General features: G+C 60.8%; 51 protein-coding genes and 3 pseudogenes (2 of these 54 running past the window's edge). 17 read left to right on the top strand and 37 right to left on the bottom strand.

Annotated features, from left to right (window positions below):
- On the top strand, positions 1-1,413 hold the 3' portion of the coding sequence (gene nirB / locus BMZ57_RS18760) for a nitrite reductase large subunit NirB (protein ID WP_069672996.1). 1,128 nt of this gene lie to the left of the window's left edge; the window shows 1,413 of its 2,541 coding nt (coding positions 1,129-2,541); its start codon lies off the left edge, out of view; it ends in the stop codon at positions 1,411-1,413.
- Positions 1,413-1,775, top strand: a complete 363-nt coding sequence (nirD, locus tag BMZ57_RS18755; protein WP_069672997.1) for a nitrite reductase small subunit NirD — start codon at positions 1,413-1,415, stop codon at positions 1,773-1,775. The genes nirB and nirD overlap by 1 nt, the downstream gene beginning before the upstream one ends.
- 52 nt (positions 1,776-1,827) lie before the next feature.
- Here nirD and BMZ57_RS18750 read toward each other — a convergent pair whose 3' ends face one another.
- Entirely contained in the window at positions 1,828-2,241 is a 414-nt protein-coding gene (locus BMZ57_RS18750) for a MarR family winged helix-turn-helix transcriptional regulator (protein WP_021493010.1), read from the bottom strand.
- Positions 2,242-2,375: 134 nt separating this feature from the next.
- Here BMZ57_RS18750 and BMZ57_RS18745 point away from each other — a divergent pair, with 134 nt between their 5' ends.
- Entirely contained in the window at positions 2,376-3,863 is a 1,488-nt protein-coding gene (locus tag BMZ57_RS18745; protein WP_069672999.1) for an FAD-dependent oxidoreductase, read from the top strand.
- Between the two features lie 34 nt (positions 3,864-3,897).
- On the opposite strand, the gene BMZ57_RS18740 is transcribed toward BMZ57_RS18745, so the two are convergent.
- The gene (locus tag BMZ57_RS18740; protein ID WP_010210149.1) at positions 3,898-4,458 is read right to left on the bottom strand and encodes a cysteine hydrolase family protein; all 561 of its coding nucleotides are present in this window, start codon (positions 4,456-4,458) and stop codon (positions 3,898-3,900) included.
- A gap of 163 nt (positions 4,459-4,621) precedes the next feature.
- On the opposite strand from BMZ57_RS18740, the gene BMZ57_RS18735 reads away from it, so the two are divergent.
- The 3 genes from BMZ57_RS18735 to BMZ57_RS18725 all read left to right on the top strand — a co-directional run bounded on the left by BMZ57_RS18735 (position 4,622) and on the right by BMZ57_RS18725 (position 6,163).
- Positions 4,622-5,167 (top strand): GNAT family N-acetyltransferase, encoded by a 546-nt coding sequence (locus BMZ57_RS18735; RefSeq protein ID WP_047541753.1) that lies wholly within the window; start codon positions 4,622-4,624, stop codon positions 5,165-5,167.
- Entirely contained in the window at positions 5,154-5,630 is a 477-nt protein-coding gene (locus tag BMZ57_RS18730; protein WP_069673000.1) for a DUF6882 domain-containing protein, read from the top strand. Before BMZ57_RS18735 ends, BMZ57_RS18730 begins: the two co-directional genes overlap by 14 nt.
- 110 nt (positions 5,631-5,740) lie before the next feature.
- Positions 5,741-6,163 (top strand): DUF7832 domain-containing protein, encoded by a 423-nt coding sequence (locus tag BMZ57_RS18725; protein ID WP_069673001.1) that lies wholly within the window; start codon positions 5,741-5,743, stop codon positions 6,161-6,163.
- A 176-nt stretch (positions 6,164-6,339) separates the two neighbouring features.
- On the opposite strand, the gene BMZ57_RS18720 is transcribed toward BMZ57_RS18725, so the two are convergent.
- From BMZ57_RS18720 to BMZ57_RS18710, 3 genes are all read right to left on the bottom strand, one after another.
- A complete protein-coding gene (locus tag BMZ57_RS18720; protein ID WP_010210159.1) occupies positions 6,340-6,705 on the bottom strand; it encodes a hypothetical protein in 366 nt (121 codons plus the stop codon).
- Between the two features lie 257 nt (positions 6,706-6,962).
- Positions 6,963-8,618: a methyl-accepting chemotaxis protein gene (locus BMZ57_RS18715; RefSeq protein WP_029529134.1), complete on the bottom strand. Its 1,656-nt coding sequence runs from the start codon at positions 8,616-8,618 to the stop codon at positions 6,963-6,965.
- Positions 8,619-9,326: 708 nt separating this feature from the next.
- On the bottom strand, positions 9,327-10,229 hold the full coding sequence (locus BMZ57_RS18710) for a LysR family transcriptional regulator (RefSeq protein ID WP_044287262.1): 903 nt from the start codon (positions 10,227-10,229) through the stop codon (positions 9,327-9,329).
- Between the two features lie 123 nt (positions 10,230-10,352).
- Here BMZ57_RS18710 and BMZ57_RS18705 point away from each other — a divergent pair, with 123 nt between their 5' ends.
- Complete coding sequence (locus BMZ57_RS18705) at positions 10,353-11,783, top strand: aldehyde dehydrogenase family protein (RefSeq protein ID WP_044287261.1); 1,431 nt, start codon at positions 10,353-10,355, stop codon at positions 11,781-11,783.
- A gap of 154 nt (positions 11,784-11,937) precedes the next feature.
- Here BMZ57_RS18705 and BMZ57_RS29565 read toward each other — a convergent pair whose 3' ends face one another.
- Together BMZ57_RS29565 and BMZ57_RS18695 are read right to left on the bottom strand one after the other, a co-directional pair.
- Positions 11,938-12,210, bottom strand: coding sequence for a hypothetical protein (locus BMZ57_RS29565; protein ID WP_010210163.1), 273 nt, complete (start codon positions 12,208-12,210; stop codon positions 11,938-11,940).
- A 29-nt stretch (positions 12,211-12,239) separates the two neighbouring features.
- On the bottom strand, positions 12,240-12,872 hold the full coding sequence (locus BMZ57_RS18695; RefSeq protein ID WP_021493017.1) for a TetR/AcrR family transcriptional regulator: 633 nt from the start codon (positions 12,870-12,872) through the stop codon (positions 12,240-12,242).
- A gap of 111 nt (positions 12,873-12,983) precedes the next feature.
- Between BMZ57_RS18695 and BMZ57_RS18690 the strand changes: the two genes are divergently transcribed.
- The gene (locus BMZ57_RS18690) at positions 12,984-13,640 is read left to right on the top strand and encodes an O-methyltransferase (protein WP_010210166.1); all 657 of its coding nucleotides are present in this window, start codon (positions 12,984-12,986) and stop codon (positions 13,638-13,640) included.
- 60 nt (positions 13,641-13,700) lie between these two features.
- Here the strand turns inward: BMZ57_RS18690 and BMZ57_RS18685 are convergent, their stop codons facing one another.
- The 3 genes and pseudogenes from BMZ57_RS18685 to BMZ57_RS30225 all read right to left on the bottom strand — a co-directional run.
- A complete protein-coding gene (locus tag BMZ57_RS18685) occupies positions 13,701-14,321 on the bottom strand; it encodes a LysE family translocator (protein ID WP_069673002.1) in 621 nt (206 codons plus the stop codon).
- A 127-nt stretch (positions 14,322-14,448) separates the two neighbouring features.
- Complete coding sequence (locus tag BMZ57_RS18680) at positions 14,449-15,513, bottom strand: methyl-accepting chemotaxis protein (RefSeq protein WP_412177532.1); 1,065 nt, start codon at positions 15,511-15,513, stop codon at positions 14,449-14,451.
- 228 nt (positions 15,514-15,741) lie between these two features.
- Positions 15,742-16,014, bottom strand: a pseudogene (locus BMZ57_RS30225) (PAS domain-containing protein); the annotation flags it as partial.
- A 162-nt stretch (positions 16,015-16,176) separates the two neighbouring features.
- Here BMZ57_RS30225 and BMZ57_RS18675 point away from each other — a divergent pair.
- Complete coding sequence (locus BMZ57_RS18675; RefSeq protein ID WP_021493020.1) at positions 16,177-18,375, top strand: OsmC domain/YcaO domain-containing protein; 2,199 nt, start codon at positions 16,177-16,179, stop codon at positions 18,373-18,375.
- 182 nt (positions 18,376-18,557) lie between these two features.
- On the opposite strand, the gene dapA is transcribed toward BMZ57_RS18675, so the two are convergent.
- On the bottom strand, positions 18,558-19,421 hold the full coding sequence (dapA, locus tag BMZ57_RS18670) for a 4-hydroxy-tetrahydrodipicolinate synthase (protein ID WP_069673003.1): 864 nt from the start codon (positions 19,419-19,421) through the stop codon (positions 18,558-18,560).
- Between the two features lie 385 nt (positions 19,422-19,806).
- Between dapA and BMZ57_RS18665 the strand changes: the two genes are divergently transcribed.
- Positions 19,807-20,703, top strand: coding sequence for an SGNH/GDSL hydrolase family protein (locus BMZ57_RS18665; RefSeq protein ID WP_010210175.1), 897 nt, complete (start codon positions 19,807-19,809; stop codon positions 20,701-20,703).
- On the opposite strand, the gene BMZ57_RS18660 is transcribed toward BMZ57_RS18665, so the two are convergent.
- The gene (locus BMZ57_RS18660; RefSeq protein ID WP_069673004.1) at positions 20,700-21,182 is read right to left on the bottom strand and encodes a VOC family protein; all 483 of its coding nucleotides are present in this window, start codon (positions 21,180-21,182) and stop codon (positions 20,700-20,702) included. The two genes, BMZ57_RS18665 and BMZ57_RS18660, sit on opposite strands and share 4 nt — an antisense overlap.
- A 77-nt stretch (positions 21,183-21,259) precedes the next feature.
- Positions 21,260-21,394: pseudogene (locus tag BMZ57_RS18655) on the bottom strand (SDR family NAD(P)-dependent oxidoreductase); the annotation flags it as partial.
- A 297-nt stretch (positions 21,395-21,691) separates the two neighbouring features.
- On the opposite strand from BMZ57_RS18655, the gene BMZ57_RS29260 reads away from it, so the two are divergent.
- The gene (locus tag BMZ57_RS29260) at positions 21,692-22,510 is read left to right on the top strand and encodes a glycine-rich domain-containing protein (RefSeq protein ID WP_137206015.1); all 819 of its coding nucleotides are present in this window, start codon (positions 21,692-21,694) and stop codon (positions 22,508-22,510) included.
- A 76-nt stretch (positions 22,511-22,586) separates the two neighbouring features.
- On the opposite strand, the gene BMZ57_RS18645 is transcribed toward BMZ57_RS29260, so the two are convergent.
- The 3 genes from BMZ57_RS18645 to BMZ57_RS18635 form a co-directional block, all read right to left on the bottom strand.
- Complete coding sequence (locus tag BMZ57_RS18645; protein ID WP_010210180.1) at positions 22,587-23,207, bottom strand: LysE family translocator; 621 nt, start codon at positions 23,205-23,207, stop codon at positions 22,587-22,589.
- A gap of 86 nt (positions 23,208-23,293) precedes the next feature.
- A complete protein-coding gene (locus BMZ57_RS18640) occupies positions 23,294-23,836 on the bottom strand; it encodes an ATP-binding protein (RefSeq protein WP_069673006.1) in 543 nt (180 codons plus the stop codon).
- A gap of 147 nt (positions 23,837-23,983) precedes the next feature.
- On the bottom strand, positions 23,984-24,340 hold the full coding sequence (locus tag BMZ57_RS18635; RefSeq protein WP_069673007.1) for a VOC family protein: 357 nt from the start codon (positions 24,338-24,340) through the stop codon (positions 23,984-23,986).
- Positions 24,341-24,456: 116 nt separating this feature from the next.
- Between BMZ57_RS18635 and BMZ57_RS18630 the strand changes: the two genes are divergently transcribed.
- Entirely contained in the window at positions 24,457-25,230 is a 774-nt protein-coding gene (locus BMZ57_RS18630; RefSeq protein WP_069673105.1) for a pyrroline-5-carboxylate reductase family protein, read from the top strand.
- Here BMZ57_RS18630 and BMZ57_RS18625 read toward each other — a convergent pair.
- Positions 25,225-26,118 carry a LysR family transcriptional regulator gene (locus BMZ57_RS18625; RefSeq protein ID WP_069673008.1) on the bottom strand — a complete coding sequence of 298 codons (894 nt, stop codon included), beginning with the start codon at positions 26,116-26,118 and terminating at the stop codon, positions 25,225-25,227. The two genes, BMZ57_RS18630 and BMZ57_RS18625, sit on opposite strands and share 6 nt — an antisense overlap.
- Positions 26,119-26,212: 94 nt before the next feature.
- Here BMZ57_RS18625 and BMZ57_RS18620 point away from each other — a divergent pair, with 94 nt between their 5' ends.
- Together BMZ57_RS18620 and BMZ57_RS18615 are read left to right on the top strand one after the other, a co-directional pair.
- Entirely contained in the window at positions 26,213-27,379 is a 1,167-nt protein-coding gene (locus BMZ57_RS18620; RefSeq protein ID WP_010210185.1) for an MFS transporter, read from the top strand.
- Positions 27,380-27,459: 80 nt separating this feature from the next.
- Positions 27,460-28,590 carry a saccharopine dehydrogenase family protein gene (locus BMZ57_RS18615; RefSeq protein ID WP_069673106.1) on the top strand — a complete coding sequence of 377 codons (1,131 nt, stop codon included), beginning with the start codon at positions 27,460-27,462 and terminating at the stop codon, positions 28,588-28,590.
- Here the strand turns inward: BMZ57_RS18615 and BMZ57_RS18610 are convergent.
- Positions 28,587-29,924: an MFS transporter gene (locus BMZ57_RS18610; protein ID WP_021493030.1), complete on the bottom strand. Its 1,338-nt coding sequence runs from the start codon at positions 29,922-29,924 to the stop codon at positions 28,587-28,589. The two genes, BMZ57_RS18615 and BMZ57_RS18610, sit on opposite strands and share 4 nt — an antisense overlap.
- A gap of 235 nt (positions 29,925-30,159) precedes the next feature.
- Here BMZ57_RS18610 and BMZ57_RS18605 point away from each other — a divergent pair.
- Positions 30,160-30,348: pseudogene (locus BMZ57_RS18605) on the top strand (putative 2OG-Fe(II) oxygenase); the annotation flags it as partial.
- Between the two features lie 13 nt (positions 30,349-30,361).
- Here BMZ57_RS18605 and BMZ57_RS30015 read toward each other — a convergent pair.
- The 3 genes from BMZ57_RS30015 to BMZ57_RS18590 form a co-directional block, all read right to left on the bottom strand.
- Positions 30,362-31,855, bottom strand: a complete 1,494-nt coding sequence (locus BMZ57_RS30015) for a methyl-accepting chemotaxis protein (RefSeq protein WP_045792057.1) — start codon at positions 31,853-31,855, stop codon at positions 30,362-30,364.
- A 169-nt stretch (positions 31,856-32,024) separates the two neighbouring features.
- Positions 32,025-34,178, bottom strand: a complete 2,154-nt coding sequence (locus BMZ57_RS18595) for a TonB-dependent siderophore receptor (RefSeq protein ID WP_069673009.1) — start codon at positions 34,176-34,178, stop codon at positions 32,025-32,027.
- 184 nt (positions 34,179-34,362) lie between these two features.
- On the bottom strand, positions 34,363-34,854 hold the full coding sequence (locus BMZ57_RS18590; protein ID WP_069673010.1) for an Lrp/AsnC family transcriptional regulator: 492 nt from the start codon (positions 34,852-34,854) through the stop codon (positions 34,363-34,365).
- A 121-nt stretch (positions 34,855-34,975) separates the two neighbouring features.
- On the opposite strand from BMZ57_RS18590, the gene BMZ57_RS18585 reads away from it, so the two are divergent.
- A complete protein-coding gene (locus tag BMZ57_RS18585) occupies positions 34,976-36,010 on the top strand; it encodes a histone deacetylase family protein (protein WP_047541775.1) in 1,035 nt (344 codons plus the stop codon).
- Between the two features lie 58 nt (positions 36,011-36,068).
- Complete coding sequence (locus BMZ57_RS18580) at positions 36,069-37,466, top strand: amino acid permease (RefSeq protein ID WP_021493036.1); 1,398 nt, start codon at positions 36,069-36,071, stop codon at positions 37,464-37,466.
- On the opposite strand, the gene BMZ57_RS18575 is transcribed toward BMZ57_RS18580, so the two are convergent.
- The 16 genes from BMZ57_RS18575 to BMZ57_RS18500 form a co-directional block, all read right to left on the bottom strand.
- A complete protein-coding gene (locus tag BMZ57_RS18575) occupies positions 37,439-37,918 on the bottom strand; it encodes a cytochrome P460 family protein (RefSeq protein ID WP_010210198.1) in 480 nt (159 codons plus the stop codon). The two genes, BMZ57_RS18580 and BMZ57_RS18575, sit on opposite strands and share 28 nt — an antisense overlap.
- Entirely contained in the window at positions 37,918-38,952 is a 1,035-nt protein-coding gene (locus BMZ57_RS18570) for an alpha/beta fold hydrolase (RefSeq protein WP_069673011.1), read from the bottom strand. The genes BMZ57_RS18575 and BMZ57_RS18570 overlap by 1 nt, the downstream gene beginning before the upstream one ends.
- 138 nt (positions 38,953-39,090) lie before the next feature.
- Positions 39,091-39,852, bottom strand: a complete 762-nt coding sequence (locus BMZ57_RS18565) for a PIG-L deacetylase family protein (RefSeq protein WP_010210200.1) — start codon at positions 39,850-39,852, stop codon at positions 39,091-39,093.
- A 178-nt stretch (positions 39,853-40,030) separates the two neighbouring features.
- Positions 40,031-40,690, bottom strand: coding sequence for a glycosyltransferase family 2 protein (locus tag BMZ57_RS18560; protein WP_042572290.1), 660 nt, complete (start codon positions 40,688-40,690; stop codon positions 40,031-40,033).
- A complete protein-coding gene (locus BMZ57_RS18555; protein ID WP_069673012.1) occupies positions 40,687-41,286 on the bottom strand; it encodes an SAM-dependent methyltransferase in 600 nt (199 codons plus the stop codon). The genes BMZ57_RS18560 and BMZ57_RS18555 overlap by 4 nt, the downstream gene beginning before the upstream one ends.
- A complete protein-coding gene (locus BMZ57_RS18550) occupies positions 41,283-42,041 on the bottom strand; it encodes a PIG-L deacetylase family protein (RefSeq protein WP_010210207.1) in 759 nt (252 codons plus the stop codon). The genes BMZ57_RS18555 and BMZ57_RS18550 overlap by 4 nt, the downstream gene beginning before the upstream one ends.
- On the bottom strand, positions 42,038-43,036 hold the full coding sequence (locus BMZ57_RS18545) for an acyl-CoA dehydrogenase family protein (RefSeq protein WP_069673013.1): 999 nt from the start codon (positions 43,034-43,036) through the stop codon (positions 42,038-42,040). The genes BMZ57_RS18550 and BMZ57_RS18545 overlap by 4 nt, the downstream gene beginning before the upstream one ends.
- A 1-nt stretch (position 43,037) precedes the next feature.
- Positions 43,038-45,197 (bottom strand): glycogen debranching protein GlgX, encoded by a 2,160-nt coding sequence (gene glgX, locus BMZ57_RS18540; protein ID WP_010210210.1) that lies wholly within the window; start codon positions 45,195-45,197, stop codon positions 43,038-43,040.
- A 119-nt stretch (positions 45,198-45,316) separates the two neighbouring features.
- Positions 45,317-45,589 (bottom strand): DUF2934 domain-containing protein, encoded by a 273-nt coding sequence (locus BMZ57_RS18535; protein WP_010210212.1) that lies wholly within the window; start codon positions 45,587-45,589, stop codon positions 45,317-45,319.
- A gap of 24 nt (positions 45,590-45,613) precedes the next feature.
- The gene (locus BMZ57_RS18530; protein ID WP_069673014.1) at positions 45,614-48,352 is read right to left on the bottom strand and encodes a malto-oligosyltrehalose synthase; all 2,739 of its coding nucleotides are present in this window, start codon (positions 48,350-48,352) and stop codon (positions 45,614-45,616) included.
- Complete coding sequence (gene malQ / locus BMZ57_RS18525) at positions 48,349-50,433, bottom strand: 4-alpha-glucanotransferase (protein WP_010210215.1); 2,085 nt, start codon at positions 50,431-50,433, stop codon at positions 48,349-48,351. The genes BMZ57_RS18530 and malQ overlap by 4 nt, the downstream gene beginning before the upstream one ends.
- Entirely contained in the window at positions 50,430-52,175 is a 1,746-nt protein-coding gene (treZ, locus tag BMZ57_RS18520; RefSeq protein WP_069673015.1) for a malto-oligosyltrehalose trehalohydrolase, read from the bottom strand. Before treZ ends, malQ begins: the two co-directional genes overlap by 4 nt.
- Before the next feature lie 20 nt (positions 52,176-52,195).
- A complete protein-coding gene (gene glgA / locus BMZ57_RS18515) occupies positions 52,196-53,749 on the bottom strand; it encodes a glycogen synthase GlgA (RefSeq protein WP_010210217.1) in 1,554 nt (517 codons plus the stop codon).
- A 503-nt stretch (positions 53,750-54,252) separates the two neighbouring features.
- Entirely contained in the window at positions 54,253-55,206 is a 954-nt protein-coding gene (locus tag BMZ57_RS18510; protein ID WP_044287250.1) for a D-2-hydroxyacid dehydrogenase family protein, read from the bottom strand.
- Between the two features lie 26 nt (positions 55,207-55,232).
- Positions 55,233-56,234, bottom strand: a complete 1,002-nt coding sequence (locus BMZ57_RS18505; RefSeq protein ID WP_021493042.1) for an alpha/beta fold hydrolase — start codon at positions 56,232-56,234, stop codon at positions 55,233-55,235.
- Between the two features lie 44 nt (positions 56,235-56,278).
- A protein-coding gene (locus BMZ57_RS18500; RefSeq protein WP_010210225.1) for a YqaA family protein crosses the window boundary here: on the bottom strand, positions 56,279-56,469 show its 3' end. 253 nt of this gene lie beyond the right edge of the window; 191 of the gene's 444 nt are visible here — the last part of the coding sequence; the start codon falls outside the window, past its right edge; the stop codon is at positions 56,279-56,281.

Here is a 56,469-nt window from a genome sequence, read left to right as displayed (position 1 = left end):
AACAGCTACTACGACACCCTGCTGCAATACATGCAGAACGGCATCGCACTGCCATCCGAACCGGCCAGCCTGATCCTGCCATCCTCCGCCGGCGCGCCGACCCTGGGCCCTGGCGCGTTGCCGGAATCGGCCACCGTGTGCTCTTGCCATAACGTGACCAAAGGCGCGATCTGCTCGGCCATCGACAGCGGCTGCAGCGACCTCGGCCTGCTCAAATCCCAGACAAAAGCCTGCACCGGTTGCGGTGGCTGCGCCGGGTTGCTCAAGCAAGTGTTCGAGCATGAGCTGATTGCGCGTGGGGTCAGCGTCGACAAGAGCCTGTGCGAACATTTCGCCTATACCCGGCAGGAGTTGTACGCCCTGGTGCGCGTGGAAGGCATCATTACCTTCGACGAACTGCTGGCCAAACACGGCCGTGGCCATACCGGTTGCGACGTGTGCAAACCGGCGGTGGGTTCGATCCTGGCCTCGTGCTGGAACCAGCCGATCATGGATGCGTCCCTGGTGCCGTTGCAGGATACCAACGACACGTTCATGGCCAACATGCAGAAGAACGGCACCTACTCGGTGGTGCCGCGTATTCCGGGCGGCGAGATCACCGCGGATAAACTCATTGTGATCGGCGAAGTGGCGAAGAAATACGACCTCTATACCAAGATCACCGGCGGCCAGCGTATCGACCTGTTTGGGGCGCAACTGCACGAACTGCCGGATATCTGGAGCGAACTGATCGCCGCCGGGTTTGAAACCGGGCATGCCTACGGCAAATCCACGCGCACGGTAAAGTCCTGCGTGGGCAGCACCTGGTGCCGCTACGGCGTGCAGGACAGTGTGAAAATGGCGCTGCAGATCGAAGACCGCTACAAGGGCCTGCGCTCGCCGCACAAACTCAAGTTCGCGGTGTCCGGGTGTACCCGCGAGTGCGCGGAGGCCCAGAGCAAGGACGTCGGCGTAATCGCCACCGAGAAGGGCTGGAACCTCTACATCGCCGGCAACGGTGGCATGCGCCCGCGTCATGCGGAACTGTTCGCCACCGACCTGGACGACGCCACGCTGATCCAATACATCGACCGTTTCATGATGTTTTACATCCGCACCGCCGACAAGCTGCAACGCACCTCGGTATGGCGCGAAAGCCTGGAAGGCGGCCTGGATTTCCTCAAGGATGTGATCCTGCACGACAGCCTGGGCCTGGGTGCCGAGCTGGAAGCGCAGATGCAACAAGTCGTCGACCGTTACGAATGCGAGTGGGCCAACGCCCTCGCAGACCCGGAAAAACTCAAGCGCTTCCGCACCTTCGTCAACGACAAACGCCCCGACCCGGACATCCACTTCGTCCAGGAACGCGGTCAGCGTCGGCCGATCATGGCGGCCGAACTCAACCTGATTCCCGTCACCGAGGAGATTGCCTGATGAGTCAGCTCAATACCCAACGCAACCTGGCCACCTGGAAACGTGTGTGCAGCGAGTCCGACCTGGTGAGCAATTCCGGCGTGGTGGTGTGGTTGGACGGCGCGCAAGTGGCGCTGTTCTACCTGCCGGGCGCGCAGGACCAGACCTTGTACGCGATTGACAACCATGACCCGGAATCCGGTGCCAATGTTATCGGACGTGGCTTGATCGGCAGTATCAAGGGCGACCTGGTGGTGGCGGCGCCGGTCTATAAGCAGCATTACCGCTTGGAAGATGGGCAATGCCTGGAGGCACCGGACCAGCGCCTGCGGGTGTGGCCGGTGCGGTTGAACGGTGGGGGGGTGGAACTGGCACTGGATTGACGCAGTGTGGCGAGCGGGCTTGCCCCGCTTGCCACAGGAAACGTAGATGGCCCTAGGCGATGCCCTCCGTCGCACGCACTGAATCGGCCTTGATGTCCTCTGCAAACTTGCGCATCAACCGCACCAGGTTGTCGAAATCACCTTCCTCCCAAGTGGAGAAGATCGACACACCGATCCTCTCCCGCGCGTCATCGACACGGTCAGTCATGGCCTTGCCTTTATCGGTAATCACCGACTCTCGCACGCGGCGATCAATTGCGCTTGCCTGGCGCAACACCAGGCCCAAGCTTTCCAGCTTGGTCACCTGCCGGCTCACCGTGGTGTAGTCGCGGCCTACGCGGTCGGCCAGTTCGACCACACCAATCGGACCCAGCCGCTCTACCAGCACCAGCAATGGAAACAGGGCGCGGTCCAGGGAAATCCCAGCTTCGCGGACCATCGCCTCGTCGCGTTGCGGGCGGTTCATCACCCCCACGATCTCAACTAATGAGCCATGCAGGTCACGCAGTTGGGCAGATATATGTGCGTTTTGCACATTTTTTATTGACACAGTGTTGGCCTCTCTTAATATGTGCGTATTGCACATATAGGTGATCCAGTATGAAAACGCAATTCGCTGTCGATGTACTGATTTGCGGTGCCGGTGCCGCTGGCCTGACCTTGGCGATCGACCTGGCGAGAAGGGGCATCACCTTTCGCTTGATCGAAAAGAACCAGCAGCCTTTCCCCGGCTCCCGTGGCAAGGGCATCCAGCCCAGGTCTCAGGAAGTCTTCGAAGACCTGGGGCTTCTCGATCGTTTGATGGCCGTGGGTGGAGTCTATCCGACTGACCGGCGCTACCGCGACGATGGCAGCTACCGCGACGTCGAATTCACCCAAACCAACGCCCCGACACCCGCTGAGCCCTACCAGCAACCGTTGATGGTGCCGCAGTTTTTGACCGAACAGGTGATGCGCGAACGTTTGCTTGAACTGGGCCACCAGCCTGAGTTTGGTTGTGAGCTGGTGGGGTTCGAACAGGATGCCGAGGGCGTCACCGCGCGACTGCTCGGCAAGGCCGGCGAAGAAAGCGTTCGCGCACGTTGGCTGGTGGGTGCCGATGGCGGTCGCAGCTTTGTCCGGCACGCCCTGGATATCGGCTTCCCCGGCAAGACCCTTGGCGTACACGCCCTGGTGGCGGATGTGGTACTCAGCGGCCTCACACGTGATGCCTGGCACCGCTTCGGAGAGGGGGATGGGCAGCGCCAGATTGCGATATGTCCACTGGCCGGCACCGACCTGTTTCAGATCCAGGCGCCGATCCCGGCGGATGTCGACATCGACTTCAGCGCCGAAGGGCTCACGCACCTGCTCGCCCAGCGCACCGGCCGCGGCGATCTCCAGGTACACAGCGTGACCTGGTCGTCGGCCTACACCATGAACGCACGCTTGGCTGATCAATACCGCCAGGGCCGGGTGCTGCTGGTGGGGGACGCCGCCCATATCCATCCGCCCACCGGTGGCCAGGGCCTCAATACCAGTGTGCAGGACGCCTACAACCTCGGCTGGAAGCTGGCTGCGGTGGTGCAGGGAGCGCCTGATGGTTTGCTCGACACCTACGAACAGGAGCGCCGGCCGGTCGCCGCCTCGGTGCTCGGTTTGTCCACCCAACTGCTCGGCGAGATGAAGAGCGGCGAGCTGCGGCGGGGCAGGGAAGTGCACCAACTGGACATCGGCTACCCCACGTCCTCGCTGGCGTTGCAGCACCCCGTGCGCAACGGCGTTGCCGCCGGCGACCGAGCGCCGGACGCGCCGGTCCGGGGTGTCGCTGGGCAGGCATTGCGGTTGTTCAACCTTTTTCAGGGACCCCACTGGACACTGCTGGGCTACGGCGTGGCGGGTGGCTTAGTCAAGGCGCGGCCTGGTGTGCAGATTCATACGGTTGGGGCCGGCGGCGAGCTGATCGACGACCAGGGGCACTTTCAACGCATCTATGGGCTGGCGATTGGCGAGTGGGTGCTGGTGCGTCCTGATGGGTATGTTGGGGCGGTGGTTTCTTCAGCGCATGTCGATACGCTGGAAGACTATCTTCAGCGGGTCCAATGCTGACGCATTCGGTGCACCGAATGCATGACGGCTCCACTCAGCAATGAGCCAGTATTTCGTCGGTCTCTACAACCCCGGCATAGTCCATCGCCAGGTTGCTCAGCGACAACGCATGCACGTCTTCAGCAGGCCAAAGGCGCCCGGATAAATCGACTTGATCGAAGGTGTAGCAGGCGTCTGAAACCACCGTCACCGCAAAGCCCAGGTTGCCGCCTGAGCGTGCCGTGGACTCGACCGAGTTGTTGGTGATCACGCCGGCGATCACCAATTGCCGGATCCCACGCACGTGCAGCCAACGCTCCAACCCTGTCGCGGTGAACGCATCCGGAACGTTCTTCTCCACCACATGCTCCAGGGCAAGCGGTTGCAGCGCGGGCTGGAACTCGCACCCCGGCTGGCCCGGCCAAAACACCGAGTCGGGCGAGCGGGACATGTGCCGGATGTGCACGACCGGGCGGTTGGATTGCCGCCACGCCTTTAGCAGGCGCTGCATCTGCACTTCAGCATCCGCGTTGTTGCGTCGCCCCAGCTTCGGTTCGTTCATGCCTTGCTGCATGTCGATGATCAGCAGTGCGGCGTTGGTGGCTAACGGTTGCATGGCACCTCCCTTTGCGTGAGGCTCGAAACATATCAGCCTGCGTGTGCTTCCAGACAGCGAATTTTTCGAAGCCTGAAAGGTGGCGGATTACTGAATGAAAAAATAAATCCGTTACCTGTATTCGCTACCGTTGTTGTCCAGAGTACGAAGCAGGAATACTTCAATGATCCGCAAGGCATTACCCTCTGATGCAAAGACCATTGCCCAGGTGCATATCAGCAGTTGGCAAGCCGCGTATCGTGACCTGATGCCTGCTCAATACCTGAGTTCGCTGGAAGCCACCCTGGCTCAGCGTGAATCCTTCTGGATGCGCGCGTTAGAATCGGATGAGTCCCACGTGTGGGTCGCGCAGGTGGATAAGCAAGTCGTCGGCTGGATCTCTGTGGGCGCCAGCCGTGACGAAGATGCCGCTGGGGCAAACACCGGCGAGGTCATGGCCATCTACGTGTTAGCCCGGTATTGGCAAACGGGCGCCGGGCTGGCCTTGTGGAAGGCCGGCCTGCAGACATTGAGGGAGTGTGGATTTCAGGGGGTGACGCTTTGGGTGTTGAGCCTTAATGAAAGAGCGATCCGGTTTTATCGCAGGGCAGGCTGTGTCGCGGATGCCGGCAGTGAGCGCAACCTGATAAGGGGCGGCGTGACACTGGAGGAAGTCAGGTATCGGCTGGCTTTTGCTGCACAACAAGGAGACGTCCATGACGGACCATGAATTTGAAGCATTTTTGGCGCAAGTGATGGATGAGCTGTCACTGAAACAGACGGAGTTGAGCCGGGTTTACGGGCTGGGCGAAATGGCCCGCTGGTGGTTCGAACAATCCAAGGGGGTACTCCAGTTCTTCGACAGCCACGACAGGCTGGCCGTCGTGGCAGACGTCGTAAGCATCGGCAGCTACTCGGGTAAATTCAGCACCTGGAAATGGGCCTGGAGCAACCCTAGCGTCGACCCTGCATTGCGCGAGGCCGCGCTGCCACTCAAGCAGCTTCAAGCCATCACGGGGTTTGACCTGTTTGGCGACGACCAGGCCTTTGCCATTCAGGATGAAAGCATGGCCTGGGAACTGACCGCCGCAGCGGTTCATCACCTCCAGGCGCAAGGGTGCTATCGGGGGCCGTCCGGTCCCGATGGGCCGACGACCTTCCTGGCGATCACGTCGATAAGGACGGTTCAATGACCCAAGATACTGCGTGGGGTGGCTGAACGTTAAAACAGACCTACCTTATCCCTGCGAAATCGTGATAAATCGAACTCCCGTTTTCAACGCAAAACATCTCAAGGACGCCCATGAAATACGATGATGCAAGCTGGCACCATGGCGGAGACTTTCCAGCAGGCCAACCACCGGAACATGGCGGCACACACATAGCGCTGTTCTTAAGATGGTGTTTTATTAAAGGCTGGGCTGGCGACTTTCACGCCGAGGAAGAGCCTGAAGCCGTCGCCCGCGTGATCGGCGGCGAACTCTCCGCCACCGAGTTTCTCTTTAGGTATTGCGATGGCAAATTTACCGAGGAGGACTTGAACGACGCTGGAAATGAGATTGCGCAACAGTATTACGGGAGCAATGGCCTTTACCTTCAAGACTACGCCGACCACTTTGGCAACTTGATGTATGTTGCCCCGGAATCCGCGCACGATTTTAAGGCGTTTTCCGCGATTCTGGATGCGCGGGTTAAGAGTGGCGTGCTGATTAAAGCAGAGGCGTAACCGTGCTTTTAGGCGAAAACAATCGCTGATCGGCTTTGCGCCGCACATCCTTCATTACCTGTATGGCACACAGAAGTGTCCGCTTCGGGTCTAAAGCGGTCAGTCGTGACCGGCTGCTTTCGACCCAAAGCAGTCATCTGAACCGCATTGATCGACAGAAATGTCCACCGCCAATCCTAAAATCGTGAAGGTGGCTCATTTCCGGTCTTGATATTCGAAAAGACCTCATCTGGATCTGCCTGACACCAATATCTGAACAGAAGGCGAGGTTCGGTATTTCCGAAATATTGATCAACGGTGCTTTCGGGCGGCACGGTCAATTTAGGTGCTGGCCATTGCTGCGCTAAAACACCTATTGGTTTGTCAGACGACCAAATAATCCAAGTAGCCTTGCCTCCATTGATACCCGGTAAGTAGCCGGCTTCTTGTATCACTTCGATTAAGGCGCGCAGCGTTGCTGATGGATCGAGTGTGATCGACGTCGCATGGCTTCCCAGATCATCTCCTGCATGAACGCTATCTCGATCAATGGCAACTTCCAACGTGACTACTCCTTTTTTACCGCTGTGCTGTCACTAGATTGTCCAGCGTAGAGACATCAACGGCTACCTGTCCACAGTCTGCTTTTGGCCAAAAGCAGACGCTCAAAAATGGCAGGTATTGCACAATTGTGGTCATAAGGTTACTAGGAAAATGGCCCCCGCTGTTGTTGCAGGACTCGGACCATTACCTGCGTCCTGCGGCTAACTGGGGGCCATTTCTCGCAGCAACGCGGCTTGCGATGAAACGGCAACAGACCCTAGAGCTGAAAGCGCGAGATGTTCTCTCGCAATGTCACGCTGGTGCGTGCCAGTCCTTCGCTTTCCTGCTGAGCGCTGCGGAAGGCTGCAGCGGATTGCTCGGCGCTTTCGCTGACGGTCACGATGCCCCGGCTGATCTGCTCGGCAACGGTACTCTGCTGCTCGGCGGCAGCGGCGATTTGGTGGTTCATGCCGTTGATCCGCTCGATCATGGTTACGATCGTGCTTACCGCGTCACCGGCCTCGGAAACGCCGGACACCGACTGCGCACTGGAGCTCTTGCAGCGTTGCATATGCTGCGAGGTCTCGTCGGCAATTTTCTGCAGACTGGCGATCAGCCCCTCGATCTCTGAGGTGGCCTTCTGGGTACGCTGTGCCAGGCTGCGCACCTCGTCGGCTACCACCGCGAAGCCGCGTCCGGCCTCGCCAGCACGGGCAGCTTCGATGGCTGCATTGAGGGCCAGCAGGTTGGTCTGGTCGGCCACCGACTTGATCACTTCAAGCACGCCGCCGATATTGCCGGTTTCATTCTTCAGCCGGCCCATGGCCATGTTGGACTGTTCGATTGTCTCGGCCAGCTCGCTGATCATGTTCACGGCATCTTTGGCCTTCTGCTGGCTGTACAGGGCCGCGCTATCGGCCTCGCTGGCGGCACTGGCGGCGGATTCGGCGTTGCGCGCGACATCCTGCACGGTGGCGGCCATTTGGTGAACGGCGGTGACGATCTGCTCGACCTCGCACTGTGCCATGGCCACGCTTTCGGCGTTTCTCAGGCTCGATTGGCTAAGCTCCTGGCTGGATTCGGCCACGGTCTGTGAGGACAGGTTTATGCCCTTGGTCATGTCCCGCAAGTTCTCCTGCATGCTCAGCAGGGCGGCCATGATGCTGGCTTGTGGTGGCTCAATCGTGCGTTCGCTAGCGCGCAAATCGCCGTTGGCAACCCGTTGGGCGAGCTGGTTGAGTTCACTCGGTTCGGCACCCAGCGCGCGCAGCAGGTTGCGGCTGATGACGTAGCCCAGTACCGCTGCTAGTAAGACGGCCAGCGCAGTAATGGCGAGCAGAAGGTTGCGTTGTGACAGATAGTGTTCGTCATTTTCGCTGACCTGCAGGTCTGCTCTCTGGTTGGTGTAGCGCAGGTATTCGCCAATTGCCTGTGTCAGCTCGGCCAGTAATGGTGTGCACTGCTCGCTGACCATGCGCAGGGCCTCATCGTTTTCACCCTTGAACAGGTGTTCGGCAATGGTGTGCGCTACCGGTTCGTAGCGGCTCTCGACCTGCTCGATGGTTGAGAACAGTTCACGTGCTTTGGGCGACACATCACCATGGTTATCAGTTGCCTGGCGTAGCGCGGCGAGGCTGCTGGCCACCATTTGTTCGTTGGCGGCAATCGCGCCTCGCTGCTGTCCTCTCGCGGTGACATTGCTGTTTAAGGCGATGTTACGCAGGGCAATCGCACGCTGGGCGGCGGCGTCGTTCAGTGTGTTGGCCAGGCGGGTACGTGCATCAACGCCATTAACGTAGAGAAAAAAGTCCTTATTGCTGTTAGCCAGGGCGTACAGCGAGATAGCGGCGATCAGCAACATAAACGCGAGCAGGCTGGCATAGCCGGCATAGAGACTGGTCCGTGTAGAGAGCCGGGGAGTGTGCGTTGGCATGATGTACCTGCGTAGTGGGAGGAGCAATTTAGGGACACCTGCAAGGGTATGTATTCGCCCTTGGTCCGCATCCTGCGCAGGCATTCTTTTGTTCGACGGCAACGAGTCGCGGCGTTATTTCCTAGTCGGTGGAATCTTGTACAAGAATTTGTTATTGTACAACTCTTGTACAACTATATCGGAGTGATGTCGTCATGACATCACTCAATCCCGATGAACGGTCAGTAACCTCCGGTTTCTGGCAAGCGCCAGGAATAGAGGCCCGGCTATCGGGCTGACTACTGTTTGGCGGCGATACAGCCCAAGGCCCTCTTTGGGCCGATAGAATCCTGCGAGCGCTGTAAAAATGCGTAGTGCTATTTCTGTACAGGTATTTTGTAGGGGGGTGAGCCAGGGCACGCTAATTGTGAGCATGCTTTTCGCTAGGGGCTGTTGCCGTTTCATCGCAAGCCGCGTTGCTGCGAGAAATGGCTCCCGGTTATGGGGGGCAGGTTTGCCCGGAGTGCGGCGAGGGGGTTATGCAAATGGCGAGCGATGGCGTTGACTGCCCCACTTGCGGGACATTCATGCCGGCTGGCCGAGCATGAGAGGGACTAGCGGATTGATCGACATGAACGTCTGATTGGCCGATTTTGCCAACTTATCAGCCGCCGTTTATCTCCGACGTTAATGTCTGCTTTTGGCCGAAAACGGCCCATAGCGACATGCTCAAACCACAGTGGGCCGCAGCGCGTGCGCCAGATCAATCAATGCGCGTAATCGCGGCGGTACGAAGCGATGGCCCGAGTAGTAAAGCCTCAAACCGCCGAACGACGGGCACCACGGTACCAGCACTGGCACCAGGGCGCCGCTGGCCAGTTCTTCCTGTATGAACCACTCGGAAATGAAACCGATGCCAAGGCCCAACACCACGGCCTGTTTGATAGCCAGCATCTCGTTGAAAATGAAGCGCACCGGCAGATTCATCTGCAACTTTTCACCGTTTCGCTCCAGTTCCCATTGGTAGAGGCCGCCGTGGGCCATGCGCATGCCAATGCTCTGGTGGCTGAGCAGGTCTTGCGGATGCTCGGGCACACCCTGGCGTTCGAGATACTCGGGCGTTGCCACCACAAGCATTCGAATGTCATCTGACAGTTTTACGGCAATCATGTCTTGTGGCACCGACTCTGCCAGGCGAATCCCCGCGTCGAAACCTCCGGCGACGATGTCGACCATGCCTGATTCGCTGACGATGTCGATGCGCACGTCGGGATAGCGCTGAGCGTACTGCTTGAACAGCGGCTCCAGCAGCAGATAGGCCCCGCCATGCGGTGCATTGATACGCAGTGTGCCGCTGGGCTTGTCGGGGCCGACGCTGGCCTCTTCGCCGGCACTTTTGATCTGTGCCAACGCCGGGGCGATGCGTTCCACATAGCGTTGCCCGATGTCGGTGAGGGCAACGCTGCGCGTGGAGCGATTGAACAGGCGCACCTTCAGGCGCGCTTCCAGGCCGGCCACCGCACTGCTCACGGCGGTGGTGGACATGCCCAACTCTTGTGCTGCGCCACGAAAGCTGCTGCGGCGAGCAACGGCCAGAACCACTTCCAGTTCGGTCATTCCTGTTCTGTGCATGGATTGTCCTGAAATTGCGGATGCTTCATAAGTCAAAGGATAGCTTATCGGAACAATGATCCCTTCTTAAACTTCCTTCACAGAGGCTCGGTTCAGGCGAGTCATTTTGAGTGAGGAGTTGCCATGCAACGCATTGAACACATCTACATCAACGGTGAGTTCGTCATTCCAAACGGTCAGGAATGGTTCGACCTTCATAACCCGAGCACCGAGGAAGTCATCGGTCAGGTTCGGCTGGGCGATGCGCTGGACGCACAGCGTGCCATCGCCGCCGCCAAGGCTGCGTTCCCGGCGTGGGCGCTTACCAGCCGGGAGGAGCGCATTGAGGCACTGCGACGCATGCACCGGGCCGTGGCGGCAAAGGAGGAAGAACTGCTGGAAGCCATCCTGGTGGAATATGGCGCACCTATGGCCCGCGGGCGCTCGATGGCGACTTATGCGGCTGACGTGATCGCGCAAGCAATCAATGTACTGGAAGCGTTCGAATTCGAGGAGCAGGTCGGCATGGCCAGGGTCATTCTGACGCCCCTGGGCGTTACCGGTCTGATCACACCCTGGAATAGCAATGCGGGTTTTATCTGCAACAAGCTGGCCACTGCGCTGGCGGCAGGCTGCACCGCCGTCATCAAGCCCAGCGAGATGAGCGCGTTGCAGACGCAGGTCGTGGTCAGGGCGTTGCACGAAGCGGGGCTGCCACCGGGTGTATTCAATATCGTCAACGGACGAGGCAATGTGGTCGGCGAGGAAATCGCCCGTCACCCCGACGTTGCCAAAATCTCGTTCACGGGGTCGTCCGCTATCGGCCAACATCTGGTCAAAACCGGTGCTGACACCATCAAGCGCGTGACGCTGGAACTCGGCGGCAAGTCGCCCACCGTGGTGCTTGACGATGCGGATTTCCAGGCAGTCATGCCGCTGGTGTTGCAGGCCGGATTTCTCAACAGTGGCCAGGCTTGCATCGCGGGCACTCGCATCCTCGTGCCGCGCAGCCGGCTGGCAGAGTTCGAGCGGATTGCCAAGGAGGGTGTCTCACAGATTCAATCGGGCGATCCGCGCAACGCCGACACCGACATCGGCCCCATGGTGAGCCAGAAACAGTGGGAACGGGTGCAGCGGTACATCCGTATCGGCCAGGAAGAAGGCGCGAGGTTACTGTCGGGTGGCGAAGGGCGCCCGGAAGGCTTGCACGCCGGATGGTTCGTGAAGCCCACGATTTTCACTGAGGCCAACAACCGGATGCGCATCGCGCGTGAGGAAATCTTCGGCCCCGTGCTGACAATCATCCCCTACGAGGATGACGCTGATGCGATCAGTATTGCCAACGATACGGACTATGGGCTGAGCGCCCTGGTGCTGGGAAAAAGTCCCGAGCGTTGTATGAACCTCGCCCTTCAGATCGATTCGGGACGCGTGCTCATCAACACCCTGGCCCACGAACCGCGCGCCCCCTTCGGTGGATTCAAGCAATCAGGCCTCGGGCGCGAAATGGGCAGGTGGGGGATGAGCGCGTATCTGGAGCCGAAGACATTGGTCACCTATGACCCGTTGAAATGACCAGGTCGGGTTCCAGTCCGGGCGTGCTGGGTGGATAGAGGCGGAAGCAGGGCGGCAATCGTTCCTGGTTTCCAGCAGAGCTGGAGGCTGAGGTGGATCGAGTGGCCGCTTCTGGCTGATAGCTCCCCCTCAAAACGGTCACCAATAAACACTGCTAAACCACGCTCTCCCGATAAACACCCCTTACATGCCCAACCCCTGCCGCCTGTAACCGCGCCACCAAATCTTCCCGCGCCGCGCGCCCACCTGTGCGCACGTCTTTCTCGACGGTGCCCACGGACTGCCAGTGTCGGTCCAGGCATTCGGCGGTGGCCAGGCGAGCGGCGTGGTTGGCGGCGTCGGGTTCGGGCGACTCCGCTGCATTGGGCGTAGGCGCAGGTACTTCCGTTTTTGTCGATGAGCCGAACAGTTTCTTGAAGAAGTTCATGTGCAGTCCGTTGCTGGGGTATCGGCGCTTCAGGAATAGTTGAGCGCGCTCACATAGGCACGAAACATATCAGCCATGCCATCGGCGTAAACAGCGATTTCTTCAGGTGTGCGTGGACTGCCGGAGAAATCCTTGCCGACCGAACTGAGCGTGGTCAGGATCAGATCGCAGGCCAGTGTGCGGGTTGGCTCGGTCACCTCGGGCAATAACTCCAACATGAACGCCTCGAATATCTGCTGCCCCGCTGCGCGCACTTCCAGGGCTTCCGGGGCATCGCGATAGAGCGGCGCCGCGTCATTCAGCGCGACGCGCATCGGGGCCTCTTCGCATTCTGATCTGATGAAGGCATGCACCAGTGTGCGCAGGCGATGCAGCGGTGCCTCAGCATGTTGCGCCAGGATGCCGCGCAGCATCTGGGTGGTTTGCTGCCACTCGTCACTCTGCAACCTGAACAGAATTGCCGCCTTGTTCGGAAAATACTGGTAAACCGAACCCACACTCACGCCAGCCTTCTCCGCGACCCGTGCGGTGGTGAAACGGGTGGCACCTTCCTTGGCCAAAACCTGAATAGCCGCTTCGAGAATTGCCGCCACCAACTCGGTAGAGCGTGCCTGTTGTGGCTGTTTGCGCGTGGAAATACGCGGGGTCTGGCGGGTGGTCATACAGGGTTCCGGAGGCAGGGCTAATGCGAATAGCGGACGCGATAAATCACTCGCATACTTTTAATGCGACGAATTAGTCGCATCTTAGTCCCAACTCTACGGAAATCAATTATGTCGAGCCTGTCCACTGCGCCTTTGGCGCCCCTGATCGAACGGTTGTATACCCAAGCCGGCGCCGCTACCAGCCCAGTGCTGAACACGCTGTCGAAGGATGAGCGCGAGCGGCTGATGCACAGCAAGACCGAATATGTGGCGCTGTATTCGATGCTCAAGGACCTGTGGCTACCAGTGTCGCGGGACACCGGCAAACTGCTCTACATGCTGGCGCGCAGCAGTAAGGCGCGGGCGATTGTCGAGTTTGGTACCTCGTTTGGCCTGTCCACGTTGCACCTGGCTGCTGCGTTGCGTGACAACGGTGGTGGTGTGCTGATCGGCAGCGAATTCGAAGCTTCGAAGATCGCCCTGGCGCGCGAGCATTTCATCGAAGGCGGCGTGAGTGACCTGATTCATATCCGCGAAGGCGACGCGCTGGTCACCCTGGCCAGCGACCTGCCGGACAGCGTAGACCTGCTGTTGCTGGACGGCGCCAAGACGCTGTATGGCGACGTGCTCGGCCTGGTGGAAAGCCATCTGCGCCCCGGCGCACTGGTGGTGGCGGATAACACCGATTACTGCCCTGAATACCTGGCCCATGTACGCGCACCGGAGAACGGCTACCTGTCCGTGGCGTTTGCCGATGACATCGAACTTTCAATACGCCTGGGCTAATCGCGGACGCAACTCGTGCACGTATTTGCCACTGGAGCCGCCGGCTGGGTGGGTTCCGAATCAGCGCTTGCTGAACGCCAGCCGCGCAGCGAACAACACAAAGATCATGCCGGTGGTGCGGTCCATCCACTGAATGACTTTTTCACGGCGCAGGAAACCGGACAGTGGTTGCGTAGCACCGATCAATACCAGTGACCAGGTCAGCCCGAGCAGCACATGGATGCTGACCAGACCGAATGTCCAGAGGATCAACGGTTGGCCCTGGGGGATGAACTGCGGCAGGAACGACACGTAGAAAATCCCCACCTTGGGGTTGAGCACGTTGCCCAGCATGCCCTTGATCAACCAGTTGCCCGCGGGCTTGGCATCCGCCCCGGCGTTGGTCAATGAGCGACGGGGACGCAGCAACATGTTCAAGCCCAACCAGGCCAGGTACGCGGCGCCGCAGTACTTGAGCAGGTTGAAGGCGACTTCCGACACCGCAACCAACGCCCCCAGGCCAAACGCAACCGCCGCGCCCCACAGCAGACAACCGGCGTTGATCCCCAGCATGGCTTGCAGCGCCTGGCGCTTGCCTTCGACCGTGGCGGTCCTGAGCACCAGAGCGGTGTCGAGACCGGGTGTGAGCGTCAGCAGTGTGGCGGCGAAGGTGAAGGCGAGGAGGTTATCCGTGATGGACATGGTCGGGCTTCGTGCTGGGTGGAGGTGGTGCCCAAGCATATCGCCATTATCGTGTGGTTCGCGATTTTCTTGTGGCAAACGCGCTCACCCCAGGAAGCGCGCTTGCCACGACACGTTCAGTGCAGGCTCAGCGGTTGAAGCGCTCGACCAATGCGTATTGGGTGGACGCGGTGTTCGTCAGCTCCTTGCTCAGGTCAGTGGATTGATGGGCTTGTAGCGAGGTCTGGTCGGCCAGTTCGGCGATGGTGGTGATGTTGCGGCTGATTTCCTCGGCGACGGCGCTCTGTTCCTCGGTGGCAGCGGCGATCTGGGTGGTCATGTCGGTGATATGCGACACGGCTTCGCTGATGCCCACCAGCGCCTGGTCCGCCTCAAGCACCCAGGCCACACCTTCCTGGGCCTGGCGTTGACCGTTTTCCATGCTTTGCACGGCGTTGTTGGAGGACGCCTGCAGCTGGGTGATCAACCCGTGGATCTGGGTGGTGGACTGCGACGTGCGCTGCGCCAGTTGGCGCACTTCGTCAGCCACCACGGCAAAACCACGGCCTTGCTCGCCGGCCCGTGCGGCTTCGATGGCGGCGTTGAGGGCCAGCAGGTTGGTCTGGTCGGCAATGCCTTTGATCACGTCCACCACGCTGCCGATTTCGTTACTGTCCTTGGCCAGTTGCGCCACGGTGACGCCGGTTTCGCTGACCACCGCAGACAAACGCTCGATCGCCTCACGGGTATCCCTTGCCACTTCACGACCGCGGCCCGTCAAGACGTTGGCCTGCTGGGTGGCGTCGGCGGTGCGTTGCACGTGGCTGGCGACTTCCTGGGTGGTGGCCGCCATCTGGTTGACGGCGGCCGAGACCTGTTCGGTTTCAACGCGCTGACGGTCCAGGCCTTTGGAGCTGGCGGAGGCCAACTGATCGGATTGCCCGGCCAGGGCACTCAGTTGCTCGGCGCTGTCCTGCAAGCGGGTGAGGCAGGTCTTCAGGCGCGCGTTCTGGCTGAGGAACGCCGTTTCGAGGCGTGCCTGAGGCCCACGTGCGTCGCTGTACATCTGCGCGATCAAGGCATCCGAGGTCGACGGCTCCACGCCGTGCAACAGCCGCAACGTGCTGCCTTGACGCCAACGCGAACAGAGCACGCCCACCGGTACTGCGACGGCAACGGCCACAGCGATGGCGACGGGCGCACTGAGGAACATGCCGGCGAGGCTGCCGGTAAGCCCAGTTGCCACATACGGGACACAATTGATAGCGGCCGGCAGCCAGGCGTCCTGGCGAGGAACACCCGGTTTGCCCTGGCTTATGCGTCGGTACAGGGCCTGGGCCCGGCGGATCTCATCGGCCGTGGGCTTGACCCGCACGGACTCGAAACCGACGACCTTGCTGCCGTCGAAGATGGGCGTGACGTAGGCATTGACCCAATAATGGTCGCCGTTTTTCGAGCGGTTCTTGACGATACCCATCCAGGGCAGGCCCTGTTTGAGCGCGCCCCACATGTGCGCAAACACGGCGGGGGGCACATCCGGGTGACGGACGATGTTTTGCGGTGCCCCAATCAGATCCGCACGTTCAAAGCCGCTGATATCGACAAAGGCGTCGTTGCAGTAAGTGATGACACCTCGGACATCTGTGGCGGAAATGAGTTTTTGCGAAGGCGCGAGGGAAATCTCACGCTGTGTTACGGGCTGGTTATTGCGCATTCCGACTACTCCATGGTTGCACTCAGTCCATCGGCGCCATCTGCGAAAAGGTTAATTCACATTGGTCAATTCGCCAGCCACTGGTCAAAAGCCTGAAACTTCCCGATGAAACCCCTCATAATGGCGGCCATTTTTGTTTAGCCGTTATTCTGGTGTGCCCCCATGGAAATCAAGGTCAACTTTCTCGACAACCTCCGACTTGAAGCCAAGTTCGACGACTTCACGGTGATTGCCGACCAGCCCATCCGCTATAAAGGCGATGGCTCGGCACCGGGGCCGTTCGATTACTTCCTGGCGTCGTCGGCGTTGTGCGCGGCGTACTTCGTGAAGTTGTACTGCCAGACGCGCAATATCCCCACCGAGAATATTCGCCTGTCGCAGAACAACATTGTCGACCCGGAAAACCGCTATAACCAGATCTTCAAGATCCAGGTCGAGTTGCCCGCGGACCTCTCCGACAAGGACCGCCAAGGCATCCTGCGCTCCATCGACCGTTGCACGGTCAAGAAAGTGGTGCAGGCCGGGCCTGAGTTTGTCATCGAAGAAGTCGAAAACCTGGACGCCGACGCCCAGGCCTTGTTGATGCCCAACTCAACCTCCGAGGGCGGCACCTACATCGCCGGCAAAGACCTGCCGCTGGAGCAGACCATTGCCAACATGTCCGGCATTCTCGCCGGCTTGGGCATGAAGATTGAAATCGCGTCGTGGCGCAATATCGTACCCAACGTGTGGTCGCTGCATATCCGCGATGCGCATTCGCCGATGTGCTTCACCAACGGCAAGGGCGCGACCAAGGAGGGCGCCTTGGCGTCGGCACTGGGCGAGTTCATCGAGCGGCTCAACTGCAACTTCTTCTACAACGATCAGTTCTGGGGTGAAGAACTGGCGAATGCGCCATTCGTGCATTACCCGGATGAGCGCTGGTTCCAGCCGGGGCCCAACGACGAGCTGCCAAGTGAAATCCTCGACACCTATTGCCTGAAGGTCTACAACCGCGAGGGCGAGCTGCGCGGCTCGCACTTGTTCGACACCAACTCCGGCAACGAAGAGCGCGGCATCGTTTCGCTGCCGTTCGTGCGCCAGTCGGACGGCGAGGTGGTGTACTTTCCGTCCAACCTGATCGAAAACCTATACCTGAGCAACGGCATGAGCGCTGGCAACACCCTGGCCGAAGCCCAGGTGCAGTGCCTGTCGGAGATCTTCGAGCGCGCGGTGAAACGTGAAATCATCGAGGGCGAGTTCGCCTTGCCAGACGTGCCGACCGAGGTGCTGGCCAAGTACCCAGGCATTCTCGCCGGTATCCAGGGCCTCGAAGCCCAAGGCTTCCCGGTACTGGTGAAAGACGCGTCCCTGGGTGGTGAGTTCCCGGTGATGTGCGTGACCCTGATGAACCCGCGCACCGGTGGCGTGTTCGCCTCCTTCGGCGCGCATCCGAGCCTGGAAGTGGCGCTGGAACGCAGCCTCACCGAACTGTTGCAAGGTCGCAGTTTCGAAGGCCTGAACGACTTGCCGCAACCGACGTTCGAAGGCCAGGCGGTGACCGAGCCGAACAACTTCGTCGAGCACTTCATCGACTCCAGCGGCGTGGTGTCGTGGCGCTTCTTCAGCGCCCAGTCGGACTACGAATTCGTCGAGTGGGACTTCACGGGCGCAGGCGAAGACTCGAATGCCCAGGAGGCCGCGACCTTATTCGGCATTCTGGAAGGCATGGGTAAAGAGTCCTATATGGCGGTGTACGAACACCTCGGCGCCACCGCGTGCCGCATCCTGGTGCCGGATTACTCGGAAATCTACCCGGTGGACGATCTGATCTGGGACAACACCAATAAAGCGCTGTTTTTCCGCGAAGACATTCTCAACCTGCATCGCCTCAACGAGGAAGAACTGCAAGCGTTGGTCGAGCGCCTGATCGAGAGCGAACTGGACGACTACACCGATATCACCACGCTGATCGGCATTGAGTTCGATGACAACACCGCCTGGGGCCAACTGACCATCCTGGAGCTGAAGCTGCTGATCTTCCTGGCTTTGCAGCAGTATGAAGAGGCCAAGGAGTGCGTGGAGATGTTCCTGCAGTACAACGACAACACGGCTGAACGTGGCCTGTTCTATCAGGCGATGAATGCGGTGCTGGAGATGGAGCTGGACGATGACCTGGAACTGGCGGATTACGAAGCCAACTTCCGTCGCATGTTTGGCAATGAGCGGATGGATGCGGTGATTGGCTCGGTGCAGGGCGACGTGCGCTTCTATGGTTTGACGCCGACCAGCATGAAGCTGGAAGGGCTGGACCGGCACCAACGCCTGATTGAGAGTTACAAGAAGCTGCACTCGGCTCGCGCCAACATCACCTCAGCCTGACGCTGATCCCTGTGGGAGCTGGCTTGCCTGCGATGCAGCCACCTCGGTGTTTCAGATGTAACGCGGTGATGCTATCGCAGGCAAGCCAGCTCCCACATTTGATCGGTTTCTGCTGTTAGATTTTTGCCAGGGCTTGGACTAGGTCCACCCGTACGGGCCGTTGCGTACACCCGCCAGGCACGTTAGCGGGTCGGGTCCAGTACCTGCTGCAAGCGCGCGACAACGGCGGTACTGGCGGCTTGCATCGGCGCACGCAATTCGCTGCCGATCAAGCCTTGCAGGGCCAGCGCGGCTTTTACCGGTGCGGGGTTGGGCTCCATGAACATGGTGTTGATCAGTGGCAGCAACTCGAAAAAAGTCGCTCGCGCCTCTGCCAGCTGATTGTCCCGCACCAACTGGCACAGCGCCACGAACTGCTCGGTCTGCAGGTGAGCCGAAGCCGCAATGGCACCGGTCGCACCCAGACACAAGGCGTTGAAGATCTGCTCGTCTTCACCACACAACACCTCCACATCACCGCTGGCCAGCAGTGCAAGGGTGTTGCCAAGGTTGCCACCACAATCCTTGATCGCCACGATGCGTTCATGGGCGACGATGTTCAGCAAGGTGGCTTGCTCGAAGGTAGCGCCGGTGCGGTAAGGAATGTCGTAGAGAATGATTGGCACGCTGGAGGCATCGGCCACGGTGCGGAAGAACGCCTCCAAACCCGCTTGGGACGGGCGGATGTAACTCGGTGCTGGCACCAAAAGCCCCGCCACCGGGCGTTGCAGGATTTCGCGCTGGAACTGCAGCAGCTCAATCTGGTTATAGCCCGCCAGACCCATCACCACGCGGTGCGCCGGTACCCATTGCAACACCGCATCGAGCACCGCCAGTTGTTCCTGGCGACTCAGCGCCGCCGCTTCCCCAGTGGTGGTGCACACCATGATCCCGGCCACGTGTTTCTCCAGCAAGTGGCTAACCAGACGGTGCAGGCCGGTGAAGTCGATGGCGCCGTCATGGAACGGCGTGACCACGGGAACCCAGATACCTTGAAACGATGACATGCACTTTCTCCTGATGATTGACCGCTGGAGTCACCGTCAGAAGGGCAGAGGGGAATTGTGCGAATCGGGCTCAATGTCCTGTCAGCTCATCTGACGGGACAGCGCGCCCCGGTCACATGAGCGACTGTTTCTTCGATTTGAGGGCGTGCGCAACGCAACCTTGCGCCTTGGCAAGAGAGCCAATGGCGAAAAGGTTGACGGAAGACGTTGCAGACATGGGATGACACACCCTGAATAAGGCCCCCATCTTCATGGAATATTACGAAGCGTGTCAACGGGGCGCGTTTGAGTTTATGCAGCCGTCGCCGGATATGTGCGGGTCGCAATTATGCGGCCGTGCTTTCAACCAGCCGGTAGTCTATCCACACACTCCGGGAGAACCTCGATGATCCGACGCGCGTGTTTGGCCGCTTTGCTGACCCTGTCTGTCTCGACCGCCTTTGGCGCCTCGACCTATGATCATCTGTATGCCTTTGGCGACAGCTACTCCGACAATGGCGCGGGCGAAGCGCTCACCACCCGGCTTACCGCGCAAAAGGTCAAAGACGCCCAGGCACTGCCCGGCCCACTGTACTGGAAAGGACGCTGGAGCAATGGCCCGACCGCCGTTGAAGGTTTGGCCCAGGCATTGACAACACCGTTGACCGACTACGCGGTGGGCGGCGCCAAAAGCGGCCACGGCAATTACTACACGTGGATGATGCCAACCCAGGACACAGGCTTGCTCGGCCAAGTCGCCGAGCATTTGCAGGCCGCCAAGTCCCACAAGGCCGACCCCAAGGCGCTGTATTTCATCTTTATCTCGGCCAACGATTTTTTCGAATGGGCCGACTTCTCCCATCCTGAAAGCATTGAAGCCCTGAGCGAATCGAGCCTGGCCAACATCCGCAGTGCCACCGAGCAACTGGTGGCGGCGGGGGCCAGGCATGTCATGGTGGTGGGTACTACGGACCTCAGCCACGTGCCCGCCGTGGTGCAGGGCAACCACGTCGACAACGCAAAGAAGTACCAGCAATTGCTCGCGCAGAAATTACCGTCCGTGTTGGCGCAGATCGGCGTGGCGAAGGTCACTTACTTCGACCACTTGGCGTTCAGCGACGCGCTACGTGCCAATCCGCAAGCCAATGGGTTCACGGACCTGGACGCGCCGTGTCAGCCCACCTACCCGGAAGTAAAACCGGTGTGTGCCAATGCCGATGCGCATTACTATTGGGACGAATGGCACCCGACCCGCGAGGTCCACGCCCTGGCGGCCAAGGCCATGCTCAAGGCGTTGCCTTAGCCCGCGGCCACCGCCGCTTCAATCGCGGCGATGTCGATCTTCTTCATGGTCATCATCGCATCGAATGCGCGCTTGGCCGTTGCTCGATCCGGGTGGGTCACGGCGTCCGTCAACACGCGCGGTGAGATCTGCCACGACACGCCCCACTTGTCCTTGCACCAGCCACAGGCGCTTTCCTGGCCGCCGTTGCCGACGATGGCGTTCCAGTAACGGTCGGTCTCGGCCTGGTCATCGGTGGCAATCTGAAATGAAAACGCCTCGGTATGGGGAAAGATCGGGCCGCCGTTAAGGCCGATGCACGGGATGCCCAGCACCGTAAAATCCACGGTCAATACGTCGCCCTGTTTACCCGACGGGTAATCGCCGGGGGCCAGGTGCACGGCGTTGACCCTGCTGTCTGGGAAGGTCTCGGCGTAGAAGGTTGCTGCCTCCAGGGCGGTGCCGTTGTACCAGAGGCAGAGGGTATTTTTGCGGGCCATGGTCGGTTCCCATGAAGAATCGGTGTGTGAAGTTTAGACGACGCGTTCGTCTCTGCTCACACCGTGATCCGCCGGGCGGCCACGCCGTCCTTGTAATCCAACTGCTCGGGGCGGCTGCGGGACACGCCGATCAGCGTGTCCCCAGGCTCGCCGCGACCTTCGATCAGGGCTTTGCCCAGTCCTTTGCTGGTGCCTACTACCAGGGTTTTCATCGAATCTCTCCTTGATCTGGCTGATTGTTATGGGGGGCAGTCATGCGAGCAGACGATGCTTTGGTCGGCAATCGAGAGGCTGTTTCCAGATGTTATTAAGGGGGGGCAACTCAGTCTTGGCGTTGGCCGGTTGGCAGGTCTAGCCTGCGTAGATGAAGCGGACTTTATTGCGTTTTTGAGGTGGTTATTTATGCCGACTCGGTATAAGAAACTGTCAGTTCTTACAGGTTACACCGTGTGTATTTGGTCCCAATGTTCAGTAAACCTTCGCGCTAACAACTAAGGACGATACGGGTCATGAGCACATCGAACGGTAAAACCTCGTTTATCTATGCCGCTATCGTCATCAGTGCCTTCATCTCTACACTCGCCCCTGCAGACGAGGTTTACAACAAGGCGGGTCAGTATAAATATACCGCTCCCAAGTGGGGAGATATTAGAAGCATTCGGGTCACTTTGATTGGGGGGGGAGGTGGTGGTGCTGGCGGTGGTTCCAATACTGGTAATTTTGTGGAGACGTATGTGTCTAATTTGGGCATAAATGGAATCTCCGGTGGTGGTGGCGGAAGTGGTGCAACTACAGTCTGCAACTTTTATCCTCCTTCAAAGGATCTTAATGTCCAGGCCATCACTATTAATGTTGGCGCTGGAGGTAAGGGGGGCATGGGAGGTGCTACCGACGATTCTGGAGGACATAAAGGGGGGGATGGAGGATCTAGCAGTATTACGACGGTTAATACAAACGTAGCGGCGTATACCCCGGTATATGGGAGTCAGAGTGGTGTGATCGCTGCTGGAGGCTCAGGTGCTACTGGTGCTTTTGAACGTTCAAGCGTCACTGACAACGGTGCGGGTGGTGCGGGAGGGGGGCTGAGTGTGGAGTGTCGCAAGCCCGACGCTGTTCCTGAGTCAGCCACGCCAGGCCGTGCCGGTGAAAGCGGAAAAAGGGATGTACCAGGTGCTGGAGCATCGGGAAGCTCCTTGGAGGCTTGTAAAGGGGCTGGCGCAGGAGGCAAAGGAGGTCTAAATGGTAGCGTCGCTGCTGCTTCAACGCCCGGACTTCCTGGGGAGAGCGGCTCAGATGGTTGCGTCATTCTAGAGCTCGTAAAATTTTGAAGGTGTTTGATTAAAACCAAATGGCCAGAAGGTAGCTGACCTCAAGAGCGGTCGGGCTTTGCAAACAATGCATTGCTCAAGCCCGGCGCGCCATCAACAACACCGTCGCCGCCGCCGACAGCAACCCCGCGCAGCACCGATTGAAGATCCGCTTGCCCCGAGGCTCGGCAAACCAACGCCGCATGTGCAGGCCCATATAGGCGTAGGCGCTGATGGCGATCCACTCCAGCACCAGGAACATCGCGCCGAGCAGCGCGAATTGTGGGGTGACTGGCTCACCGGGGACCACGAATTGAGGCAGGAAGGCGGTGAAGATCAAAATCGCCTTCGGATTGCCCGCCGCCACTAAGAACTCCTGCCGCGCCAACGCCCACAGTCCCACCCTGGCCGTGGCCGATTGCGCCTCTGCTTCCGGATTGGCGCGCCACAACTGAAGCGCTAGATAAAACAGGTACGCCGCGCCGAGTATCTTGATCCCATAGAACAACAACTCCGACGTTTGCAACACCACGGCCAAGCCGGCCGAGGCGAGGGCGATCATCCCGGCAAAGGCGAGCAAGCGACCGATGCCGGCCAGGCATGACGTGCGGTAGCCGTAGCGCGTGGAATTGCTCACCGACAGCAGGTTGTTCGGGCCGGGCGCCATGTTCAGGGCAAAGCAGGCGGGGAGGAAAAGGGCGAGGGTGGCGAGGTCCATGGCGGCTCCGGGTTCGCGTGGGCGGGGAGCTGTGAGGATAAGGGCAGTGGACGTCATTGGACAGCCTCAGCCGTTCATGTTTCCAGCTATTGCGCCATGTTCGACACCGTATGAACGACCGCCGTCACCATTGTTTCAACACTGTCAGCCCCGTCGACCCGTAAGATCGGGGCCGTCAGTTGTGATAGCCACGCCTCGTGCAACGCCCGGTTGCGCCCCGAGAAATTCGGGTCGTCATACTGCGAAGCCCATTCCCGAAAGGCCAAGTGGATCTGATGCATATCACCTTCGGGTGCGATTCGAGCTCCATAGCGCGCCTTTTCGCGGGCAGCCAGTCGTTCCAGGCGCAGGGGCGTTGGCGTGACGACGAACACAATCACGTCTGCATCAGCAATCAACGCGTCTCCCCAGACCATGCAAGAGCCGGTCAGCACCCAACCGTCGTCACCGAGTGCCTGTTGCATCAGTGACACGCGTTCGCTGGGTGGTCGCTTGGTTGTGAACGGAGGGTCGGTGGGCATCCAGTAGAAATCATCGACATCGACCTGGCGCAGACCGAGCCGAGTGGCGAGGTGTTGACCCAGTGTGGTCACGCCGGCGCATGAAGCCCCTGTAATGTAGATCCGCATGTGTCCTCCATTCATGCACGACAAGCTGTTCCAGCCCCATTTATGTCGACGAGGGCTTGTCAGATGACCATTGGCTACGGTGTGAAGAGTAGGGCCATGGGTATCCGTTCACTCTGCTGTTGGGTATCGCGCTCGTATCCCAGGCGCCTAGGTTTGCGCAGTCCAGACTGCTAGTTCATACCCATCCGGATCCATGAAGTGGAACCGGCTTCCACCGGGAAACGTAAATGTCTCGCGGGTAATGAGCGCATCCAGGGCTTTGAGCCGCTGCTGCGTCCCATGGAGATCATCGGCGTACAAGATGACCAAAGGCCCACCCGGCCGCACCGGCTCCCCCGTGGTGAATCCCCCAGTCAGACGGCCATCGCTGAACTCGGTATAGGTGGGGCCGTAATCGACGAAGGTCCAGCCGAACGCACCGCCGTAGAAGGCTTTGCTCCGGGCAATATCGCTGACATTGAATTCGATGTTGTCGATTTGTCGGTCTTTACCTTGAATGCCCATGCTTGCCTTCCTGGCTGATTTTCAGAGCAGCGAGTGTAGCGTGAACCCATGCCTGCATGAATACGGGAATCGTGCCTATGATGGACTCGACTACAGAATTGATCGGAGTAGACAGCGTGTTGAAGATTGGAATCCTGGGCGTCGGTGAGTTGACGGAAAAGGTCGTGATCGGCCTGCGTCGCAGCGGGTTTGAGGGGCGGGTGTTGCTGTCGCCGCGCAACCAGGAACGTGCGCAGCAACTCGCTAAACAGTGGAACTGCGAGGTGAGGGCCGACAATCAACAGGTCGTCGATGGCGCCGATCTGTTGGTGCTGGGTGTGCGCCCGGAGGTGGTTCAACAGCTTTCTGATGAAGTGCAGCTTAGACCTGAGCAAACGCTGGTGTCGTTGGTGGCTGGATTGAAGCTTGTGGAACTGCAGCGCCGTTTCCCGCGGGCGCGTGTGGTCCGTGCCATGCTGTCCTATGCCGCCCAGATCAACCAGACCACGGTGGTGGTCACGCCCGGCGGTGTACCCCATGCAACGCTGCTGGGCGCGCTGGGGTCATTGGTTGTTTTGGACGAGGAGGAGGCGTTCGAGTTGGCCACTGTCGCGGCCTGCATGAACGGCTGGTTCTATTTCTTCCTGAGCGATCTTCAGCAGTGGTTTACCGACAAAGGCCTGTCCAGAGAGCAGGCCGCCCAACTGGTGATGGGCAACCTGCAAGACTGCCTGGCCAGCGCCCGCCACCAGCCGTCGACCAGCCTGGAGGCGTTGGGTCGCGCCATTGCCACACCAGGCACCTTCACGGCGGCGGGGCTGGAGGTGCTCAGAGATAAAGGCGCGACGCAGGCATGGCGAGAGGCCGCTGATGAGGTGCTTGAGCGCCTGCACAAGCCTGCGCGTTTATAGCCGGTGATGTTCGAGCAAGAAGTCCACAAACACGCGGATCCGCGCCGGCATGCTCGCACCGCCGACAAACACCACGTGGATCGGCTCCCGGTCGCCGGGGTTCCAGGATTCGAGCAGGGGCACCAGGTGACCGCGTTGCAGGTCCTCTGCAACCGTGAACGTGCCGATGCGCGCGATACCGGCGCCTAGTCGCGCCAGTTGAGCAAGTGCTTCGCCACTGCTGCATTCGATATTGCCGTTTATCTTCAGCGAAAACGTCTTGCCGTTCTGCGCGAAGGGCCAATCGGGTTGGGCCCGGCGGAAGTTGAAACGCAGGCAGTTGTGCCGCAACAGATCGTTCGGCTCCAGAGGCGTGCCGTGTTGCTGAAGGTAGTCAGGCGACGCCACCACGACCTGGCCGGTGTCGCCGATGCGGCGCGCCGTCAGCGGGCTGTCTGGCAGGTCGCCAAAGCGTATCGCGACGTCGGCTTGGCCGCCGAGGATGTCGACTATTTCGTCGCCCAAGGTCAGGTCCACCAAAATGTTCGGATAGCGGGCGCTGAACGCTGCCACCAGGGGCACGATGGCCATGCGGCCGTGGCCCAGGGCCGCACTGACCCGCAACCTGCCTTTGGGGGCACCCTGGTCGGCGATGGCGTCCTCGACTTCGGCCATGTCGGCCAGGATGCGCCGAGCGCCGCGAAGGTAAACCTCGCCTTCGGCGGTGAAGGCGATGGCTCGGGTCGTGCGAATGAGTAGGCGGCTGCCCAGGCGCTGTTCCGTACGCGCGATGACCCGGCTGACGGCTGAAGGTGTCAGTCCCAGTGCCCGTGCCGCGGCCGAAAGGCTGCCTTCCTGCGCCACCATCGCGAATACAGCCATCTCACCCGACCTGCCGTTGAAATCCATTTTTGCCTCGCGCGCAAAGGTGATTGCCAATTAAACGGTCTAGTGCCGTTAAAGCGTAGATCGTAGCATTTGCGGCATAAATGAGGAGTCTTACATGCGTATCAATCCACCCCTTGTAGCCCTTGCTGTCGGTGCCTTTGGCATTGGCGTCACTGAGTTCGCGCCCATGGGCATGTTGCCCACTATTGCCAATGACCTTGGCGTTTCGATTCCCACTGCGGGGCTGTTGGTCAGCGCCTACGCCCTAGGGGTATTGCTCGGCGCGCCCCTGATGATCTTGACCACCGGCAAGATTCCCCGTCGTCACTTGCTGGTCGGCCTTATGGCCATTTTCACCCTGGGTAACGTGATGTCGGCGCTTGCAACCGGCTATTACGACCTGCTGATCGCCCGCGTCATCACTTCGCTCAACCATGGCGCGTTTTTTGGCGTCGGCTCCATCGTCGCCGCCAGTGTGGTCGCGCCGGACAAGCGCGCCGGAGCCGTCGCGGCGATGTTCATGGGCCTGACCCTGGCGACCATTGGTGGCGTGCCACTGGCGACCTGGTTTGGTGAACTGCTTGGCTGGCGTACGGCGTTCTGGGGCATTGGCGGACTGGGCCTGGTGACCATGGTCGCGCTGTGGTTCGCGCTGCCAAACCTGCCGCTGCCGAAAAGCGACGGTGTGCTGGCCGAAATCAAGGTGTTGGGGCGCGGTTCGGTACTGGCGGCACTGGCCCTGACCGTGGTGGGTTCCAGTGCTATGTTCACCGTGTTTACCTATATCGCGCCGATCCTGAGCAACGAGACCCATGCGTCTACCCCCTTTATCACGGCCATGCTGGTGTTGTTCGGTGTCGGGTTGACGCTGGGCAATATATGGGGCGGCAAGGCGGCAGACCGCTCGATCGACCGGACCCTGATCGTTTCGCTGAGCGCCCTGATCCTGGTCCTGCTGGCCTTCGCATTCCTGATGCGTTGGCCGATACCCGCAGCGGTGAGCATCCTTATCTGGGGGATCGCCAGCTTCGCAGTCGTGCCGCCTTTGCAGATGCGCGTGATGGAAGCGGCCAAAGACGCGCCGAATCTGGCTTCGGCCGTGAATATCGGCGCCTTTAACTTCGGTAACGCGATTGGCGCCGCAGTGGGAGGCGCGGTGATCAACGCAGGGCTGGGCTATCCGGCGATCTCCCTGGCCGGCGCCGCGATGGCGGGCTTGGGGCTGTTGATGGTCGTGACGTTCGCCTGGGGCGCCAGAGGCCGCATGGCTGCGGCGGTCTAGGAAATCGAGTATCGTTGGCCGCCTCAGCTGCCAGCCTGGTGCAGGCGCAGCGCATGATCGATGGTTCAGGGACGACTGGAATGGCACTCAGGGTGATGGTGATCGGCGGCTACGGTAATTTCGGCAGCATCGTGTGCCGACATTTGGCCGCAGCGCCGGGCATTGAGCTGGTGATCTCGGGCCGTGATCCACACAAGCTGCAGCGCAAACTCGACGAGTTGAATGCGCAGCCCGGCACTGTCTGCGAAGGCTGGTGTGGCGACGCGATGGGGGCCGGATTCGCGGGTGTTTTACTGTCGAAGCATATCCAGTTAGTGATTCATACCGGCGGGCCGTTCCAAGGGCAGTCCTATGCAGTTGCCCTGAGCTGCATCGAAGCCGGGGTGAACTACTGCGACCTGTCCGACTGCCGCACCTTCGTCAATGGCGTGGGCGTGCTGGACGTGCACGCCAAACAGGCGGGCGTGGCCATTCTCAGTGGTTGCAGCTCAGTGCCGACGCTGTCGTCTGCGCTCATCGATCAGTACCGGTCTCGCTTCTCGCGCATCGACTCGATCGAACATGGCATTTCCTCGTCGGCCAAGATGCCAGGCCTGTCGACAATCGAAGGTGTGCTGGCCTACGCGGGCAAACCGATCAAGCAACTCAGGAATGGCCAGGTACACGAAGTGCTGGGTTGGCAGGACCTGACGCTGCGCAAAATGCCGGTGTTGGGCACGCGAGTGCTGGCCAATGTGGATGTGCCGGACATGGACATCTTCGCCGGTCGGTATGGCGCCCATACCTTGCGCTTCAAAGCTGGCGCGGGGCTCAAATTGGGGGGTGTCGCCAACTGGGTGCTGGCTCAGGCACTGAAGCTGGGAGTGGTACGGGATCATGTGGCCTGGGCGGCGCGGCTGCACCGCCTGGGCACCTGGTTCGAGCGATTTGGCGACGGTAAAAGCGCGATGTACATCGATGTGCAGGGCGTGGGGACCGACGGCAGACCTTTGTCATTGACCGTGCAATTGACAGCCTTGAATGACAAAGGCCCGGAGATCCCCAGCTGCGCTGCCGTGGCCCTGGCCATCAAAATCGCTCAAGGTTACGTACCCATGCCTGGCGCGCGACCGTGCGTAGGTGAGATCACCGTGGATGAATACATGGCCGCGATCAACGATCCGGCGAACCTGAGTCTGGCCGTGCGGTTCTCTGACGAGCAGCGCGTTTAACGCGAAAGCACGGGCGCGCTGCTTTTGTCCTCGGGCCCCACGTCGTGCAAGGAAATCCGCGAAGTTTCCGGCAACGCCAACCCACCGGCCAACGCCAGCAACGCCACCGCGATCAAGTAGAACGCCGGTGACAGATTGCTGCCCGTGGTGCTGATCAACCAGGTCGCCATCAACGGCGCGGTGCCGCCGAAGATCGTATAGGCCAGGTTGTAGGTGATCGCCGAGGCGGTGTAGCGCGTACGGGTCGGAAACGTCTCCGACAGCAAGGCTGCCGTGACCACACCACACAATACCGCCCCCACCGCCAGCAACATCACGCCGACAATGGATGCCGCGAACGAACCGGAACTGGCCATCAGGAACGACGGATACACCACGACCATCAACAACACACAGGCCGTCATCACGGTGGCGCGCCGCCCGACTCGATCGGAGTACAACCCCGCCAAAGGGCAAATTGCCGCGGCGAAAATCAATGCAATCAGCGATACCAGCAACGCCATCGCCCGACTCAAGCCTCCTGCCACCTGCAGATACGTCGCGAAATACGTGGTGAACATATAGAACGACAGCGCCGTCAGTGACACAAAAGCGCCCAGGCAGCAGATCGCCGCACCATGGTTGCGCAGGGTTTCCTTGAGCGGGGAGTGGGCGACGGTGTGTTCTTCCTTAACGGCCTGGAAGGCGGGCGTCTCGTCCAGCTTCCAGCGCAGGTAAAGCCCCACCAGGCCGAGCGGCGCGGCGATCAGGAACGGCAAGCGCCAGCCCCAACTGCCCATGGCCTCGGCGGACAACGACGCTTCCAGTGCATACGCCACCACCGCGGCGGCGGCGAAAGCGGAAAACGTCGACACCGGCACGAAGCTGCCATACCAGGCGCGCTTATCGCTGGGCGCGTGTTCCATCAGATAGGCACAGGCCCCGGCGTATTCGCCCCCGGCGGAGAACCCTTGGGCGCAGCGAATCAGCGACAAGAGGATCGGCGCCGCTACGCCGATGGCGGCATAGGTCGGCAGCAGGCCTATCAAGGTAGTGGCGCCGGCCATCAGCAGGATCGTCATGGCCAGGGTACGCTTGCGGCCGATGCGGTCGCCGAGCATGCCGAAGAAAATCCCGCCCAGTGGCCGGAAGGCAAACGCCACGGCGAACACGGCGAAGGTTTTGAGCAATGCCGCGCTGGCGTCGCCGCTGGGGAAGAACTGCTGGGCGATGGTCGTGGCGAGGAAGCCGTAGACGGCGAAGTCAAACCACTCGACAAAGTTACCGATGCCGGCGGCGATGATGACCTTTCGCAGAGTCTGGGGGCTGACCTGTTCGGTGGAGGGGCTCGTCATGGGGGAAGGCCTCGGGATAGCGATGGGGATGACTGATTATCGGGTCAGGCTGTTGGGCGGCGGGGCCCAAAAGAGTCGTCCGCGTAGTCAGCAGCGACTTGCGGGTATTGGGGGGAGGCAGGAATTGGGCCAGGTGAGGCAAGGAGCCTGTGCGCAACTGTGATTAAGACTTTAACAATGGTTTACATCGCTGAACCTTTGATGCCGGTATGGTTTGTGGCTACTGGCAAACATCATGGTCGCCTCGACCTACAATCCCGCCTTGCGCATGCGGGTCGAGGATTGCCTGACGGCCGGGTTCAGCAGCACCTGTGTCGCCAGTAGCGGGACATTGATTATGTTTCCATCCTGGTTGATGCACTCGGTACGACGCTTTAAGGGAACGCGGCCACGGATCTCGATCGCGTTCAACTTCGGTACATGACGCCCCTTAGGTTTCACTGATGGAAGCGTCTGCCCAACGCATCCAACCGCACCGCAATCGGCGGCAGCTGCTCACTGCTGCGAGCCAGGGTTTCCACATCGTTGGCGGTGCTTTGCGCAATGCTCTGCACCGACTGCAACCGCCCGACAATCTCCAAGTTCGCCTCGGTCTGCTCGCGGGTGGTGGTCACGATTCGCCCGTTCAGGTCGTCGATCTGTGCGATGTCGCTGCCCACCGCGCGGAGCATATCGACGGCGACCTGGCTGTCTTCCACGCAGCGGTCCACGCCTTGGCGGCTGTCGTGCATGGCTTCCACGGCCTGGCGGCTGCCGTGTTGCAGGCTCTCGATGATGGTCTTGATTTCCTGGGTGGACACTGCCGTGCGCTGCGCCAGGTTGCGTACTTCGTCCGCGACCACGGCAAAGCCACGGCCTTGCTCGCCGGCGCGGGCGGCTTCGATGGCTGCGTTGAGGGCGAGCAGGTTGGTCTGGTTGGCGATGCTGCTGATCACATCGAGCACCGTGCCAATCTGCTCGGCCTGTAAGGCCAGGCCTTGCACCGTTTCATGGGTGCCGTTGAGGCGTGAGGCCAGCTGGGTGATTTCCTGCTGGGCGCGGCCGACACTTTCCTGGCCACGCAAAATCTGTTGGCTGGCCTTGCCGGCGTGATCCACCGCCTGCTCGACATGCACGGCGATGTGGCCCATGGCGTCTTCCATACGCTGCATCGAACCGGTCATCTGGGTGATTTCCGCCAATTGATGCCGCGCGCCTTTTTCCAGGGTGCCGCTGGCGCTGGCCAGTTCCTGGCCGAGTTGACCAAGGCCGTGGGAGTCGCGGGCAACGCCGTCTATCAGGTGGGTGATCTGTTGCAAGAAGTGATCGAAACGCTTGGCAAGGGACATGTGCACCTTGCCTTCGCCCTGGGCGGTTTGCGCCGAGATCTGTGTGGTGACGGAGAGCATCTTCTCGAGCATTTCCTGGCTCTCGACCGCTTCGGCCTGGCTGTGCACGGCCAGGTACAGCAGGGCAACGGTCTCCATCACCACGTAGAAGGCATGCACGAACACCATGGTCCAGCCGCCGTGATGCTCCATCACAAACACCGGAAAGCCTTGATGTTGCAGGGCATGGAATACCACATGGTGCACGGCGATGGTGGCGGCGGCGACCAGGATCGGCAGCCAGTCGCGATAAAACGTCAGCACCGCCAGCAACGCGAAGATCCCGAAGTGCGATTCGATCACGCCCTGCGCCTGGTTAATGTGCAGCGCCGCCATGACCATCAAACCTGCGCCGAGGGCGCAACGCATCACGCGGCTGCCGCCTATCGCACGGTAGAGCAGTGTGAGCACCACGCTGGTACTGCCGCCAACAATGATGGCTTGCATCAAGGTGTCGTGCCAGAACGCCAGGCCCAGGGAGAACAGGAACATCAGCCAGACCAGCGCCAGCATGATGCGGTCGGCTTTGCGGTAGTGCTCGAAAAAACGCGTGCGAGTGGGCATTCACACTTACTCCATGTGGTCTGGCCGAATCAAAGTGAGGGGCAGGGTGGAGCGAATCAGATATTTTTTTGGTTTTTATTGGATTCAGTGATGCCAACCGTATATCGGCATCAGGAGGCGGGACTTTAGGCGCGGCTACCCGGACGGGTAGCCGCTTATCGGGCGATGGTCAGAAGCTGTATTTGGCCGTGACGCCAAAGCTGCGCGGGTTACCGTAGGTGTCGTTAGGACCCCAGATCGGGCTGTTGCCGATGGCCGAGTAGTAGGTGCGGTCGAAGATGTTGTTCACGTTCAGCTGCAGGTCCAGGTGCTTGTTCACCTGGTAACCGGCCATCACGTCTGCCACGGCATAGCTGCCTTGTTCCAGGCGATAGGTATTGCTGTTGGCGAGTACCACATCGTTGTACATGCGGCTCTGCCAGTAGACATTGCCTCCGACGCGCAGCTTTTCCAGTGGGCCCTGGAAGCGATAGGAAGTGGTCAGCTTGAACAAACGTTCCGGGGTGTCGGTGTCGAAACGCTGGTTGTTGTTGGACGCGTTAGTGTCCTTGATGTAATGCGCACGGGTGTACGTAAACCCGCCGCCGACTTGCCAGTTTTCGGTGAGTGCGCCTTGCAGTTCTAGGTCGATACCTTGGCTGCGTACCATACCGGACGCCTCATAGCAGGTCATGATCGGGCAGCCCGCTTGGCTCTCGGGCAGGGTAGCGCGGTTTTTCTGGTCGATCTGGAACACGGCGAGGCTGGCGTTGAGTGCGCCGTTGAAGTACTCGCCCTTGATACCGACTTCGTAGTTTTCGCCGACGATAGGTTCAAGCGGCTTGTCCGAAAAGTCCCGGTCTGTCTGTGGTGTGAAGATGTCTGTGTAACTCGCGTAAACGGAGTATTGGTCGTTCAGGTCGTAGATCACGCCGGCGTAGCGCGTGAGGTTGCGGGTGACTTTGTAGTCGCCGTCGCCCTGGCGGTCATCGTAGTCGTACCAGTCCACGCGGGCACCCAGGATCACCTTGAGCGGGTCGGCCAGGTTCAGGCGGGTGGTCAGATAAACGCCGTCCTGGGTGGTGATGTTGTGGCCTTTGCCGTTGCGCACGAAGTCCGGTTTTGCCCCATTGAACGGGTAATTGGTGTCGTAGGGGCTGTATTCCTTGGACGTGGCGTCATAGACGCGTTTGCTGGTGCCCACCACCACTTCATGGGTGCGGCCGAAGGCTTCGACCGGGCCACTGAGGAACGTGTCCAGGCCGTACTGTTTGTCGTCCTGGTGCGATTGGTAGGCGGTGCGCGCCAGCGTGGTCTGGTAGCGCGACTGGTAGGTGCCGGTGAACACGCCATCCAACTGTGATGACGAGCCGGCGATGTGGAGCTTCCAGTCATTGGCGAAGCGATGTTCGATATCACCGAATACAGTGTCGATGGTGAGCTTCTTGTTTTCCCAATCGGAGCCGGGGTTGGTGGAGCGGGGCAGGTTCAGGTGATGGCCGTCGGTGCCGATGGGCAAGCCGCCCCAGAAGAAGTTGGTCTGGTCTTCCTGGCGCGAAAAACCCAGGGTGGCAGTGGTGTTTTCGCTGAGGTCAGCTTCACCGATGGCGTAGAACAGGCCGTGGTCGCTTTCTTCTCCTTTGCGAAAGCTGTTGGCGTCGCGGTAGGAACCCACCACGCGGCCGCGCAGGGTGCCGCTGTCATTCAAGGCGCTGGAGGCGTCGAACTCGCCGCGATAATCGTTCCAGCTGCCGGCGGCACCGGTGATCGACACCTGCGGCGTGGCGGTTGGACGCTTGCGCACAAAGTTGATCGCCGCCGACGGGTTGCCGGCGCCGGTGACCAGGCCCGTGGCGCCGCGGATCACTTCCACACGGTCGAACATCGCCAGGTTGGGCTGCACACTGTTGGCGTAGCCGGAATAAGAGCTGGGAATGCCGTCGAACATCATGTTGTCGATGTCGAAGCCACGTGAGCTGTACGTATGCCGACCGGGGCCGCTGGACTGGCTGAGGAACAGGCCGGGCGTGTTCTTGACCACGTCGTTGACGCTGGTCATGGCCTGGTCGTCCATGCGCTGGCGGGTGATCACCGTGACGGCTTGGGGCGTCTCGCGCATGGTCAGCGGGAGTTTGGTGGCGGTCGCCATTGCTCCGGTGGTGTAGGACTGGGTGCCTTCGGTGGTCTGGCCCAACTGTTCACTACTGATCTGGGTGGCGCCCAATTCCAGTGGGGCGGCTTTTTCCGCCTCAGCGGCAAACACCGCAGGTGAACTTGCAAGACAGACGGCCAACGCCATCAGACTGGGTGAAAAACCTTTGCCGCCGTGTTGTTGCACAGACATGAAACTGACTCTCCCCGAATGCCTTCCGTGGCGAATAATAAAAGTGTTGATAATTATTCGCATCAGTGTGACATGTTGATCTTTTGGGAAAAAGGCTTCAGAGAGAATTGGTTAACGAATTTTTCACCTCCGTGTGACGGCAAATCGCCATGCCGTCGCCCTGGAAATGCGGCGTGCGCAGCGCTTATTTACGCAAGGGGATCGCCACTCGACTCGTCGCCTTGACCTCCCTCAGCGCCAGGCTCGATTGAATCGACGCAATCCCCAACTGCCGCCGTAGCACGCTCTCGACAAACTCGCTGTAGCTGTCCAGATCTTCCGCCAGCACCTGCAACAGATAATCCGCATCACCGGTGATCTTGTGGCAGGACAACACTTGCGGCAGTTCCTTCACCACGGCTTCAAACGCATCCGGCGCATGATCGGTATGGATCGCAAAACGCACATGCACGAACGCCATGATGTCCAGCCCGAGCATCTTGCGGTCGAGGTTGGCCTGGTAGTCCTTGATCACGCCTTCTTCTTCCAGGCGTTTGCGTCGGCGCCAGCAGGGCGTGAGGCTCAGGGATAGACGCTCACTCAACTGGGCGTTGGAAATACTCGCGTCTTGCTGGAGCAGGGCAAGGATGGCGAGATCGGTATCATCAAGCGTGACCTGCTTGGTTTTATTTTTCATAAGTTCGCACCAGGTAGGAAAAAATTCCCGATAAACCTATCAGTGGCGCAAGTAAAAGCAAAGAAAGCCCACGCCAGCCAGAACAAAATAGACCCTGTCTTTTACTGGCGGATGCCCACCCATGTTGACTGTTTTTAGCGAAACCCACCGTTTGCACCACGGCACCGAACTCAAAGACGGCGTGCTGAAACCTTCATTCGAACAACCGAGCCGCGCCGACACCGTGCGTGACCGCGTCAGGCAGGTTGGCCTGGGCGATATCATCACACCGCGCCGCTTTGATCGGGCCTGTTATGTCAACGCCCACAGCGAGCGCTATGTGACCTTCCTGGAAACCGCTTGGGCCGAATGGAGCGCCATCGGTCGCAGCCATGACGCATTGCCCCTGGTATGGCCGGTCCGTGACCTGGCCAACCAGCAGGTGCCGGAGTTTATCGACGGCAAGCTCGGTTTCTTTGCCATGGACGCAGGCTCGCCGATTACCCGCACCACCTGGGATGCGGTCAAAACCAGCGCGGATATCGCCTTGACCGGCCTGGCGCTGATCGGCGAAGGCCATCAGAGTGCGTTCGCCCTGTGCCGCCCACCGGGCCACCACGCGGCCCGCGAATACATGGGCGGTTATTGCTACCTCAACAACGCAGCGATTGCCGCACAGCACGCCGTGACCCAAGGCGCCAAGCGCGTGGCGGTGCTGGATGTGGATTTCCACCACGGCAACGGCACGCAGAATATTTTCTACGATCGCCCGGACGTACTGTTCATTTCCCTGCATGGCGACCCGGCGGTGTCTTATCCGTATTTCTCCGGCGCTGCCAACGAACGCGGCGCGGGCGCGGGAGAGGGTTTCAACCTGAATTACCCGCTGCCCAAAAACACCACCTGGGATCACTACCAGACCGCCCTGATCGATGCCTGTCGGCAACTGCGCGACTTTGCCCCCGACGTGCTGGTGATCTCCCTGGGGGTCGACACCTTCAAGGACGACCCCATCAGCCACTTCCTCCTCGACAGCCAGGACTTCCTCGGTATGGGTGAAATCATCGCCAGCGTCGGAGTGCCAACCCTGTTCGTGATGGAAGGCGGCTACATGGTCGATGAAATCGGCATCAACGCCGTCAACGTACTGCACGGTTTCGAAAGCAACACCCGATAACAACAATCCGTCGTCTTTTCTTCTGCCAAAACTCAAAAACATAACAAGAGGTTTTGTGATGAAAACAACCACGTCCGGGCTTTATGAGAAGCCTGCGTTGCAACGCACCCTGAGCAACCGCCATATCCAGTTGATGGCCATGGGCGGTGCAATCGGCACCGGTCTGTTCATGGGCTCCGGCAAGATCATTGCGCTGTCCGGCACCTCGATCATCCTGATTTACATGATCATCGGGCTCTTTGTGTATTTCGTCATGCGCGCCATGGGCGAACTGCTGCTGTCGAACCTCAACTTCAAGAGCTTCGCCGATTTTGCCGGCGCCTACCTGGGGCCGCGCGCGGCGTTTTTCCTGGGCTGGTCGTATTGGTTGAGCTGGAGCGTGGCGGTGATCGGGGACGCGGTGGTGGTCGGTGGCTTCTTCCAGTACTGGTTCCCCCATGTGCCGGCCTGGATGCCGGCAGTGGGCATGCTGCTCACGTTGTTTGCGTTGAATGTATTGACGGTCAGGCTGTTTGGCGAAGTGGAGTTCTGGTTCGCGATCATCAAGCTCATTGCCGTGCTGACCTTGATCGGCGTGAGTGGGGTCCTGATCGCCAGTTCGTTTGTCTCGCCGACCGGAGTCACGGCTTCATTCACCCATTTATTGGACCCGCAGGCCGCGTTTCCCAATGGCCTGTTCGGCTTTTTTGCCGGGTTCCAGATGGCGATTTTCTCCTTTGCCGGCACCGAGCTGATCGGCACCGCCGCCGCCGAAACCCGTGCGCCGGAGAAGACGCTGCCCAAGGCAATCAACTCGATCCCGCTGCGCATCATCCTGTTCTACGTGCTGGCCCTGGCATGCATCATCGCGGTGACCTCATGGCAGCACGTCTCGCCGAGCAAGAGCCCGTTCGTGGAGTTGTTCCTGGTGGCGGGGTTTCCGGCAGCGGCGGGCATCGTCAATTTCGTCGTGCTGACCTCGGCGGCATCGTCGGCCAACAGTGGCGTGTTTTCCGCCAGCCGCATGTTGTTCGGCTTGGCAGACCTGGGGGATGCACCGGGGATCTTCCGGCGTTTGTCCAAGAGCAGCGTGCCGTTTATCAGCCTGGCCTTTACCACCTTGCTGATGTTGCTGGGGCTGGTGTTGCTGTTTGTCGTGCCGGAGGTGATGACCGCCTTCACCATCGTGTCAACCGTGTCGGCAATCCTGGTGATCTTTACCTGGTCGACGATCCTGGCGTCCTACATTGCCTACCGCAAAAAACGTCCGGACCTGCATGCCAAATCCCTCTACAAGATGCCTGGTGGGGTGCCGATGGCCTGGTTCTCGCTGGCGTTTCTCGCGTTTGTGCTGGGCCTGCTGGCGTTGCGGCCGGATACACGCCTGGCGCTGTGCGTGATGCCGGCCTGGTTTATCTGGCTGTGGATCGCCTACCCGTTCTCGCGCTTTCAGGGTGCCAGTTTGGTAAAGACATAATCCCGATCCTTCACCAATGCCTGGTGGCACGCAAAGCACGTCTGGTGCTGCGCTTCATCGGCCGGCTTGCCATTGATGAACCGGCCGAACCCCCAGCCTCCGGTGGACGCGTATTTCTTCGAGTCCTTGACCATGAACTGTACCGTGGTCGCCGCGCCGGGGATGGACGCAGTCTTGAACTCCGGCGACTGTTCATGCTTCCACGCCAATTTGGCCAGGACGGTGCCATCCGGGAAAGGCAGCTTGCCCTCTCGGTAAGCCTTGAGCGCGGCACTGTTGCCCAGCACCACGCGCAGCTCGTTCAACGGATCCGCCTCCTGGGCGGGCGCCACCAATTCCCATTGGCGGTAGCCGTCGGGAATGGTCACGCCGTAGATCGGTGACGGAGCGCTGTCGGCCAATGCACAGGCCGAACTCGCCAGGGCCAATGCGGCTATACACAAGCGCTTCATCACAGGTGATCCGCGTCAATGATTGCCTTGGCAAACGCTTCGGGCGCTTCCTGAGGCAGGTTGTGGCCCACACCGCCGTTGATCAGGCGGAACGCGTACTTGCCGGTAAAACGCTTGGCGTAATCTTCAGGTTGAGGGTGCGGGGCGCCGTTGGCATCGCCTTCGAGGGTGATGGTCGGCACGCCAATCGACGGCGCCTGGGCGAGTTTCTGCTCCAAGGGCGCGTACTGCGTTTCCCCCTGCACCAGACCCAGGCGCCAGCGGTAGTTGAACACGGTGATCGCGACATGGTCCGGGTTCTCCAGGCCCTTGGCGCTGCGGTCGAAGGTGGCGTCATCGAACTTCCATTGCGGCGAAGCCAGTTGCCAGATCAGCTTGGCAAAATCGTGGGTGTTCTTCTGATAACCGGCGGCACCGCGCTCGGTCGCAAAGTAGAACTGATACCACCATTGCAGCTCGGCTTTAGGCGGCAAAGGATTCTTGCCCGCCGCCTGGTTGCCGATCAGGTAACCGCTGACCGACACCAGCGCCTTGACCCGCTCCGGCCACAGCGCTGAAACGATGTCCGCCGAACGCGCGCCCCAGTCGTAGCCGCCGAGTACGGCTTGTTTGATCTTCAGCGCGTCCATGAAGTCGATCACATCACTGGCCAGCGCCGCCGGTTGGCCGTTGCGCAGGGTCTTGTCCGAGAGGAAACGGGTGTCACCATAGCCCCGGGCGTAGGGGATCAACACGCGATAACCCTTGGCCGCCAGCAGCGGGGCGACCTGGGCGTAGCTGTCGATATCGTAGGGCCAGCCATGCAGCAAGATCACCGCCGGCCCCGTGGCCGGGCCAACTTCGGCGTAGGCCACATCCAGCAGACCGGCCTTGATGTGCTTGAGGGCACCGAAGGCCGTTTGCGCGCTGGTGACGGCGCGGGTGGGCGCGTCGGGCATTTCGGCATGGGCCACGCCCAGCACACCGAATTGCGACAAGGCCAGGGCCAGGAAAAGGGATCGGTGTGTGAAGCGGCGAGTCAATTGAGCGTGCATGGCGAGCCTCCTGCGGCTGAATGTGTGCCTGCTGCTCAGTTGAACGCCGCGTTGTATCTGTGCTGTTTCAGGAAACCGCTTGAGTTAAAGACGGTGTATCCCAGTGGGCTCTGTACACATTGCGATACAAACCCCGCGCTACGACAGCACGATCTCATAAGGTTCGCGCATTCTCTCCAGCAGCACCTGGGCCAGCATGGGCGCCAGGCCGATCGCCGGATCACCGGCCAACTGGCTGGCATAGGCGTGGGCGGCGTGAAGCTTGCGCGCCACGCTCCAGGTGTCCAGGCGCACCTTGCGTGCGCGTTGCCAGGGGATGATCGCGCCTTCGCGAGCGGGCCAGTGCCAGGCCCAGATCGGCAGTTCATACAGCTGCGCGCCCACCAGGGCGCAGGCCTTGGCGCTGGCGCGGCCGACGCTGTCGTGGTCGTCATTGCCATCGTTGCGCCAAGTACTGAACACCACATCGCCCGACTGCAGGTAGCGCGCAATGAACTGACTCAGTTGCGGCTCACGGGAGGCGAGGGCGTTGTCGCAGAAACCGCCGCGAATCCACTTCAGGCTGTGCAAAGGCATGCCGAGGCGCCGCAAGGCTTCAGCACTTTCCTGAGGGCGCACCACACTGAGGCGGCTGGCCGGCCAGACGTTGGAGCCAGGATGGCTGGCACTGCCATCCGTGATGGAGATCAGTTGCAGCGGGTGTTCCAGCGTGCTGAGCAGTTGCAGCAGGCCGCCACAGGCCAGCACTTCGTCGCCGGGATGGGGCGCGACGATGACCACGCGTGCGCCGGGTGGCACCAATGAGGACGGGGAGATAGGAGGAATTTGCGCCAGCTGCGGGGCGCTGTTCCAGATTTGCTCAGGGCCGCGACGGCCGTCGCTTAAGGAAGCAAGCTTCATGGGGTGTCACATCCTTGTCGGTTGATGCTGGGTCGTGGCCCGTTGACGGGACGACGCTCTTTTTCCACCACAGGCTCTGCCGCAGTGGTTGCATGGCACTCCAACCCTGGAACGCTAGCAAGGCGTCATCAGCATAGACAAGGATTGGTCGGTTTTACATTTTGTAATGTCGCTTTTTTCAAGTGGCGAGCATCAGGCTCTTCAAGTAATCCCCGAAACCGCCCTGTGCGCGGGCATCCAGGCGCGCACTGGTGATCACTTGCGGGGAATGGCTCCAGGCGATGGAGGCGCCACACAGCTCCAGGTTACGCACCAACTGCACATCCTCATGGCACGGCAAGGGTTCGAAACCACCGGCGCGGACATAGGCACTGGCGCTCACCCCCAGGTTGGCACCGTGGATATGCCGGTGACCGTCCCGCGCCTCGTAACCCTGGTGATAACGAATCTGTGCGGCAGGGTCAAAATCCTCGCTCCAGGTGTCCACAGTGACCGTGCCACACACGGCATCGGCGCCCAGCGCCAATTGGGCCACCAGCCAATCAGGCGCCACGCGGCTGTCGGCGTCGGTGCACGAAATCCAGCGGGCGCCCTGATTGAGCAGATGCCGCGCACCCACGCCACGCACGTGACCCACATTGCGTGCCTGGACTTCCAGGCATTGCACCGGGTAGGCCTGGGCAATCGCGGTGCTGCCGTCGCTGCAACTGTCCAGCACCACCAGGACCAAGACGGTTTCACCCAGTAAACCCGGATGGCTGGCCGCGATCAGAGCCGCTTTCAGGCAGTCGCCCAGCAGCGCCTCTTCGTTGTGTACCGGGATCAGAATGCCGATCATCGCAAGCCCTCAAGGGTAGCGACCGAAGTGCCGTCGCGGCTCCACAGGTCGAGAAGGAAGTCGTGTTCGTGATGAGTGGCCACGCGGGGCATGTCCAAACGCTCGTGGAGCAGGGCGTGCACCTGTTCGCCAGTGTGCGGGCAGCCTTCGATGACGGGGCGCCAATGGCACGCCAGTAGCTGACCGTCGACGGTCAACGACGCGCGGGCACGAACAATAAGTGCGCACAGGTCATCGGCGTCGAGGTAATAACACAACTCGCTCAATACGATCAGCTCAAACTGGCCCGTGGGCCACTGTTCGGGCAAACGGCTTTGTTGCACCTGGGCATGCGAAAAGCCCAACAAACGACTGCGCGCCAACGCAACGGCCGCCGATGCCGTGTCGCAACACAGCAAGCGGTCACAGCGGGCTGCCAGCTCGAAGCTCAGTTCGCCATTGGCGCAACCGGGCTCGAACACCGAGGTGTAGCGCGCACGCGTGAGCAGTGCCAGGGTCAACGCGCGTTTGCGGCGCTCGTACCAGCGTTGACGGAAGGCCCAGGGGTCATCGTTCCCGGCGAACAGTTGGTCGAAATACGGGGTAGCCACACTCATACGAATACCACTTCAAAAGGTTGCAGCAGGCGCTCCACCACGTAGGGCGCCAACACGGGCCCCAGACCGATCTGCGGATCGCCCTCCAACTGGCTGGCGAAGGCATGGATGGCGTGGCGTTTGCGAGCTACCGCTTCACAGCTCAACGGGATTTTGCGGGCGCGGTGCCAGGGCACCTGGCTGTCTTCGGGGGTTGCCCAATGCCAGGTCCACACCGGCAGTTCATACAGGGTGGCGCCTACCGCAAGGGAGGCCTTGGCGCTGGCACGGCCGACGGCCTCATGGTCGCAATGACCGTCTTCGCGCCAGGTGGTGAACACCACGTCGGTGGGTTTGAGATAACGCTGAATGAAGGCCGTCAGTTCTTCTTCCCGCGCTGCCACCTTGCTGTCGGTAAACCCTGCGCGCAGCCATTGCAGACTGTGCAGCGGCAAGCCGAGACGATGCAGGGCCTGCGCCGATTCCTGGGGGCGCACGACACTCAAACGCTCAACCGGCCAACGCCGCGAGCCCGGATGACTGGCACTGCCATCGGTGACCGAAATCAGTTGGATCGCTCGGCCCAGCGCCGCCAGACCCTGCATCAGGCCACCACAACCCAGCACCTCGTCATCCGGGTGGGGGGCAACGATCACCGCCCGATGGCCTTCGGGCACCAACTGCTCAACACTGATCCACTGCAGTTCGGCCAGCTTTGACGACGCCTGCCATCGATGCAGCGGCGTGCCTTGGCCGACGATCGGATTGGGTTTCATAATTGCCACCTCCCTGGGGGTTCACCGGCGACGCATTCGCCGAGGCTGGCCAAGTCGCGTTCGGCGTGACTCTGGCGCACATACACCGGCAAGTCCGCCATCAACTGGGCAAAGTGCGGATCCTTGCAATAAGGCCCGGCTCCGACGGCCCGGCCGACGTGGCGCATGACTTGCTCGACCGTGTCTTCGATGCAGGCCCGCGTCTGCTGGGCCCACATCCTGGCATTGGACTTTGGGGCGTGGTCGACCTGTTCCGCGCTGGCGCGCAGTACACACGCGGCACTGTTCAGCGCGCTGTCGACCGCGCCGAGGTGGGCGAGGGCATGGGGCTCAGGGCGCTTGCTGCACTGGTCACGCAGGACTTCCGCCAGGCGTTGCGCCGCGCCGTACCAGCAGGCGGCAATGCCAATGCCGCCTTGCCAGAAACCCGGGCGGGCGAGGTAATCCCCCGGTCCGCCCACGGCGATCCCCCAGGCTTCGTCAAACACGACGTCCACACTGCCGGTGGCGGCCATGCCCACGGCGTTCCAACCTTCGTCCGACACGATGATGCCCGGTTGATCCATGGCAACCGCCACCAACTGCTGGCGGTCTTCTTCGTCCCAGGCCGTCAACAACCCATGGCTGACCACCGCCGCGCCGGAGCACCAGGCCTTACGCCCTTGTACCTTAAGGCGATGGCCGTCTTTGAACACGCGCACCTTGGCGGTGGGGGGCTCGGCTGCCCACATGCCCCAGGTGCTACCCAAGGGCGGTGACGGGCTATTGAGTTCAGCCATGATTGCCAGCGCATCGGTGTGGCCTTCGAACAGCTTGCACAAGCGCAGGTCATGGCCTGCCACCTGCGCCAGGCGACTGAACCGTTCGAGCGTCTGACCGCTGCCCGGCAAGGGCAGTTGGTCCAGGCCTTCTTCCTGAAGTGCCTTCAGGGCCGCGCCCAGGGCGTGCGTGTCCGCATAGCCCCGGTAGCCTTGAAGGATTCCATGCGGAGCCATGTCACACCTCGTCTTCACGCTGCAATTCAAACAGGAGCAACGAACGGCCGGTCACCGCGTACTCATGATCGAAATCAAAGCGCTCCTGGCCCCGCACTGCTGGGGAATTGGTATCAAGCATGCAGGTCCAGAACTCGCCTTCGGGCACCGGTGGCAGACGGAAATTGACCATGTCGTGATGGGCGTTGACCACCAGCAGCAAGGTGGCATCCGCGCCGGCACGGCGGATCCCGGTTTCCTGCGCACGGCCATCCATCAGCATCCCCAGGCAACGGCCGTGGCTGTCTTCCCACTGTTCGGTGGTCATTTCATTGCCATCCGGCGCGAGCCAGGTGACGTCCTTCACGCCGATGTCTTCGTTGTAGTCGCCCACCAGGAAGCGTCCACGCCGCAGAATCGGGTAGGCCAGGCGCAGTTTGATCAGGCGTTTCACAAACTTGAGCAGGGCCTTGCCGTCGTCGTCCAAGTCCCAGTTGACCCAGCCGATCTCGCTGTCCTGGCAGTAGGCGTTGTTGTTGCCGTGCTGGGTACGGGCGAACTCATCACCCGCCACGATCATCGGTGTACCTTGGGCCAGCAGCAGGGTGGCGAAAAAATTCCGCATCTGGCGCAGGCGCAGTTCGTTGATTTCCGGGTCATCGGTCGGTCCTTCGACGCCGTGGTTCCAGGACAGGTTGTTGTTGCTGCCGTCCTGGTTGTTTTCGTCGTTGGCTTCGTTGTGCTTGTCGTTGTAGGACACCAGGTCGTGCAGGGTGAAACCATCATGGGCGGTGATGAAGTTCACCGAGCTGTAGGGGCGGCGGCCCCGATGGTTGAACATCTCGCCCGAAGCGGTCATGCGCCCGGCAAAATCCGCCAACTGGCCGTCATCGCCTTTCCAGAACGCGCGCACGGTGTCGCGGAAACGGTCGTTCCATTCGACCCAGCCCGGTGGGAAGTTACCCACCTGATAGCCGCCTGGGCCGCAGTCCCAGGGCTCGGCGATCAGTTTGAGCTGGCGCAATACCGGGTCCTGGCGACAGGCGACCAGGAAACTGTGGCGCTCATCGAAACCATCGCGGTAACGGCCAAGAATAGTCGCCAGGTCGAAGCGGAAACCGTCGACGTGCATCTCATTGGCCCAGTAACGCAAGGAGTCGGTGACCATCTGCAACACGCACGGATGGCTCAGGTCCAGGGTATTGCCGGTGCCGGAATCGTTGATATAGAAGCGCTTGTCATCGGGCATCAGACGGTAGTACGACGCGTTGTCGATACCGCGCATGGACAGGGTCGGGCCGCGCTCGTTGCCTTCGGCGGTGTGGTTGTAGACCACGTCGAGAATCACTTCCAGCTTCTGCTCATGCAGGTGCGCGACCATTTCCTTGAACTCGGCGATCTTGCCGCTGGCCAGGTAACGCGGGTCAGGGGCGAAAAACGCGATGCTGTTGTAACCCCAATAGTTCGTCATGCCTTTTTGCAGCAGGTGCTGGTCATTGACGAAGGCATGCACGGGCAGCAATTCGACCGACGATACGCCCAACTGGCGAATGTGCTTGAGTACGTCGTCTTCCATCAGCCCGGCGCAGGTGCCGCGCACGGATTCGCCCACGGAAGGGTGGCGCATGCTGATGCCGCGCAGGTGGGTCTCGTAGATGATCGTGCGATCCCATGGCACACGCACGGGTTGGTCATTGCCCCAGGTGTGTGCCGGGTCGATGACCTTGCACTTGGGCACGAAGGGCGCACTGTCGCGTTCGTCGAAACTGAGGTCGTCGTCCGGGTGGCCGATGGTGTAGCCAAACAGTGCTTCGGACCACTTCAGTTCGCCCACCAGTTGCTTGGCATAGGGGTCGATCAGCAATTTGTTGTGGTTGAAACGATGGCCATTGGCCGGGTCATACGCGCCGTACACGCGGTAGCCGTAAATCAGCCCGGGGTGGGCGTCGGGCAGGTAACCGTGGAAGGTTTCGTCGGTGTATTCCGGCAGTTCGATTCGCTCCAGTTCCACTTCGCCGGAATCATCGAAGAGGCACAGCTCGACCTTGGTCGCGTTGGCCGAGAACAAGGCAAAGTTGACGCCCAGGCCGTCCCAAGTGGCGCCAAGGGGGAAGGGCAAACCTTCACGAATTCGCGACGGCTCATTGCCCGGCGTCGAAGGGGTTTTATCGGGTTTGCGCATTGAGTTGCTCCTGCAAGGGTCTTTTTTCAGGCCGAACGCGGCCTTGCTGACGACATTTCAGCTGAGAGTCTGGTAGTTGAAATCACCTCTTGCCGACAGCGTCGGCAAGAGGTGAGGGGTCAAGGCTTGGGCTTTTTCGGCGCGGCTGGCTTTTTAGCGGCCGGTGGCGCCGGCTTGCTGGCCGCGGCCGTCGCGGGCTTGGCTTTTGCCGGCGGCTTGGGGGCGCCAGCCTTGGGTTTGACGGCTGCCTTGGGCTTGCTCGGCGTCAGCGCTTCGGCCTCCGCCAGTTTGCGCGCCATCTCCCAGTGCCGCGCATCTTCACCATGGGGTTTGCCTTCGGACTCCCAGATCTGATGCGCCAGTTCGCGTATGCGTTTGTCTTCAGTACTCATCACAATGCTCCTCACAGAAAATTTTCAGCTTTCTTGATCATCAGGATTGATAAAGACATTGACCGGGAAATCCCCCAGGGCAGCGCTAACCAACAGCTCCTTGTCTGGTGTGACTGCGCCTGTATGAAAAAGTCCCTTCCAGTTTTGAGTTGTCGCGGCGAACGGTAATTTCACCCGTGTATCGCCCCAAACCTGCGCATTGATCTGGGGATGCACACCGTTTTCAAGCAGGTCATGGGGCCAACGTGGCACCACCACCAGCAAGCGTTTGCCCTGGTGTTCGCGACAAAAGGCGACCACCCGCTCGGCGTGTTTGCCGACCACTTCCAGCGGTGTGTAGGTGGCGCTGCGGAACAGCTCGGGATGGGCCATGCGCACGGCCAACACCTGAGCAATCAGCGCCTGTTTGATACGCCCGTCACGCCAGTTGAACAACAGTTCGCCGATATCCGCAGGGGTAGCCAGCGCCTCTTGCCGTGCACTGAAATCCACCGGGCGACGGTTGTCCGGGTCTACCAGGCTGAAATCCCAGAACTCAACGCCCTGGTACAGGTCCGGTACACCTGGCACGGTGAGACGAAGCAAGGATTGCGCCAGGCCATTCAGCGCACCGGCAGGGGCGATCGCTTGAGCAGCATTGCCGATGGCGGTCCGTAGGGCGCGGCCGTCCTCGCTTAGCAGCAGCCGTGAAAGGAACGCTTCGACGCCTTGTTCATAAGCCTCGTTGGGCGCGCTCCAGCTGCTCTGCAACTTGGCTTCGCGCAGGGCTTTTTGTTGCCACTGCCACAGGCGCTGCTGGTAGGCAGCAAAGTCAGCGCCCTGATCCAGCGGCCAACTGCCCAGCAGGACCTGATACAGGATCAATTCATCGCCGGCCGACGGCGTGCTTGCATCGGTACGCAACGGCGCGGCGAGGGTGCGCCAATGCTCCACCTGTTCGACGTACCACGGCGCGCATTCACTCAACACCGCCAGGCGTGCGCGAGTGTCTTCGCCGCGCTTGTGGTCATGGGTGGCAGTGGCCAGCAGGTTGTCGGGAAAAGTCTGCAGGCGCTGCTGGTTGACCGCATGAAAGTCGCTCAATGGCGCGCTGAACTGTTCCGTGCTGAAGCCCACGTCGTTGCGCGACAGCAGTACCGCCGAGCGATAGAACGCGGTGTCTTCCACGGCCTTGGCGGCAGCGGGAGAAGTCAATTGCTGGAAGCGCACACAAGCATGCTTGAGGATCTTGCGTTCACGGCCCACCGGGCGATTTCGCCAGGGCTCACCGCCCAGCCATTTTTCCAGGTGGTCGAGCACCGGCCAGTCGCCTTCGCCCAGGGTTGTGCGTGCGCCGTCCATGGCTTGCTTGAATAGCGTGTCGTCAGCAGCGCTGCGCCCACGCGCGCTGATGTAGGTGCGGTACACCGGGAAATGCACAATCAGTTCCTGCAAGGCACGGCGGATGGCGCCTAGTGTCAGGTCGCGGGTCATCACATCGTCGCGGGCCACTTGCAGCAGGGCTTGTGCCACGCTTTCAAAGTCGCCGCCGAGGGAGCCGTTGAGGATTTGCTGGCGCGCCAGCCGTGCTTCTTCGATGAACGCCGCAGGCCGTTCACTGTGACGGGTCCACAATTGGGCCAAAGGCTCGAAGCCGTCCGGGTGATGTTGCAGCAGGGACAGCTGGTTCATGAACTCGTAGCCGGTAGTGCCGTCCACTTGCCAATCGGTGCGCAGGGTTTCGCCTTCGCCGAGGATCTTCTCCACGAAGATCGGCAAATGCCGGTCCGGCGCCAGCGAATCCACCCGGCGGCGCAGTTTGCGGCAATACCCGCGCGGGTCGGCAAGGCCGTCGATATGGTCGATGCGCAGGCCATCCACCAGGCCTTCGCTGATCAGTTCGAAGATCTTGCCATGGGTGGCTTCAAATACCGCGGTGCGCTCTACGCGCAAGCCGCCCAATTCGTTGACATCGAAGAAGCGTCGCCAGTTGATATCGTCGGCTGCGGTGCGCCAGCTGGCGAGGCGATAGGCCTGTTGTTCGAGCAGATTATGCAGGCGGTCGAAGTCGAACGTCGCCAGCTGCGCCTCGATGGCCTGGAGTACGGGTTCTTCAGTGGCCCGTTCGGCCAGTGCCTGTTTGAGCCAGGCGGCTTCGTGGTAAGCATCGTCCTGGTAGGCCAGGGCGCTGAAGCGGTCGGACAACGGCCTGAGTAATTCATCGTTACCCAGGATCGTCGCGTAATCCCGTGGGCATATCGGAAAACGATGTTCGTAATGCTCAACGTAGAACGCGCCGTGGGTCGCATCAAACTGCAGGCTCACGGTGCCGTTCTGCAAGGCTTCGCCGTAATCGCTGCCAAGGAACGGCATCAGTAACTGGCCTTTGAGCAGCGGGTCGGGCGAGTGCCACTGGATATCGAAGAACTCGCTGTAGGGGCTCATGCGCCCCCATTCCAGCAGGTCCAGCCACCAAGGATTATCCGCACCACCCACCGCCATATGGTTGGAGACGATATCGAGGATCAGGCCCATCCCGTGTTCACGCAACGCGGCGACCAGACGACGCAAGGCGGCTTCGCCTCCCAATTCCGGGTTCACGCGGGTGGGGTCGACCACGTCGTAGCCATGCATGGAACCGGCGCGGGCGCTGAGCAGCGGTGAAGCGTACAGGTGGCTGATGCCAAGGCGGGCGAAGTAGGGCACCAGCGGCACCGCGTCGTCCAGGGTGAAACCTTTATGGAATTGCAGGCGCTGGGTAGCGCGCAGGGGCAGTGCTTTCATCGGTCACGCTCGTAGGCTTGGTTGCGCGCGACGGCCAACAGTTCGAGGCGGCGTGCTGCGCCGGCATTGTCGAGCAGGCTTGACGCCTCGCCCGGCAGGCGGCGGCGCCAATTAGGGTGGGTGTCGGTGGTGCCAGGGAGGTTGGCCTGTTCCTCCACGCCGAGGGCGTCCTCCAGCGGCAACAGCACCAGTGGGGCGCGGGTATGGCCGAGGTAGCGCACGCTGGCGTCGATCATATGGTCGGTTTCATTGCGGATTTCTTCGACGAAGTTCTGCGGGTCCTGGCTCAAGGCCTGGCGCAGCGCCTGGCGTTCGCGCAGGCGGTGTTCACTCCATTGCTCCACAGTGGGCGCATCGATCAGGCCAAGCTGGACGTTCCAGTCGATATCACGGCTGTGCCACCAACCGTTGAGGGTCGGCAGGTCATGGGTGCTGGTGGTGGCCAGGGCATTGTCCGGCCAGTCGAGGATCGGCTTGAACTGGCCGTCGTGGTTTTGCTCGAACAACAACACGCGCATACCCAGGATCGAGCGCGCGATAAGTTTTTCGCGCAGGCCGTCCGGTACCGTGCCCAAGTCTTCTCCGAGCACGATCGCGTGGTGGCGGTGGGATTCCAAGGCCAGCAGGCGCAGCAGGTCGTCCACTGGGTAATACAGGTAGGCGCCTTCACGCGGCGAGGCACCCATGGGGATCACCCATAGGCGTTGCAGGCCCATCACATGGTCGATGCGCAAGCCACCGGCATGGGCGAAGTTGGCGCGCAGCATTTCGATAAATGCACGGAAACCATGGCGCTTAAGCCCTTCTGGGGAGAACGCGGAGATGCCCCAGCCTTGGCCGGCACGGTTGAGGATATCGGGTGGCGCGCCCACGGTCAGATTCGCAAGCAATTCGTCCTGGCGACTCCAGGCCTGGCTGCCACCGCCGTCGGCGCCCACGGCCAGGTCTGCAATCAAGCCGACGCCCATGCCACTGCCGCGGGCAGCTTGTTGCGCACGTTCCAGGCAGCGGGCGATCAGCCACTGGCTGAAGGCGAAATAGCCGATCTCATCCGCGTTTGCTGCGGCGAAAGCGACCAGCGCCGGGCTCTGCGGGTTGCGCCAGTCTTCGGGCCAGTGGCGCCAGTCGAGGTCTTCACCTTTGGCGGCACGCGCCGCTTGCACGGCTTCGAAGCGACAGTGGTTTTCCAGCGCTTCACCACCGGCCTGGCGGAAACTCAAGAAGTCGGCGTGTTGTGGATGCTGGCCGTGGCGGAAGTCCTCATACAGCGCCCGCAGCAGGCGTTGCTTGGCCTTGGCGGCCGTGGGCCAGTCGATGAGGGTGTGTTGTTCCAGGTCGTGCAGCTCATCCGTCAGGCCTAAAGCGTCGATGGCATTGCGCACTTCGCGCTCACCCAGGATGCAGCCCGGCGAGGCGTACAAACTGTTGAGGAACAAACGACTCGACGGCGAATACGGGCTGTAGCGCTCGGTGTCGGCGCTGAACATTGCGTGCATTGGGCTGATCGCCAGGGCATCGGCACCGCGCTCGGCGGCCGAACGGGCCAGGTGTTCCAGGGCCAGGGTGTCGCCAAACCCGCCATCGCCCAGGCGGCGCAAGCTATACAGTTGCGCGCTGAGGCCCCAGGCGCGGGCCGGGCGGCTGTCGACGGCCTCGGCCACGCTGTAGCAATGGGTAGGCGCGACGGCCAAGGTGAAGGTCTGTTCGGCGATATGCACCTGGTGATAACCGAGTGCGATGACGCCCGGCAGCACCGCGTCGCCATCGAGGCGCAGATCCAGGGTTTCGCCGTCTTCGAGGCTGACTCGACACAGGGTGTCGGGTTCAAAGTAGCGGGCCAGGTCCAGGCCTTCGCCGCTGTCGATGGTCATCAGCGGCGGCAGGTGTGTGTCTTGTTGCGCTCGTTCCAGTTCGAGCAGGCTGGCGTCGACCTCGGCATCGCTGTCGGCCGGGTGGCCCAGACCTTTGAGAACGGCGCGCAGGGCGTCGGGTTTTACACGTTGCGGGCGGCCGTTTGCGTCGATCCAATCGACGGCCAGTCCCGCTCGGCTGGCGAGGATTTCCAGGTTCGCTTCGCTCAAGGGTGCTCTCCAACAGGGGATAGGGTAACGCGTGCGCTGTACGGCGGCAGGTGGGCACCGAGGTTGGCAGGCGTTTCGAAAAGGACAGGCCCCGCGGCCGGATGATCCAGCGGCGTGGCACTCAGGTTGAGGTCGATCTGCAGCAGACTGCCATTACCCAGGCGCCAGCGCGCGCTGACGGCACCGTCGGCCAGCACCTGCGCGCCCAGCGCGAGGCTGCCCGGCACGTGCGGCACGATGTGGTGGTGGCGCAGGTTCAGCAGTTGGCGGTAGAGCTGGGCGTGTGGATGGTCTGCAAAGGTCGGGGCCGACTGCTGGAAAGTCGCCAGCGCATTGGGATCAGGGATGCGTTCACGTCGCTGCGGGTCATGGAACGCGGCGAAGTCGGCGAACTCGTTACGACGGCCTTCGCGTACGGCTTCCGCCAGTTCGCCATGGTGGTCGGTAAAAAACAGGAAGGGCTCGCTGGCGTTGACTTCGTCGCCCATGAACATCAGCGGGATCATGGGTGAGAGCAGCAGCAGGGCCGTCGCCGCCTCTAACGCCTGGGGCGAGCACAGTTGATGCAGGCGCTCGCCCAGGGCACGGTTGCCGATCTGGTCATGATTCTGCAAAAACGCCACAAACGCGCTCGGCGGCAGGTGCCCGCTGGGTTCGCCGCGTTCATGGCCATGGCGAGTGGTATGGCCCTGGTAGATAAAGCCTTCGCCCAGGCAGCGCGCCAGTTTGGCGGTAGGCGCCTGGGCAAAGTCGCTGTAATAGGCGTCGGTTTCGCCGGTCAGCAGTACGTGTAGGACGTTATGAAAGTCATCATTCCATTGCGCGTCAAAATCGTGCTGCAGGAGGCTGGCTTGATTAAGTTCGTTTTCCAGCATCAGCCAGACGTGTCGGCCCGTGTCGACTTGCTCACGAACGCGGTGAGCCAGTTGTTTGAGAAAGTCCGGGTTATCGATGGCGTGTACGGCGTCCAGGCGTAGGCCGTCGAAGCGATATTCGAGCAGCCACATCAAGGCGTTATCCAGGAAGAAGTCCCGTACTTCACGCCGATCGAAGTCGATACCCGCGCCCCAGGGCGTGTGCACGTCTTCCTGGAAGAAGCCTTTGGCGTATTGGCCAAGGTAGTTGCCGTCGGGGCCGAAGTGGTTGTAAACGACGTCGAGGATTACCGCCAGGCCATGTTCGTGGGCACTGTCGATCAGGTGCTTGAGTTGGTCGGGCGTGCCGTAGGAGGCTTGGGGCGCGTAGGGCAGGACGCCGTCGTAACCCCAGTTGCGTTCACCGGGAAATTGCGCCAGCGGCATCAATTCAATGGCAGTCACGCCCAGCTCGGCCAAGCGTGGCAGATGTTTCTCGACACCGGCATAGCCGCCCATCGCGCCGACGTGCAGCTCATAAATGACGGCCTCGTGCCAGGGGCGGCCTTGCCACTGGCTGTGACGCCATTGATAGGCGAGGGGATCGACCACCACGCTCCAACCGTGTACATCCGAGGCCTGGGCCCTGGAGGCAGGGTCGGGTACATCCATTTCCCCGTCGATATTGAAGCGGTAGCGCGTGCCCGCCGGGCACGCTATTTCAGTTTCAAACCAGCCTTCTGCCTGGGGCAGCATGGCGACGGACTTGCCGTTTTCCAATTCAACGCTGACATAAAGCGCGTCTGGCGCCCACAAGGCAAAACGCGTGTGTTGCGCGTCCAGCATGATTGCGCCGTGGGGCCAGGTTTCCAGAGTCCGTAACGGCATCTATAGAGACCTCCCGTTGGTTATTTAGCGGATTTCCCCAGTGCTTTAGCCACCAGTTGCTCATACAGTTCGGCGTAGGGTTCCACCGCCTGGCTCCAATTGAACGGTTGTGTCATCGCCCGGCAGCGCATGGCATTGAGCAGGCCAGGGTAGGCAAACACCTTGAACGCGCGGCTCAAGGCTTCTTTGTAGCTGTCGACCGTGGATTCATTGAACAGAAAACCGGTCACGCCATTTTCGATGGTGTCAGCCAAGCCGCCGGTATTGCGCGCGACCGGCAGCGAGCCGAAGCGCTGGGCATACATTTGGCTCAGGCCGCACGGCTCATAGCGCGACGGCATCAGCAGGAAGTCACTGCCGGCGAACATGCGCCGAGCATCGGTCTCGTTGAAGCCGATGCGCACACCGATCTGGCCGGGAAAGCGCAGCGCCAGTTCACGCATGGCATTCTCTTCTTCCGGCTCGCCGCGACCGATGATCGCGATCTGCCCACCTTGCTCGACAATAAAGCTGGCAACGGCTTCAGTCAGGTCCAGGCCTTTCTGGAACACCAGGCGTGAGACCACGGCGAACAGTGGGCCGGTGGATTCACTCAGGCCAAACAGCTCGCGCACTTGAGCGGCGTTGACCGCTTTGCCCTCCCAGTCGCCTATGTTGAAGTTGTGAGTCAGGTGCGGGTCGGTGGAGGTTTCCCAGCTGTCTTCAATGCCGTTGGGAATGCCGCTGAGCAAGCCTTGCTGGGTCTTGCTGGCCAGAAAGCCATCCAGGCCGCAGCCGAATTCAGGGGTGGTGATTTCCCGGGCGTAGGTGGCGCTCACCGTGGTGATGTGGCTGGAGTACGCCATGCCGGCCTTGAGGTAGGACATCTTGCCGTAGAACTCCATGCCTTCCTGCTGCAGGGCGTGGGGCGGAATGCCCAGTTCCGGCGTGGAGGCCAGGCTGATCACGCCTTGGTAGGCCAGGTTATGAATGGTGAACAGCGTCGGCGTGCGTGACCCACGCCAGTGCATATACGCCGGCGCCAGGCCAGCGGGCCAGTCGTGGGCGTGCACCAGGTCCGGGCACCAGTGGATCTGCGCAAGGTTAGCGGCCATGTCGGCGGCGGCCAGGCCCAGGCGGGCGAAACGAATGTGGTTGTCCGGCCAGTCGCGGCCGTTGTTGGCGCCGTAGGGCGTGCCTTCGCGCTCATACAACTCGGGGCAGATCAGTACATAGATGACCAGGCCGTCCTTGAGGTCCATTCGCCCGATCTTGCAGGGTGGCAGCGCGGCGTGGCCACCCAGCTCACCGATGATATGGATCGGGTTATCGCTTTCCATCACCTGCGGGTAGCCCGGAATCAGCACCCGCACATCGTGCAGGTGGGCCATGGCGCGGGGCAGGGCCGCGGACACATCGCCCAGGCCGCCGGTCTTTACCAGGTCGGCGAATTCGGAGGTCACGAACAGGACTTTCTTGCGATTAGGATTCTGACTCACGATCGGCCGCACAGTGGTGGGCAGGTCGACCAGCGAAGGTCCCCCTACCGGCTGACTGACACGCTCTCCCTGAATATTTACAGCGGCACTGATCATAGTTCTCTCCCACATGTTGGTCGGCTAATGGCCCGCTGCCACTAGCTCCGATGACCGCATCCTGCGGCCAGGCGCGCAAGCACTGTACAAACTGGCAAGGCGTATGCCAGTTGCACGGTTAGCCAAAAAAGATTGGATGGACGGGCATTTCGCGTGAATCACGCGTGCTCGCCTACCTTAAAACTGGACCTACGGCAGAGTTGGAAAGTTTCGATTTTTTGCGGGGTTTTTGTTTTGGAACGGACCCATCGGTCATCAGTCTAGGACATATCCTAGAGCCCGTAGGGTTTCTACGAAGATTTTGTAGGACAAAATACTTGTAACGATATGCTGCTTTGAATTCGGCCTTTAAGCCGCAGGCGCGAGCGTGCTCGCGAAAACCATCGCGGCGCCACTGCGCATCAGGTAGAACGCGGTGCTCTCGGGCTTTCCGCGAGCACGCTCGCTCCTACAGGGGGCGTTATGGCAATCACACCATGGGGCGCACGCTCCTGATTGGTGCGTCAGCCCAGCACGCGAATGGGCGCGCCGTTCGCCCACGCTTGAATGTCTTCGATCATCTGCGCGTAGAACCGCCGATAATTCTGTTCGCTCACATACCCCACATGGGGCGTGGCCAGTACGTTTGGCAGGCGACGGAACGGGTGGTCCACCGGCAAGGGTTCCTCGGTATACACGTCCAGCGCCGCTCCTGCCAGGCGACCGCTTTCCAAGGCCTGCACCAGCGCCGACTCATCCACAATCGGCCCACGGGCGGTGTTAACCAGGCGAGCGCTCGGTTTCATCCACCCCAGCGCCTCGGCATCCACCAGCCCCCGGCTGCGGTCACTGAGCACGAGGTGCACGGTAAGAATATCTGCCTGTTCAAACAGGGCTTGCTTGCTGACCCAGGTCACGCCCGATTCCGCCGCACGTTCTGGCGTAAGGTTTTCGCTCCAGGCAATTACCCGCATGCCGAACACCTGGGCAAACTTCGCCACTTTCTGGCCAATGCTGCCCAGGCCGAGAACCCCCAGGGTTTTGCCGTACAGATCGCCACCCAGGCCAACCTGCCAGTGGCCTGCACGCAAGGCGTTGGCCTCGGCCAGCAGGTTGCGCGTAGAGGCCATGATCAGCGCCCAGGTCAACTCCGGTGCTGCGTGTTTATAGCTGTCGGTGCCGCATACCGTGATGCCCAGCGCCCTGGCAGCCGGTAGGTCAATGGCTGCGTTGCGCATGCCGCCGGTCACCAGCAGCTTGAGCTTCGGCAAACCTTGCAGCAGGGCCTTGTCGAAGGTCGAGCGTTCGCGCATCACGCAAATCACCTCGAAACCCTTCAAACGCTCGATCATGGTGGCGGTGTCCGTCGGGTAGTCGTGCAGGAAATGCACCTGGCCCACGGCCTCTAGCACCGACCAATTCACCACGTCACTGGCCACATGCTGCCAATCATCAATGACTGCGATCTGTACCGACATTCACGAGTGCCTCGTTAAAGGTTGGATTAAAGCGCGTTCAAGCCCTGCAACAGCGCCGTGTGAAACCGGGCCGGTTCCTCCATCTGCGGTGCATGCCCCAGGCCCGGGAATTCCACCAGGGTTGCATGAGGAATCAATTGGGCCACTTGTTTGCCCAGCACGGCATAGTCACCAAGCTTGGCCTTGACCGCCGGCGGCGCGACGTCTTTGCCAATGGCAGTGTTGTCCGACGTGCCGATCAGCAGCAGCGTGGGCATCTGCAGGTTCTTGAACTCGTAGTACACCGGCTGGGTGAAGATCATGTCGTAAATCAACGCTGAGTTCCATGCAACCCGCGTATGCCCCGGGCCGTTGCTCAGACCGGCGTACATGTCCACCCAACGCTCGTACTCGGGCTTCCAGCGCCCGACATAGTAGGTGTTGAGCTGGTAGTTTCGAATGCCGTCGGCATTGACTTTCAGCTCACGCGCATACCATTGGTCGACGGTGAGGGAGGGCACCCCCAGTGCCTTCCAGTCTTCCAGGCCGATAGGGTTTACCAGGCCAAGCTGCTCGGTCTGCTCGGGAAACATCAGCGCGTAACGCGTGGCAAGCATGCCACCGGTTGAATGGCCGATGACGGTGGCCTTTTGAATGCCGAGCTTTTCCAGCAGTTGATGGGTGTTGGTCGCCAACTGTTGGAAGCTGTATTGATAATGGTCGGGCTTGCTGGAACTGCAGAAGCCGATCTGGTCCGGCGCGATCACCCGGTAACCGGCGTCGCTGAGGGCCTTGATCGAGCTTTCCCAGGTGGCGCCGCAGAAGTTCTTGCCATGCATCAGCACCACGCTGCGGCCGTTGGCCTGCCCTTTGGCGGGCACATCCATATAACCCATCTGCAGGGACGTGCCTTGGGATTGAAATTCGAAATGCTGAAGCGGGTAGGGGTATTCAAAGCCTTGCAGCTCGGGACCGTACGTAGCGGCGAATGCCGGGGCGGCGGTGGCGGCGAGCAGGCTGGCGATGCAAAAAGCGCGGGTCAGGGGCATTGGCAGGGCTCCGAGAAGGGTGCTCGGATGCTGTTGCGAGACGATTAAGTGGGGATTAACACCCATTGCAACGCCACGGCAGCCAGGACGCCATAACGCACGCTTTTGGCCAGGGTCACCAGCAATAGGAATCGCCATAACGGCTCGCGCATCACCCCAGCCACCAGGGTCAGCGGGTCGCCAATGATCGGCACCCAACTGAGCAACAGCGTCCAATGCCCCCAGCGCTCGTAAT

The sequence above is a fragment of the Pseudomonas simiae genome, from assembly GCF_900111895.1.
GTDB lineage: Bacteria > Pseudomonadota > Gammaproteobacteria > Pseudomonadales > Pseudomonadaceae > Aquipseudomonas > Aquipseudomonas simiae.
The sequence above is the reverse complement of the archived record's forward strand: the minus strand, read 5'-3'. Positions and strand labels throughout refer to the sequence as shown.

Bases quoted from the DNA above. Each gene is read 5' to 3' on its own strand.
- BMZ57_RS18585 (WP_047541775.1), top strand. From the start codon at position 34,976: ATGTTGACTGTTTTTAGCGAAACCCACCGTTTGCACCACGGCACCGAA.
- BMZ57_RS29565 (WP_010210163.1), bottom strand. From the start codon at position 12,210: ATGAACTTCTTCAAGAAACTGTTCGGCTCATCGACAAAAACGGAAGTA.
- BMZ57_RS18705 (WP_044287261.1), top strand. From the start codon at position 10,353: ATGCAACGCATTGAACACATCTACATCAACGGTGAGTTCGTCATTCCA.
- BMZ57_RS18615 (WP_069673106.1), top strand. From the start codon at position 27,460: ATGGCACTCAGGGTGATGGTGATCGGCGGCTACGGTAATTTCGGCAGC.
- BMZ57_RS18640 (WP_069673006.1), bottom strand. From the start codon at position 23,836: ATGCGGATCTACATTACAGGGGCTTCATGCGCCGGCGTGACCACACTG.
- BMZ57_RS18610 (WP_021493030.1), bottom strand. From the start codon at position 29,924: ATGACGAGCCCCTCCACCGAACAGGTCAGCCCCCAGACTCTGCGAAAG.
- BMZ57_RS18685 (WP_069673002.1), bottom strand. From the start codon at position 14,321: ATGTCCATCACGGATAACCTCCTCGCCTTCACCTTCGCCGCCACACTG.
- BMZ57_RS18735 (WP_047541753.1), top strand. From the start codon at position 4,622: ATGATCCGCAAGGCATTACCCTCTGATGCAAAGACCATTGCCCAGGTG.
- BMZ57_RS18505 (WP_021493042.1), bottom strand. From the start codon at position 56,234: ATGCCCCTGACCCGCGCTTTTTGCATCGCCAGCCTGCTCGCCGCCACC.
- BMZ57_RS18750 (WP_021493010.1), bottom strand. From the start codon at position 2,241: ATGAACCGCCCGCAACGCGACGAGGCGATGGTCCGCGAAGCTGGGATT.
- BMZ57_RS18590 (WP_069673010.1), bottom strand. From the start codon at position 34,854: ATGAAAAATAAAACCAAGCAGGTCACGCTTGATGATACCGATCTCGCC.
- BMZ57_RS18740 (WP_010210149.1), bottom strand. From the start codon at position 4,458: ATGCAACCGTTAGCCACCAACGCCGCACTGCTGATCATCGACATGCAG.
- BMZ57_RS18715 (WP_029529134.1), bottom strand. From the start codon at position 8,618: ATGCCAACGCACACTCCCCGGCTCTCTACACGGACCAGTCTCTATGCC.
- dapA (WP_069673003.1), bottom strand. From the start codon at position 19,421: ATGTCATCGTTTCAAGGTATCTGGGTTCCCGTGGTCACGCCGTTCCAT.
- BMZ57_RS18510 (WP_044287250.1), bottom strand. From the start codon at position 55,206: ATGTCGGTACAGATCGCAGTCATTGATGATTGGCAGCATGTGGCCAGT.
- BMZ57_RS18725 (WP_069673001.1), top strand. From the start codon at position 5,741: ATGAAATACGATGATGCAAGCTGGCACCATGGCGGAGACTTTCCAGCA.
- BMZ57_RS18550 (WP_010210207.1), bottom strand. From the start codon at position 42,041: ATGAAACCCAATCCGATCGTCGGCCAAGGCACGCCGCTGCATCGATGG.
- BMZ57_RS18595 (WP_069673009.1), bottom strand. From the start codon at position 34,178: ATGTCTGTGCAACAACACGGCGGCAAAGGTTTTTCACCCAGTCTGATG.
- BMZ57_RS18675 (WP_021493020.1), top strand. From the start codon at position 16,177: ATGGAAATCAAGGTCAACTTTCTCGACAACCTCCGACTTGAAGCCAAG.
- BMZ57_RS18570 (WP_069673011.1), bottom strand. From the start codon at position 38,952: ATGCACGCTCAATTGACTCGCCGCTTCACACACCGATCCCTTTTCCTG.
- BMZ57_RS18545 (WP_069673013.1), bottom strand. From the start codon at position 43,036: ATGGCTCCGCATGGAATCCTTCAAGGCTACCGGGGCTATGCGGACACG.
- BMZ57_RS18565 (WP_010210200.1), bottom strand. From the start codon at position 39,852: ATGAAGCTTGCTTCCTTAAGCGACGGCCGTCGCGGCCCTGAGCAAATC.
- BMZ57_RS18530 (WP_069673014.1), bottom strand. From the start codon at position 48,352: ATGAAAGCACTGCCCCTGCGCGCTACCCAGCGCCTGCAATTCCATAAA.
- BMZ57_RS18665 (WP_010210175.1), top strand. From the start codon at position 19,807: ATGATCCGACGCGCGTGTTTGGCCGCTTTGCTGACCCTGTCTGTCTCG.
- glgX (WP_010210210.1), bottom strand. From the start codon at position 45,197: ATGCGCAAACCCGATAAAACCCCTTCGACGCCGGGCAATGAGCCGTCG.
- BMZ57_RS18695 (WP_021493017.1), bottom strand. From the start codon at position 12,872: ATGACCACCCGCCAGACCCCGCGTATTTCCACGCGCAAACAGCCACAA.
- BMZ57_RS18625 (WP_069673008.1), bottom strand. From the start codon at position 26,118: ATGGATTTCAACGGCAGGTCGGGTGAGATGGCTGTATTCGCGATGGTG.
- BMZ57_RS29260 (WP_137206015.1), top strand. From the start codon at position 21,692: ATGAGCACATCGAACGGTAAAACCTCGTTTATCTATGCCGCTATCGTC.
- BMZ57_RS18645 (WP_010210180.1), bottom strand. From the start codon at position 23,207: ATGGACCTCGCCACCCTCGCCCTTTTCCTCCCCGCCTGCTTTGCCCTG.
- BMZ57_RS18710 (WP_044287262.1), bottom strand. From the start codon at position 10,229: ATGCACAGAACAGGAATGACCGAACTGGAAGTGGTTCTGGCCGTTGCT.
- BMZ57_RS18745 (WP_069672999.1), top strand. From the start codon at position 2,376: ATGAAAACGCAATTCGCTGTCGATGTACTGATTTGCGGTGCCGGTGCC.
- BMZ57_RS18730 (WP_069673000.1), top strand. From the start codon at position 5,154: ATGACGGACCATGAATTTGAAGCATTTTTGGCGCAAGTGATGGATGAG.
- BMZ57_RS18690 (WP_010210166.1), top strand. From the start codon at position 12,984: ATGTCGAGCCTGTCCACTGCGCCTTTGGCGCCCCTGATCGAACGGTTG.
- glgA (WP_010210217.1), bottom strand. From the start codon at position 53,749: ATGATCAGTGCCGCTGTAAATATTCAGGGAGAGCGTGTCAGTCAGCCG.
- BMZ57_RS18575 (WP_010210198.1), bottom strand. From the start codon at position 37,918: ATGAAGCGCTTGTGTATAGCCGCATTGGCCCTGGCGAGTTCGGCCTGT.
- BMZ57_RS18535 (WP_010210212.1), bottom strand. From the start codon at position 45,589: ATGAGTACTGAAGACAAACGCATACGCGAACTGGCGCATCAGATCTGG.
- BMZ57_RS18555 (WP_069673012.1), bottom strand. From the start codon at position 41,286: ATGAGTGTGGCTACCCCGTATTTCGACCAACTGTTCGCCGGGAACGAT.
- BMZ57_RS18620 (WP_010210185.1), top strand. From the start codon at position 26,213: ATGCGTATCAATCCACCCCTTGTAGCCCTTGCTGTCGGTGCCTTTGGC.
- BMZ57_RS30015 (WP_045792057.1), bottom strand. From the start codon at position 31,855: ATGCCCACTCGCACGCGTTTTTTCGAGCACTACCGCAAAGCCGACCGC.
- BMZ57_RS18580 (WP_021493036.1), top strand. From the start codon at position 36,069: ATGAAAACAACCACGTCCGGGCTTTATGAGAAGCCTGCGTTGCAACGC.
- BMZ57_RS18660 (WP_069673004.1), bottom strand. From the start codon at position 21,182: ATGGCCCGCAAAAATACCCTCTGCCTCTGGTACAACGGCACCGCCCTG.
- treZ (WP_069673015.1), bottom strand. From the start codon at position 52,175: ATGCCGTTACGGACTCTGGAAACCTGGCCCCACGGCGCAATCATGCTG.
- BMZ57_RS18635 (WP_069673007.1), bottom strand. From the start codon at position 24,340: ATGGGCATTCAAGGTAAAGACCGACAAATCGACAACATCGAATTCAAT.
- BMZ57_RS18560 (WP_042572290.1), bottom strand. From the start codon at position 40,690: ATGATCGGCATTCTGATCCCGGTACACAACGAAGAGGCGCTGCTGGGC.
- BMZ57_RS18680 (WP_412177532.1), bottom strand. From the start codon at position 15,513: ATGTTCCTCAGTGCGCCCGTCGCCATCGCTGTGGCCGTTGCCGTCGCA.
- nirD (WP_069672997.1), top strand. From the start codon at position 1,413: ATGAGTCAGCTCAATACCCAACGCAACCTGGCCACCTGGAAACGTGTG.